Genomic DNA, 57,671 nt, shown 5'->3' with positions numbered 1-57,671 from the left:
TGGCACTGGGTGCCGGTGGTCGTGCTGGTGGCGGCGATCGTGATGGAGAGCTTCTCCTTCTGGACCGCGATCAAGGAATCCAACCACGTCCGGGGCAACCAGTCCTGGGTGCGCTTCATCCGCCGGGCCAAGGCCCCCGAGCTGCCCGTGGTGCTGCTGGAGGACTTCGGCGCGCTGGTCGGCCTGGTCTTCGCGCTCTTCGGCGTCGGGATGACGCTGATCACCGGCGACGGCATATGGGACGCGGCCGGCACCGCGATGATCGGCGTGCTGCTGGTGGTGATCGCGATCGTCCTGGCGATCGAGACGAAGAGCCTGCTGCTCGGCGAGGGCGCCGAGCCGACGGACGTGGCGAGCATCGAGCGGGCCGTGACCGGGGGCCCGGAGGTCGAGCGGATCATCCACATGAAGACGCTCTACCTGGGCCCGGAGGAGCTGATGGTGGCCGCGAAGGTCGCGGTCCGCAGCTGCGAGACCGCCGAGGAGCTGGCCCGGGGGATCAACGCCGTCGAGGCGCGGATCCGCGCCGCCGTGCCCATCGCCCGGGTGATCTACCTCGAGCCGGACATCTGGTCCGCGGCGGCGCAGCGGGCCGGCACCGGCGCGGCGGCCCCCACCGCCGTTCCGGAAGCGCAGGCGGGCACCACCCCGGCGGCTGCGGACGAGACCCGCGCCGGGGGCTGAACGTGGAACCGCTGCACGGGCCGATCCGGGACTACCCCTGGGGGTCCCGCTCGGCGATCGCCGGGCTGCAGGGGCGGCCGGTGCCCAGCGCGGGGCCGGAGGCCGAGCTGTGGCTGGGCGCCCACCCGGGTGCCCCGGCGACCGTGCACCGGGACGGCGCGGCGGTCAGCCTGCTCGACCTGCTGGCCGCCGAGCCGGGGCGCTGGCTCGGCGAGCGGGCGGTCGAGCGGTTCGGCCCCCGGCTGCCGTTCCTGCTCAAGGTGCTCGCCGCCGACGCGCCGCTGAGCCTTCAGGCGCACCCCGACGCGGAGCAGGCCCGATCCGGGTACGCCGCCGACGCGGCGCGCCCGGCGGGGGAGCGCAACTACGTCGACCCGCACCACAAGCCGGAGCTGCTGGTCGCGCTCTCGCCGTTCGAGGCGCTGTGCGGGTTCCGCGACCCGGCGGCGTCGGCCGCCGCACTGGCCGGCTTCGGGGTGCCGGCGCTGGACCCGGTGGTGACGGCGCTGCGCGGCGGGGCGGCGGGGCTGCGCGACGCCGTACGGCTGCTGCTGAGCTGGCCGCCGGCCGATCGCGCCACCCTCGTGGCGGACGTGCTGGCGGCGGAGGCCGCCGGGCCGGACGCGGAGCTGGTCCGGGGGCTGGCCGCCCACTACCCGGCCGACCCGGGGGTGCTGGTGGCGCTGCTGCTGCACCACGTCCGGCTCGCGCCGGACGAGGCGATCTGGATGCCGGCGGGCAACCTGCACTCCTACCTGGGCGGCACGGGCGTGGAGATCATGGCGGCCAGCGACAACGTGCTGCGCGGCGGCCTCACGCCGAAGCGGGTGGACGTCGACGAGCTGCTGCGCGTGCTCCGCTTCGAGGTGCTCGGCGATCCGGTGGTGACGCCCGAGCAGGTGTCGGACGAGGTGGTGCGCTGGCCGGTGCCGGTCGACGACTTCGCGCTGCACCGCGTACGGACGGGGGCGGCGACCCCGCCGGTGCGGCTCGCGGTGTCCGGTCCCCGGGTGGTGCTCTGCCGCTCGGGCAGGCTCTCGGTCGACGACGGGGCGGGCGCGGTGCCGCTGCGCCCGGGGCAGGCGGCGATCGGCCCGGCCGACGCCGGCCCGCTGGTCCTCGACGGCGAGGGCGAGGCGTACGTGGCCACGGCCGGCCTGGGCTGAGGGTGGGCTTCGTCGCCCGGTCGCGCCCGGGTGACGTCCGACTCGCGGGTGATCCGGGTTCCGGCTCGCGGCCCGGCGGGGGCCGGAGTCGGGTGCCGGTGGGCCGGGGGTCGGGTCCGGGCGGAGTGTCGGCGCGACGGGTCGCGAACATCGGGGTTGGTCCGCCGACACAAATCGGAAATTTCCGGAATAGCTTGACGGCGACTTGTCGCAGTGTGACCCTATGAGTGCGCAGCGTTATCGCGACGAAGGTCCGAGAAGCGCGCGGGGGAACCAAACCGGGGGGATGCACGGGGCGGCCGGGCCGTGGGCGGAAAGTCCGTTCACGACCGACCGCCCCGTGCGCTGTCCGTCGCCGCGCGTAAGGTGGAGGGTCGCGCAGCACTTCGTCCGACAGGAGCTTCCATGACCAGCACCCTCCCGGCTGCCACCGGCGGCACGCCGTCCGAGGCCCGGCCGAGCACCCTCGCCGAGGGCGACTACAAGGTGGCGGATCTGTCGCTCGCCGAGTTCGGTCGCAAGGAGATCCAGCTCGCCGAGCACGAGATGCCCGGCCTGATGGCGATCCGCCGCGAGTTCGCGGACGCGCAGCCCCTCGCGGGCGCCCGGATCACCGGCTCGCTGCACATGACCATCCAGACCGCCGTGCTGATCGAGACCCTCGTCGCGCTCGGCGCGCAGGTCCGCTGGGCCTCGTGCAACATCTTCTCCACCCAGGACCACGCCGCCGCCGCGATCGTCGTCGGCCCGACCGGCACCCCCGAGGCCCCGGCCGGCGTCCCCGTGTACGCGTGGAAGGGCGAGAGCCTCCAGGAGTACTGGTGGTGCACCGAGCAGGTGCTCGACTGGCCCGACGGGCAGGGCCCGAACATGATCCTCGACGACGGCGGCGACGCGACCCTGCTCGTGCACAAGGGCGCCGAGTTCGAGAAGGCCGGGGCCGTCCCGCCGGTCGGGTCCGCCGACTCCGAGGAGTACGCGGTCATCCTCGACGTGCTGCACCGCTCCCTCGCCGAGAGCAACGAGCGCTGGACCCGGATCGCCGCCGGCATCAAGGGCGTGACCGAGGAGACCACCACCGGCGTGCACCGCCTCTACGAGATGCACCGCAACGGCACCCTGCTCTTCCCGGCCATCAACGTCAACGACTCGGTGACCAAGAGCAAGTTCGACAACAAGTACGGCTGCCGCCACTCGCTCATCGACGGCATCAACCGGGCCACCGACGTGCTGATCGGCGGAAAGATGGCCGTCGTGCTCGGCTACGGCGACGTCGGCAAGGGCTGCGCCGAGTCGCTGCGCGGGCAGGGCGCCCGCGTCGTGGTGACCGAGGTCGACCCGATCTGCGCCCTCCAGGCGGCGATGGACGGCTACCAGGTCGCCACCCTGGACGACGTGGTCGGGCAGGCCGACATCTTCATCACGGCCACCGGCTGCTTCGACGTCATCACCAACGAGCACATGGCCCGGATGAAGCACCAGGCCATCGTGGGCAACATCGGCCACTTCGACAACGAGATCGACATGGCCGGCCTGGCCAAGCGCTCCGACGTCGAGCGGGTCAACATCAAGCCGCAGGTCGACCTGTGGAAGTTCGCCGACGGCCACGCGATCATCGTGCTCTCCGAGGGTCGCCTGCTGAACCTGGGCAACGCCACGGGCCACCCGAGCTTCGTCATGTCGAACTCGTTCGCCAACCAGACGATCGCCCAGATCGAGCTGTTCACCAAGCCCGAGGAGTACCCGATCGGCGTCTACGTGCTGCCGAAGCACCTGGACGAGAAGGTCGCCCGGCTGCACCTGGACGCGCTCGGCGCGAAGCTGAGCACGCTGACCAAGGAGCAGGCCGCCTACCTGGGCATCTCGCAGGAGGGCCCGTTCAAGCCGGAGCACTACCGCTACTGAGCCAGCACGACGGGACCGGGTCGGCCGCGCGGCGGCGGGCCCGGTCTCCTCGCGTGCGCGCCGTTCGGTCAGTCGCCGGCGCGGGCGGCCGGGACCGCCGGGCGCGGGCCGCCGGGCGTCCCGGTCGGCCCCGGCGCGGCCGGCTCCGGCGGTGCGGTCGGCCCCGGCGCGGTGCTCGGCCCCGGTGCCGCGGTCGGCCCCGGGACCAGCTCCGGCCAGAGCGTCGCGGTCAGCGTCCGGGCGCGGTGTAGCCGGTGGGTCGCGCGGCGGTGCCGCTCGGCCAGCACCGTGGCCAGGCACACCCCCTCCGGTACGCCCGGCGGGGGCGGCGGGGTGGTCGCCGCCGCCACCTCGACCCAGAGCGCGCGGGCCAGCCGGGACCGGGCCGGCTCGGCGAGCAGGTGCGCCCGGGTGACGTACTGCCGCACGGCCAGCGCGAGCGCGTCGTCCAGCCGGGTGAGGTCCAGCGTGTACGCCCAGGGGGCCAGGGCCGGCGCCAGCAGCGGGGCCGGCCGCCACGCGGTGGCCGGGCGGGTGTGCACCACCATCGTGCCGGCCACCAGGTCGCCGAGCCGCCGGCCGTGCCGGTCGGTCAGCATCACGGTCACGCCCGCCACCCAGCTCAGCAGCGGCAGCACCAGGCCGGGCCACTCCACGGCCACCCCGACCAGGGCCCGGGTCAGCGACTGCCGCAGCCCCACCGGCCCGCCGTCGGCCCGGACCACGCGCAGCCCCACGGCCCGCTTGCCGGGCGTGCGCCCGCCCCCGAACCGCTCCCAGGCCACCGGATAGCCCACCAGGATCAGCACCACCCCCACGGTCTGGAACGCGCTGCCCAGCGCCGCGTCCGCGAGCCCGGCGGGCAGCACGGCCGCCGCCGCCGACAGGCAGAGCACCAGGGCGACCGCGAGGACGGCCTGCACCCCGAGGTCGAGCAGCAGCGCCAGCACCCGGGAGCCGATCCGGGCGGCCCGCACGTCCAGCTCCACCGCCTCGCCGCTGACCAGGCCGGCGTCCGCGCCCGACGGGCCGGGCCGGGTCCGGGGCACGCGCCGGGCCGCCGGTGCCGGTGGTTGCGCGCTCACCAGCACAGTGAACACTATGGTCGCCGGACGGGGGAGGACCTGTGGATCTCGACGCGTACGTCGCCGAGCACCGCGGCGAGTGGCGGCGGCTGGAGGAGCTGACCGCCCGACGCCGGCTCTCCGCCGCCGAGGTGGACGAGCTGGTCGCGCTCTACCAGCGGGCGGCCACCCACCTGTCGGTGCTGCGCAGCCGCGCGCCCGAGCCGGGGCTGCTCAACCAGCTCTCCCACCTCGTGCTGCGGGCCCGGGGCCGGATCACCGGCCGCCCCCGCCCGTCCTGGGCGACCGTGGGGCGGTTCCTGCTGGTCGGCTTCCCCGGTGCGGTCTACCGCGCCTGGCCGTGGTGGTGCGCGGTGGCGACCGGGTTCACGCTGCTCAGCGGCTTCCTCATCTGGTACGTCGCCGGGCACCCCGAGACCGCCGCCGCGCTCGTCGGCGAGCGGGCCGCCGAGGAACTGGTCCGCTCCGGCTTCGCCGGCTACTACACCGAGTTCTCCGCCCCCACCTTCGCTTTTCGCCTCTGGACCCACAACGCCTGGCTGGCGGCCCAGTGCCTCGCGTCGGGGGTGCTGGTCGTGCCGGTGCTCTGGCTGCTCTGGCAGAACGCCCTCAACATCGGCGTGGTCGGCGGGGTGATGGTCTCCTACGGCCGGGCCGACGTGTTCTTCGGGCTGATCACCCCGCACGGCCTGCTGGAGCTGACCGGGGTCTTCGTGGCCGCCGGGGTCGGGCTGCGGACCGCGTGGGCGTGGATCGCGCCGCCGCCCCGGCTCACCCGGGGCCGGGCGCTGGCCGAGGCGGGACGCTCCGCCGTCCTGGCCGCCCTCGGCCTGGTCGGCGTCTTCGCGGTCGCCGCCGGGGTGGAGGCGTTCGTCACCCCGGCGCCGCTGCCCGTCGCGCTGCGGATCGCCGTCGGGGCCACACTCTGGCTCGCCTTCCTGGCGTACGTGGTGCTCCTCGGCCGGCGGGCGACCGCGCCCGGCTCCGCGACGGCGCCCGGCTCCGCGACCACGACCGCGCCCGGCTCCGTGAACGCGCCCGGCTCCGCGACCGCCCCGGGCTTCGGGACCGAGCCCTAGAGGCCCGGGTCAGAGCCGGCCGAGGGCCTTGAGTCGCAGGTAGGTGTCGGCGACGGCGGGCGCCAGGTGGGCAGCCGGGGCGTCGACGACGGTGACGCCGTGCCGGGCGAGCGCGGCGCGGACCCGGTCCCGTTCGGCGAGGGCCCGGAAGGCCGCCGCCGCGGCGTACGCGTCGGCGGGCCGGGTCGGCGGGTCGCGGGTGAGCGCGGCGAGCACCGGGTCGTGGGCCGCGGCGACGACCACCCGGTGCCGGGCGGCCAGCCGGGGCAGCACCGGCAGCAGCCCCTCGCCGAGCGCCCCGGCCTCCAGCGCGGTGAAGATCACCACCAGGCCGCGCTGCCGCTCCCGGCGCAGCACCTCACCGGCGATCAGCCCGAAGTCGGTCTCCACCAGGGCGGGCTGGAGCGGGGCGACCGCGTCCACGAGCCGGGCCAGCAGCGCCGGGCGGCCCGCCCCGGTCACCGCCGCCCGGAGCACCGTGTCGGCGGCGATCAGGTCGACCCGGTCGCCGGCGCGGGCGGCCAGCGCGGTGAGCAGCAGCGCCGCGTCGAGGTAGGTGTCCAGTCGGGGCTCGTCGCCGATCCGGGCCGCCGAGGTGCGCCCGGTGTCCAGCACGCAGACCAGCCGCCGGTCCCGCTCCGGGCGCCAGGTGCGCACCAGCACGTCGGCCCGGCGGGCGCTGGCCCGCCAGTCGATCGAGCGGACGTCGTCGCCGGCCACGTACTCGCGCAGCGCGTCGAACTCGGTGCCCTCGCCCCGGCCCCGGGCCACCTGGGTGCCGGCGAGCACCCGCAGCCGGGACAGCTTCTCGGGCAGGTGCCGGCGGGAGTCGAAGCGGGGCAGCACCCGCAGCGTCCACGGCGGGGTGCCGGGCCGCCCGGCGCGCTGCCGGAACGCCAGCCCCAGCGGCCCGTACGAGCGGACGGTCAGCGCCGCCGCCGGCCGGTCGCCGCGCCGCAGCGGGGTGAGCCGGGTCGGCAGCGCGACCGTGTCGCCCGGCTCGACGCGGACCAGCCGCCCCGGCGGCAGGTCGGGCCGTGCCCCGGCCGAGGGCACCCAGTCGTCGTGGACCTGGGCGCGCAGCGTGCGGGCGGAGGCGTTGGCCAGTCGCAGGGTGACGGTGGCGGTGCCGCCGAGCCGGACCCGCCGGTCCCCGTCCCGCGCGGCGGAGATCGCGGCCAGCGGGGCGGCCAGCGCCCAGTCGAGGGCGGTCAGCCCCAGCACGGCGACGGTCATCAGCGCCACCCCGGCGAAGGGCGCCGGCCACAGCGGCAGGGTGACCGCGCCCGCCGCCAGCAGGGCCGCCGCCCGCCACGTCATCGCGGGGTCGGCACGGTGGCGAGCACCGTGTCCAGCACCGCGTCCACCCCGACCCCCTCCAGCTCCACCTCGGGGCGCAGCCGCAGCCGGTGCCGCAGGGTGGGGCGGGCGACGGCCTTCACGTCGTCCGGGGTGACGTGGTCCCGCCCGGCCAGCCACGCCCACGCCTTGGCGGTGCCGAGCAGGGCGGTCGCGCCCCGGGGGGAGGCGCCCAGCTCCAGCGCCGGCACGGCCCGGGTGCCCCGGCACAGGTCCACGACGTAGCCGAGGAGCGGCTCGGCGGCGTGGACCCGGCCGACCGCCGCCCGGGCCGCGGCGAGGTCGGCGGGGGTCGCCACCGGGCGTACGCCGGCGGCGGTCAGGTCGCGCGGGTCGAAGCCGGCGTGGTGGGCCCGGAGCACGCCCAGCTCCTCGTCGCGGGTGGGCAGCGGCACGGTCAGCTTGAGCAGGAACCGGTCGAGCTGCGCCTCCGGCAGCGGGTACGTGCCCTCGTACTCGACGGGGTTCTGGGTGGCGGCGACGATGAACGGGTCGGGCAGCGCCCGGCGCTCGCCCTCCACGGAGACCTGCCGCTCCTCCATCACCTCCAACAGCGCCGACTGGGTCTTCGGCGGGGTCCGGTTGATCTCGTCGGCGAGCAGCAGGTTGGTGAAGACCGGCCCCTCGCGGAAGGCGAACGCGGCGGTGCGCGGGTCGAAGATCAACGACCCGGTGACGTCGCCGGGCATCAGGTCGGGCGTGAACTGCACCCGCTTGCTGGTCAGGTCCAGGGCGGCGGCGAGGGTGCGCACCAGCAGCGTCTTGGCCACCCCCGGCACGCCCTCCAGCAGCACGTGCCCCCGGCAGAGCAGGGCGAGCACCAGGCCGGTGACCACCCCGTCCTGGCCGACGACGGCCTTGGCCACCTCGGCGCGCAGCCGGTGCAGGGCGGCGCGGGCGTCGTCCGGGCCGATGGTCGGCGGCTCGGCGGTTCCGGCGGGTCGGGTCACCGGGGGTCCTCCTTGGACGGTGCGGGGCGGGGTCGGGGCGCGACCGCCGGGGCGGGGCCGGTGTCCGCCGGTGCCGGGGCGGGCGGGCCGGCGTCGGCCGGTCGCGGGTCGGGCGTCGCCGCGACGGTACGGGTCAGCCGGTCCAGCGCGCGGGCCAGGTCGAGCAGTTCACGGTCGGTGGCGGGCGCGTCGCCGTACAGCAGGGTGTGGGCCTGCGCCGTCGTGCCGCCGGCGCGGGCAGCGACCGCCGCGGCCACGGTCGTGGGCGGCGGGTCGGCGGGCAGGTGGAGCCGGGGCAGCAGCCGGGTCAGGGCGGCGGCCCGCAGGGTGCCGGCGGCCGGCCCCCGGGCGCGGGCGCGCTGGTAGAGCCGGGCCCGGCCGAGCACCGTCTCGGCGGAGCGGACCACCACCGGCAGCGGCTCGGCCACCGGCGGGCCGAGCCGACGGGCCCGCCAGAGCGCCAGCAGCAGCGCCGCGAGGGTGAGCTGCGCCAGCAGTGCCCAGAACCAGGCGGGGAACGCGGCCCAGAGCGGGTTGGGCGGAGAGGGCCGGTCGGCCCGGCCGGTGCCGCCCCGGCTGCCGGAGCCGGCGGAGTCCCCCGCCCCGGCGTCGCCGGACCGGCCGTCGCCGGCCGCGTCCCCGTCCCCCGGCTCGGGGTGCGGCGACCAGGCCGGCTCGTCGGAGCTGCCGTCGCCGGGGCGGGGCGGCGGCGCGGGCCCGTCCAGGTCGAGCCAGACGACCTGGCCGGTCCGGCCGAGCAGCCCGGCGGCCAGCTCCCGGTTGCCCCGCTCGTCGATCCGGTCGTTGCGGAACGGGTCGCTGGCCCCGACCACCACGGTCTCCGTCTGGGGCACCCGGGCCAGCCCGCCCGCGTAGCAGCGCTCCACCCTGCCCGTGGAGCGGTCCGGCGCGACGGCGTACCGCTGCCGCTCGACGGCGGCGACGCCCGCGCGGGCCGCCTCGGGCAGCGGGCAGGGCCGCCCGTCGGCGTCCGGGCCGACCGCCCGCGCGGCCCAGCGTCGGCCGGCGGGCACGAGGGGCAGGTCGGCGCCCTCCAGCACCCGCCGGGGCGGGTCGACCAGCACGAGCCGGGTCCGGCCGGGCAGGTCGCGCAGCGCGCCGACGGTCTCCGGGTGCAGCAGGCCCGGGGCGGGCACGAAGAGGGTCGCCGCTCCTCCGGACGTGGCCAGCAGGGCCCGCGCGGTGTCGGTCTCCCGCCGCACGGCCACGCCCCGGGCGCGCAGGTCGGCGGCGAGGCGGCTGCCGCCGTCGGCGTCGGTGGCGACCGGGGAGAGGAAGCCGGGCTCGGTCGGGTCGGGCTGGTCCACCGCGTGGGCGACCAGGGTGGCGGTGATCAGCAGCGCGGCCAGCCCCAGCGGGACCGCCAGCCGGTGCCAGCGGCGGCGACGCCGGTTCGCGCGGCCGGGGGCACCGGGCCCGCCGGAGGCTGCGGTGGGCGTCGGCCCGGTGGTGGCTGCGGTGGGCGTCGACCCGGCGGTGGCTGTGGCGGACGCGGGCCCGGCGGTGGCTGCGGCGGGTGCGGGTGCGGGTGCGGGGCCGGGCCGGGGCGGGTCGGCGGTCACGGCCGCTCACCGCCGGGGCGAGCGGGGGCCGCGCCGGCCGGGTCGAGCGGCGGGGCGACGGGGCCCGGGGCGGCGAGGCCCGGGGCGATGGGGCCCGGGGCCGGCGGAACGGGGCCGGCGTGCCGCGGACCGGCCGAGTCGGGCGCGGATTCCAGGACCCGGTGCAGCTCCTCGGCCAGCTCCCGCATCCGCCGGTCGTGCTCCGGCGAGGCGGGGCGCTGCGCGTACCAGAGGTCGGAGAAGATTCCGGCGGCGGCGGCCAGCGGCGGGCCGACCGGGGGTCGGTTGGCCGTGGCGGCGGCGGTCAGCTCCGCGACGGTCATCCCCGGGCGGTGCTCCACCGCCCGCCGCGCCACCAGCTCGCCGATCATGGCGCGCAGCCGCTCCCGGACCGCCTCCGCGTAGCGGCCCTGCGCCGCCAGCCGGTCCGCCGGCGACCCCGCGCCGGTCGCCGGGGCGGCGTCGGCCGGGGGCGCGGTGGCCCCGGCCGGGACCCGCTCCCGGCGGGGCCGGCGACGCCACCGGGGCAGCCGGGGCCGGCCGATCCGGGGCAGCCGGCGGGGCACCCAGGCCGGGAAGTGGTACCAGCCGAGCGCGACCAGCCCGGCGGCCACCAGCAGGAGCAGCGCGGCCAGCGGCAGCGGCAGGTGGTCGCCCAGCGCGGCCGTGCCCTCGGTCCACCATCGGCTGACGCTCACCGGTCGGCCGCCAGCAGCGCCGGCTCGGGGAGGCCCGCCGGGGCCCGGGAGAGCCGGATGTCCAGCCCCTCGGTGCGCATCCGGCCCTCCAGGTGCAGCACCGCGTCGAGGCAGGCCAGCGCCGGGTACGCGACGGTGTTCACGGCGGCCCAGATCGCCCCGGCGACCGGCACGGCCCACGCCGGGTCGGTGAGGTCGACCAGGCCCAGCGCGCGCAGCCCGTAGAAGACGCCCAGCCCCAGCCCGACCCGCAGGATCCACCACACCAGGTAGCCGAGGAGCCGAATGGCGGCGGCCCGGCAGCCGGCGCGCAGCGCGAGCGCGGCGGAGCGCAGCGGGACGCGGTGCGCGGCGACCCGGTCCACGACCAGCGCCGACGCGACCGAGCCCAGCAGCGCCCAGCCGGCGACCCAGGCCGGCCCGAGCAGGCCCAGCACGAACAGGCCCATTCCGGCGCCGAGGGCGAACAGCGCGGTCGCCCCGGGCCGGGCCCCGGCGGGCCGCAGCAGCTCGCCGGGTCGGGCGGTACGGCCGAGCAGGGCGGCCCCCGCCGCCCGGGCGGCCGGGTTGCCGAGCAGCAGCACGGCGACCGCCTCGGTGGCCGCCCCCACCGCGAGCAGCACCCAGTACGGGCCGAGCCGCTCGAACTGGAACGCGAAGCCGGGCGGCTCGGCCCCGGCGGCGACGCGCAGGGGGTGCAGCAGCAGTTGCTCGGCGGCAGCGAGGACGAGGGCGGCCGGCAGCAGCACCCGGGCGTGCCGGCGCAGCAGCAGGACGGCGGAGTCGAGCAGCTCCCCGACGGTGAGCGGGCGGCGCGGTAGCACGGCGGTCGGGCCGACGTCTGGCACGCGTACTCCCGGGGGACGGCTTGGCGGTGGCCGGGGCTCGCGGCACACGCACCGGTCATGGTGACACGACCCCGCCCGGCGGCGACGCGTCGGCGCGGCCGGTCGGTGGAGGTGCGGCGGATGGCCGCCCGGCAGTACGGTGCGGGTGAGGCCCGATCTTGGCGGCCGGCGGTCCCCGCAGGTATAGGGGTGACGCCGGTCCCACCGACACGAACGGGAATGGAACTATAAACCCCATGAGAGCCCGGGTACTGGTGGTCGACGACGACCCCGCGCTCGCCGAGATGCTCGGCATCGTCCTGCGTAGCGAGGGCTTCCTGCCCTCCTTCGTGGCCGACGGGGAACGGGCCCTTGCCGCGTTCCGGGAGAACCGGCCCGACATCGTCCTGCTCGACCTGATGCTGCCCGGAATGAGCGGCATCGACGTGGCCCGGGCGATCCGGGGCGAGTCCGGCGTGCCCATCGTGATGCTGACGGCGAAGAGCGACACCGTCGACGTCGTGCTGGGGCTGGAGTCCGGCGCGGACGACTACGTGGTCAAGCCGTTCAAGCCCAAGGAGCTGGTGGCCCGGATGCGGGCCCGGCTGCGCCGGGGCGAGGACGTGGCGCCGGAGATGCTGACCATCGGGCCGCCCGGCAACCAGATCAGCATCGACGTGCCGGCGCACACCGTCAGCCGCAACGGCGAGGAGGTGAAGCTGACGCCGCTGGAGTTCGACCTGCTGGTCGCGCTCGCCCGCAAGCCGCGTCAGGTGTTCACCCGCGAGGTGCTGCTGGAGCAGGTGTGGGGATACCGGCACGCGGCCGACACGCGGCTGGTCAACGTGCACGTCCAGCGGCTCCGGGCCAAGATCGAGCCGGATCCGGAGCGCCCGGAAATCATCCTCACGGTGCGGGGCGTGGGCTACAAGGCGGGCACGGGCTAGCCTGGGTCACACCGTGACCACCTCCCCGACGTCCAGCCTCCCGCCCGCCGCGTCCCGCCGGCCGCACGCCGCGTGGGAGCTGTGGCGTGCCCTGGCCGCCCGGGTGGCCCGGCTCGCGGCCGGCCTGCGCCAGACCTGGCGTCGCTCGTTGCAGGTGCGGGTGGTGACCATCACGCTGGTCACCTCCAGCCTGCTCGTGGGCGGGTTCGCGTACCTCATCGCGGACAAGATCACCAGCATCCTGCTGGAGAACGCCGAGACCGACGTCCGGCTGCGGCTCGACAGCGGCAGCGACTACGCGGCGAAGCAGCTCGGCCTGTTCAGCCAGCCGCAGGAGGCCCAGCTCCAGGACACCATCGACGGCACGGTCAACTACCTGGCCGGCGGCGACCCGCAGCAGACCAGCGGGGTGGTGGTGGGCATCGTCTCCGACAACCACACCGGCATCGAGCCGCGCTTCTCCCCGGACGTCGAGGTCGGCACGCTGATCAGCCGGGAGCTGCGGGCCGCGGTCGCCGGGGGCAACATCGCCAGCCAGATCCGCACCGGGCGGTTCGCCGACCACCCCACGAAATACCTGGTGTACGGCTCGCCCGTGCCGACCCGCTTCGGCCAGGTGGAGCTGTACTACCTGATGCCGCTGGCCCGCCAGGACGCCACCGCCGCCGACGCCCGGGCCACCGTGGTGGCCACGGGGGCCGCCCTGGTGCTCCTGCTCGGCCTGCTCGCCGCCCTGGTCACCCGCCTGGTGGTGACGCCCGTGCGGGTGGCCGCCCGCACCGCCCAGCGGCTCTCCGCCGGCCTGCTCGACCAGCGGATGGCGGTCAACGGCGAGGACGACCTCGCGCTGCTGGCCGCCTCCTTCAACCAGATGGCGACCAACCTCCAGCGGCAGATCCTGCGGCTGGAGGAGATGTCCCGGTTGCAGCGCCGGTTCACCTCCGACGTCTCGCACGAGTTGCGCACCCCGCTGACCACGGTCCGGATGGCCGCCGACCTGATCTTCGCCGAGCGGGACGGCTTCGACCCGGCGGTGGCCCGCAGCGCCGAGCTGCTCCAGGCCGAGCTGGACCGGTTCGAGGAGCTGCTCACCGACCTGCTGGAGATCAGCCGCTTCGACGCCGGGTTCGCCATGCTGGACGCCGAGCCGACGGACCTGGTCCCGGTGGTGCACCGGGTGGCCGACCGGCTGGCCGGGCTCGCCGAGCGGGTCGGCGTCACCATCGACCTGGACGTGCCGGACGCGCCGGTGATCGCCGAGATCGACCCGCGCCGCGTCGAGCGGGTGCTGCGCAACCTGGTCGGCAACGCCGTCGAGCACGGCGAGGGCAGGCCCGTCCTGATCACCCTCGGCCAGGACGACCGGGCCGTCGCGGTCACCGTCCGGGACCGCGGGGTGGGGCTCAAGCCGGGCGAGGAGAAGCTGGTCTTCAACCGCTTCTGGCGGGCCGACCCCTCCCGGGCCCGGCAGACCGGCGGCACCGGCCTCGGCCTCTCCATCAGCCTGGAGGACGCCCGGCTGCACGGCGGCTGGCTGGAGGCGTGGGGCGCGACCGGCCAGGGCGCCCAGTTCCGGCTCACCCTGCCGAACCGGGCCGGAGACCGGCTGACGACCTCCCCGCTGCGGCTCGTCCCCGCCGACGCCGCCCTGCCCTTCGGGGGCCCCCGCGACGGCGGGCTGCTCGCCATCGGCCCCGGGCCGGGCGGTGCCCTCGCCATCGGGCCCGCGCCGGCCGACGACCGGGCCGAGGTGGTGTCGTGACGCGCAGGCTCGCCGCGCTGCTCGCCGGCGCGCTGCTGCTCGCCGGCGCGGCCGGCTGCGGCATCCCGAAGGAGACCGAGGTCCGGGTGGACGGGCAGGTGACCGCCGCCAAGTCCGGCTCGGCCAGCTACCGCCGCGACGAGCCGCCGAACCGGTCGGCCAGCGGCACCGACCGGGCGGCCTTCGTGACGAACTTCCTCTCCGCCGCCGCCGGCGAGGCCGACCGCTCCTACTACCGGGTCAAGCAGTTCGTCGCCCCGGAGGGGCGCGCCCGGATACAGGAGAAGCAGCCCAGCGAGGTGGCCCTCACCGTGGTGCGGCTGCGCGAGTCGCCGGTGATCACCGACAGCACGGACGGCACCAAGGTCACCCTGCGCGTGCAGCAGATCGGCCTGCTGCGCGCCGACGGCACCCTGATGCCGCCGCTGGCCACCGAGACCGAGTACCGGTTCGGGCTGCGCGCCGCCCAGGAGGACCGGGCGGACGCCGGCTGGTACGTCACCGACCCGCCGCCGAACGTGCTGCTGCTCAGCGACGACGCGTTGCAGTTGTACTACCAGACCCACACCGTCTACTTCTGGAACACCGATCGCACCCAGCCGGTGCCCGACCAGCGCTACCTGCCGCTGGCCGTGCCCGACGAGCGGCGGGTCACCGAGGTGGTGAAGTGGCTGACCGCCGGGCCGTCGGAGTGGCTGGGGTCGGGGACGAGCCGGTTGCCGGACGGCACCCGGCTGATCAACAACGCGACCGGGTCGGACGGGCAGTGGGAGGTCAACCTCGACATGCCCGTGGACGCCGACGACCGGAAGCTGGAGCAGTTCGTCGACCAGCTCGCCTGGTCGCTGCCGGAGTTGGAGGGCCGGCTCGAACTGAAGATCCACAACCAGTCCCGGGTCACGGTGCTGGACCTGGAGGCGCACCGGCGGGCCCGCCCGGCGTACACGCTCACCCACGAGCCGCAGCGGTTCTGCGTCTACGACGGGAGGATCCACCCGCTCTCCCTGGGCGGCGAGGCCAGCGGCGTCGTGCCGCTCACGGAGGCGGTCAACCGGAACATCGTCTCGGCGGGGTTCAGCCGCTCCGGGCGGGCCACGCAGGCCGCGCTCGTGACGACCGGGGCGGACGGCCGGCGGCGGCTCGTCGTCGGCACCGGCGCGGAGCCCCTCTCGATCGTCCAGCGCAGCCCCGGGTCGTACGCCTCGATGGGCCGCCCGGTGTGGCTGCGCTCGCCGGACGCGGAGCGCCCGCAGGGGCTGGTGGCGGCCGACGGCGGGCTGTACCGGTTCGACGGAAACGCCCAGCTCCGGGCGGTGCCGCTGACCGTCGAGGGCGAGGTGGGGGCGGTCGCCGCGTCGCTGGACGGTCGACGGATCGCGGTGATCGTCGGTGGCGCGCCGTACGTCGCGGCGGTCAACCTCAACGGCGGCGTGGTCTCCGTGGGCCCGGCCCGCCGGCTCGCCACCTCGCTGACCGACCTGTCCGCCGTCGACTGGGCGGGGGAGAACACCCTGGTCCTGGCCGGCTCGGCGGCGCGACCGGCGGTCTACGAGCTGAGCGTGGACGGCGCGCTGGAGACGCCGCTGCGCCAGGACGTCGGCGCGCGGGTGACCCACCTGTCGACGTACCCGCTGAACGCGGTGGTGCCGTTCTCCGGCGGCAATCTGATGTACGAGGCGAACGGGGTGGCGTACCGGAACAACCCGTTCGACACGATCAAGCGCGACCAGGTCGTCGGGGTGACCCCGCCGCCGGCCGGGCTGCGGGCCGGCAACCCGACCGCGCCGTTCTTCCTCTACTGAGGCACCGTGCGCGGCGTCGGCGGGCTCTGGGCGGACCTCGCCGACCTCGTGCTGCCGGCCGACTGCGCCGGCTGCCGCGAGCGCCGTCCGGCCACCCGGCGCGGCTTCTGCCCCGACTGCGTGGCGGCCCTGGAGTCGCTGCGGCCCCGACCGGCGCGCCCGACGCCGGCCCCGGCCGGGCTGCCGCCCTGCGTGGCCCTCGGCCCGTACGGCGGGGTGCTGCGGGAGGCGCTGCTGGCGTACAAGGACCGGGGCCGGCACGGGTTGGCCCGGCCGCTGGGCGGGCTGCTCGCGGAGGTGGTGGCGGAGGCGGTCGGTTCGCCCGCGCCGCTGCTGCTGGCCCCGGTGCCGGACACGGCGGCGGCGGCCCGCGCCCGGTACGGCGACCACCTGGTCCGGCTGGCCGGGCACGCGGCGGCCCGGCTGCGCCGCGCCGGCTGGCCCGCGCGGGTGGTCCGGCCGCTGCGGGCGCTGCCCCGGCCGGACTCGACCACCCTGGACTCGGCGGCCCGCGCCCGGGCGGCGGAGTCGGCCTTCCGGGCCCGGCCCGGGCGGGCCCTGCCCCGGCCCCGCGCCGGCGGGCCGGTGCCCGTGGTCGTGCTGCTCGACGACATCGTCACCACCGGGGTCACCCTGGCCGCCGCCGCCCGCGCGCTCACGGCGGCCGGCCTCCCGCCGGCGGTCGCCGCGGTGCTCGCCGCCACGGAAAAGCGCCACCGCCGATGACGTTTCGTGTCCGCCTTTCACCCGAACGTGTCGGCCCTGTGAAAATTCTGAGCCTTTCCGTGGTGGGGGGTGACTGGCGGACGAACACGGGTTAGCGTTTTCGTGTCGGGGGTAGGAAGTCGGTTCCACCATCCGCTCCCGGCGGTGAGAGGAGGCGTAGCCGTAGTGACCCGGTCGACGCCGTACGGGAGAATTCCCACGGGCGGGCCGGCCGGGATTTTTGGATCGAAGGCCGTCCGAACAAGGGAGGTCACGTGGACATCGTGGTCAAGGGCCGCAACGTCGAGGTCCCGGATCATTACCGGGTGCACGTAGCCGAGAAGCTCGCAAAGATCGAACGTTACGACCACAAAATCATTCGTGTCGATGTCGAGCTGTTTCACGAGCGGAATCCGCGCCAGTCCGATCATTGTCAGCGGGTCGAGATAACCTGCGTTTCCCGTGGGCCGGTGATTCGCGCCGAGGCCTGCACCAGCGATTTCTACAGCGCACTCGACGCCGCGATCGCGAAGCTGGACACCCGGCTGCGCCGGGCGGCGGACCGCCGCCGGGTCCACCGGGGCCGACACGCGCCGATCTCGGTCGCGGCGGCCACGGCGGACCTCCCGGTCGCCGGCCTCGACGCGCTCGTCCCGGCCCTCGACGGCGCCCGCACGGCCACCGCCGTCGCCGAGCGGGCCGAGGAGGAGGAGCGCGACGACCAGCCCTGGCACATCGCCCGGGCGAAGGTGCACCCCGCCGAGCCGATGACGGTCGACGACGCGCTGTTCCAGATGGAACTGGTCGGGCACGACTTCTACCTGTTCCAGGACAAGGAGTCCGGCCGCCCCAGCGTCGTCTACCGCCGCCACGCCTACGACTACGGCATCATCTCCCTCGACACCTGACCCGGCCGCCGCCCCGCTGGCCCGGACGGGTCAGCGGGGTCGGTCCGTGGCGAGCAGGCCGTACAGGACCGAGTCGACGCGGGTGCCGGCGGGGCCGGGCAGCCAGCCGCGCATCAGCCCCTCCCGGGCGAAGCCGACCCGCTCCAGGACCCGCTGCGAGGCGGTGTTCTCCGGCCTGGTGCCCGCCCAGACCCGGGCCAGCCCGACCTCGGCGAACGCCCACCCGACGACCAGGCGCACCGCCCGGGTCGCGAGGCCCCGCCCCCGCCCGGCCGGCAGCAGGCTGTAGCCGATCATCGCCTGCCCGGGACCCGGCTGGCCGTGGCACAGCATGCCCCCGCCGACCAGTTCGCCGGTGCCCGCGTCCGCGATGACCAGGTCGGCGCGGTCCCCGGCCAGCCAGTGGCTGCCGGCCAGCCGGCAGTGCCGCTCGACGTCGGCGAGCGACGGAGGCTCCGGCGGCACCCGGTTGGCGACGACCTCGGGCCGGCGGTGCAGCCGGTACATCCCCTTCGCGTCGTCCGGCCCGACCGGGCGCACGGTCACCACGCCGTCGGTCAGCCGGCCGCCGGGCAGGTCGGGCAGGATCCGCGGCGCGGGGCCGGGCGGATCGTCGGCCAGGCGTACCCAGCAGATCAGGTCGTGGCGGCCACCGTCGCGCGTCGGGTTCGCCGCCCGTCGTACCCCCTCGTGGCGGAAGCCGGCGGCCATCGCGACCCGCTGGCTCGCCGTGTTCTCGTCGTGGGTGAGCAGCTCCAGCCGGGCCATGCCGTGTGCGAAGGCGGTGGCGGCCAGCGCCCGGGTCGCGGCGGCGGCGACGCCGCGACCGCGCGCCCCGGGCACGACCCAGTAGGCGATGTCCGCCTGCCCCCGCGCCGGCACCGGGTTGTTCAGCCCGACCCCGCCGAGCAGCCGGTCGGTTTCCGGGTCGGCGACCGCGTACACGGCCCCGCCGGCGGCCCGGACCGCCGGGGCGCCCTTGTCGATCAACCACCGGGCGTGGGCCTCGGTGAACGGGTTCGGCAGGCCGGAGATGAACTGCTGGGTGAGCGGGTCGGCGCACGCCGCCGTGACGCCCCGGACGTCCTCGGCGCGGAGCGGCCGCAGCCGGAGACCCTCGGCCTCCACGGTGTCGGGCAGCGCGTTCACGCCAGGTCCTCCGCGAGCAGCGAGGCGACCCAGGCGTCGGCCCGCCCGCCCGCGCGGGTGGGCAGGAAGCCCCGCGCCGCCCCCTCCATCGTGAACCCGACCTTCTCGGCCACCCGGCGGGAGGCGGTGTTGCCCACCAGCGCCCGCCACTCGATCCGGGCGAGGCCCAGCGTCGTGAAGCCCCAGGCGGCCAGGGCGGCGGTGGCGGCCGGCATGTAGCCCCGGCCCCGGGCGTGCGGCGCGGTCATGAAGCCCACCGCGGCCTGCGCCGGGTCGGCGGCGAGGATCCGCAGGTCGACCGACGCGACGTACCGGTCGTCGCAGTCGGCGACGGTGAAGTACGCGCCGGTGCCGCGCGCCCAGGTCGCGTCGGCGACGTCGCGCCGGAACCCCTCGGCGTCCGCCCGCCCGTACGGGGCCGGCACGGTCGTCCACTGCACCGTGTCCGGGTGGCGGCAGGTCTCGACGATCCCGTCGAGGTCGCGCTCCTCGATCGGCCGCAGCCGCAGCTCGCCGTCGCCCACGGTGGCGAAGAGGGTGGGCTGGGGACGGCCGAAGACCGCCGCCCGCCGGGCGTCGAGGCTCTCCCGCCCGGCCGGCCCGGGCGCGCCCGGCGCGGGCAGCTCGTCGGGGAGCAGGGAGCCGATCCAGCCCTCCCGCCGGCCGCCGGGCGTCGGGTGGGCGAGCCGTAGCTCGCCCTCCACCCGGAATCCGGCGCGCAGCGCGACCAGCCGGGAGGCGTGGTTGCCGATCTCGGCCTGCCAGATCAGCCGGCGCAGCCCCGCCGCGTCGAACGCCCAGCGGGCGACGGCCCGGGTGGCCCGGACGGCGACGCCCCGGCCCCGCGCCCACGGGGCGACCCAGTAGCCGATCTCGCCGGTGTCCAGCGCCCGGTCCACCGAGACCAGGCCGCAGGAGCCGAGCAGTTCCCCGGTGGCGGCGTCGCAGACGGCGAACGGGGCCCCCGTGCCGTCGCGCCAGGCCGCCGAGGCCAGGTCGGTGACGAAACCGAGGGCGTGTTCGGGCAGGTACGGGCGCGGTACGGTGGTCCAGCGCTGGATGTCCGGGTCCTGGCAGGCCCGGTGCACGGCGTCCGCGTCGGTCGCCTGCCAGGGGCGCAGCAGCAGGCCGTCCTCGGTGAGTTCCACGGGTTCCACCCGAGCCATCGTGCCGGACCGTTCGCGCTGGGCGTAACCGATATCCGCCCGGCGGGCCCGCGGTCCGAGTGTTATGTCGGTTTCCGCCGATGAGACCGCCGCCACCAGTGACCATTCGGGCGACTGAGCGCCTACGATGGTTCGAGACTGTCTAGGGGAGCGTTGATCCGTGTCGATTCTGGAAAAGGTCCTCCGCGCGGGCGAGGGCCGCATGGTGCGCAGGCTGAAGGCCATCGCCGCCGCCGTCAACTCGATCGAGGACGACTACGTCAACCTCACCGACGCCGAGCTGCGGGGGCTGACCGATCAGTACCGGGAGCGCCTCGCCGACGGTGAGACCCTCGACGACCTGCTGCCGGAGGCGTTCGCCACGGTGCGCGAGGCGGCGGCCCGGGTGCTCGGCCAGCGGCCGTACGACGTCCAGGTGATGGGTGGCGCGGCGCTGCACTTCGGCAACATCGCCGAGATGAAGACCGGCGAGGGCAAGACCCTGACCTCGGTCATGGCGGTCTACCTCAACGCGCTGTCCGGCAAGGGCGTGCACGTGGTCACGGTCAACGACTACCTGGCCCAGCGCGACGCCGCCTGGATGGGCCGGGTGCACGAGTTCCTCGGCCTGACCGTCGGCGTGGTGCTGCCCAACCGGCCGGCCAGCGAGCACCGCGCCGCGTACGAGTGCGACATCACCTACGGCACCAACAACGAGTTCGGCTTCGACTACCTGCGCGACAACATGGCCTGGTCGAAGGACGAGTTGGTGCAGCGGGGCCACAACTTCGCGGTGGTCGACGAGGTCGACTCCATCCTGATCGACGAGGCCCGCACGCCGCTGATCATCTCCGGCCCGGCCGAGCACTCGGCCCGCTGGTACGGCGAGTTCGCCGGCGTCGTCGCCCGCCTCCAGTCGGGCAAGGACGGCGAGGGCGACTACGAGGTCGACTACGCCAAGCGCACGATCGCGGTGACCGAGCGCGGCGTGGCCAAGGTGGAGGACCGGCTCGGCATCGACAACCTCTACGAGTCGGTGAACACCCCCCTCGTGGGTTACCTCAACAACGCGATCAAGGCCAAGGAGCTCTACAAGCGCGACAAGGACTACATCGTCACCGACGGCGAGGTCCTGATCGTCGACGAGTTCACCGGGCGCGTGCTGCACGGCCGCCGCTACAACGAGGGCATGCACCAGGCGATCGAGGCCAAGGAGGGGGTGGAGATCAAGCAGGAGAACCAGACCCTCGCCACGATCACCCTCCAGAACTACTTCCGCCTCTACGAGAAGCTCTCCGGCATGACCGGCACGGCCCAGACCGAGGCGGGCGAGTTCAACAAGGTCTACAAGGTCGGCGTGGTCACCATCCCGACCCACCGGCCGATGGTCCGCCTCGACCGGGCCGACGTCATCTACAAGACCGAGAAGGCCAAGTTCAACGCCGTCGTGGAGGACATCGCCGAGCGGCACCAGGCCGGCCAGCCGGTGCTGGTCGGCACCGTCTCGGTGGAGAACTCCGAGATCATCTCGCAGCTCCTGCGCCGCCGGGGCATCCCGCACTCGGTGCTGAACGCCAAGTTCCACGCCCGGGAGGCCGAGATCGTCGCCCAGGCCGGGCGCAAGGGCGCGGTCACCGTGGCCACCAACATGGCCGGCCGTGGCACGGACATCCTGCTCGGCGGCAACGCCGAGTTCCTCGCCGCCAACGAGCTGCGCCAGCGCGGTCTCGACCCGGTGGAGCAGGAGGAGGAGTACGCCAAGGCGATGGAGGAGGTCCTGCCGAAGTGGAAGCAGGCCTGCGACGCCGAGGCGGAGGAGGTGGCCGCCGCCGGCGGCCTCTACGTGCTGGGCACCGAGCGGCACGAGTCCCGGCGGATCGACAACCAGCTCCGCGGCCGGGCCGGCCGGCAGGGTGACCCGGGCGAGTCCCGCTTCTACCTGTCGTTGCAGGACGAGCTGATGAAGCGGTTCCGGGCCGGCGCGGTCGAGGCGGTGATGGACCGCTTCAACATCCCCGAGGACGTGCCCATCGAGTCGAAGATGGTCACCCGCCAGATCAAGGGCGCCCAGGCCCAGATCGAGGGCCAGAACGCCGAGATCCGCAAGAACGTCCTGAAGTACGACGAGGTGCTCAACAAGCAGCGCCAGGTCATCTACGCCGAGCGCCTCCGGGTGCTCAACGGCGAGGACCTCTCGGACCAGGTCACCAACATGATCGACGACGTGGTCACCGCGTACGTCGTGGGCGCCACCAGCGACGGCTACGCCGAGGACTGGGACCTTGAGCAGCTCTTCGCCAGCCTCAAGCAGCTCTACCCGGTGGGCATCACCCTGGACGAGCTGGAGGAGGAGGTCGGCTCCCGGGCCGGCATCGACCAGGACTACCTGCTCTCCCGCCTGAAGGAGGACGCGCACGCCGCGTACGCCCGGCGGGAGGAGCAGCTCGGCGAGGAGGGGACGCGCCAGCTCGAGCGGATGGTGCTGCTCCAGGTCATCGACCGCAAGTGGCGCGAGCACCTCTACGAGATGGACTACCTCCAGGAGGGCATCAGCCTGCGGGCGTACGCCCAGCGCGACCCGGTGGTGGAGTACCAGCGCGAGGGCTTCGACATGTTCGCCACCATGATGGACGGCATCAAGGAGGAGACGGTCGGCTTCCTCTACAACCTGGAGGTCCAGGTCGAGCAGCCCGAGCCGGAGGCCGAGGAGGTCCAACTCCTGGAGAAGCCGGTCGAGATCCGGGCCAAGGGCCTGGGCCGCGCCCCCCAGCAGCAGGGCCTGCAGTACTCCGCGCCGACCGTCGACGGCGAGGCCGGCCGCAGCGGGGTCGACGTCGAGCGTGTCGACGAGCAGGCGCCCCCGGCGCCGGCCGGCCGCCCGGAGCGGGCCGCCCGGCCGGCGGCCCCGAAGGAGCCGGAGGCGCCCCGCGTCCCCGCCGCGTTCGGCGGCAGCGGCCAGGCCGTCGCCGCCGCCTCCGCCCGCCGGGCGACCCCGGGCCAGACGGAGACCGGCGGCCCGTCCCGCAACGCCCCCTGCCCGTGCGGCTCCGGCCGCAAGTACAAGCGCTGCCACGGCGCCGCCAACCCCCCGGCCTGACCCCCTGTTCCCGCGTCGATCAAGAGCTTCGCGTCAGATCCGGGCCGTCCCCTGACGCAAAGCTCTTGATCACCGGAGCCCGTCGCGACGGAGCCCGCCCCACTGGGGCGGGCTCCGTCTCTTGTCAGAGGACCTGCATGGCCACGCAGAGCCAGCGGCCCCGCCGGTGCTCCAGGCGCAGCGCCATCGCCCAGGTGCGGCCGGCGCCGCCGGCCAGGACGGCGGCGGCCTCCACGGCCGCCGGGCGGGGCTCGCAGACCCGCAGCCGGCGCAGCCGCACGGTGGGGCGGGTCGAGCGGCGGCGCACCGGGCCGGTGCGGGCGGCGGCCCGGGTCAACTCCTGCACCACCTCCGCCGACCGGGCGAGCTCGCTCATCGGGCGGATCTGCCCGAGCGGCCGGTAGCCGTTGAGGATCTCCAGGCAGGTGGCGACGAACCGTTGGGCGGCGCGGGTGGCCTCGGGAGTGGCGGTGACCAGCGCCAACGGCGGCGGGGCGGTCGGCGCGGACCGGCCGGGGCCGCCGGGGGCGGGGCCCGGGTCGTGCGGTCGCCGCCCAGGGTGGGACGGGGCGCGCCGGTGCGCCTCGAACAGGTCGAGGGCGAGTTGGGCGGCGACCGGGCGGGGCCAACCCTCGGCCGGCTCCTCGACGAACGGCGGGTCGATCGGCGGCGCGGGCCGCAGGCGGACCGGGGGACGCGCGGGCCCGGGACGACGGGAATCGGTCATCGCTACCCCCGATGCTCGCGTTGGCCTCAGTGCCGTCTCGGCCTTGAAGCTTGCGTTTGCCTTCGTTTGCCTCCGACAGCTTCGATTCTCAGCCATGAGGCGGCCCCGGTCAATGGCGAGCCGTGCGCTGGCCGCTACTCCGGGTCGCGGTCGGTCAGCGGGTTCCCCCGGATCCACTCGGCTGTCTCGTCGTACTTGCGCTGGATGTACTCCTCCAGGCGGGCGCGCTCCACCCGCCACTGCCCCCGCCCGCCGACCTTGATCGCCGGCAGCTCGCCGCTGCGCACCATGTGGTAGACCTGCGAGTCCGAGACGTTCAGCTCGGCGGCCACGTCGGAGAGCAGCAGGAACCTCGGCTCCACGGAAACTCCCGGGGTTGGGGTCGTTTGCTTCAGTTTGCCACCCGCTGCCGACAACGCCGCCCCTCCGGCGCGCCCGCCCGTCCGCGCGGCAACTTCCCGTCGGGCGGGTGCGCGGTGTATGACGGTCACGGCGTACGGCATGATCGGCGCCCGGGCCGGCGCGCGCCGCCCGAGGGCGGAGCAGGGGAGACACCGGTGACCGACGAGCTTGTCCGGGTGTACGTGCCGGCGATCGTGCCCATGCTGGCCCGCCTGCCGGAGCAGGGGCTGCCCGAGACCGACGCGCACGCCGTGACCCCCGCCCTGCGGGAGTGGTACGCCGAGGGCGACGAGGAGGAGCTGGAGTACGTCGCGTTCACCCGGGCCGCCCAGGACGCCCTGTTCCTGCTGCGGGACGACCCGGCCGCGCCCCGCCGCCGGGCGGTCGTCTCGGTCGACGTGCCCGCCTCGGCGCTGCGCCGCACGGACGACGTGCTCGGCTCCAGCGCGGTCCGGCTGGCGCGCCCGGTGCCGGTGACGGCCGTCGCCGCGCTGCACGTCGACGGCGACGACGCGCGCGACGACGTGGCCGCCGCCGCCCTGGTGGCCGCCGAGGCGCTGGCCGGGGACGAGGACGCCCAGTTCACCGTCGACGGCGCCGAGGACCACGAGCTGGAGTGGTACGACGTGACCGAGCTGGACGAGCTGCTCCGCGCGGCCTCCTGAGCGGCCCGCGCGCCGCCGTCCCCGCCAGCCCTCAGCCGCCGGCCCGGCCGGCCCCGCTCACCCGGCGTGGCCCCCCGGCCGGTCCCGCTCCGCTCACCCGGCGTGCCCCCGGCCGGTCCCGCTCAGCGGCGTGGTCCCGGCCGGTTCCGCTCACCCGGCGTGGCCTCGGCCGGTTCCGCTCAGCCGACCGTCAGCGGTCGGCCTCCGCCACCGCCTCGTCCTCGGCGTCGTGCCCGGCCGCCGGGCCGAGCGTGCGGCCGAAGGCGATCAGCGCGGTGAGCGCGCCCACGAAGAGCACCCAGATGGCGTTGTCGATGCGGGAGGTCCCGAGCGAGGTCTGGGCGACCGCGTCCGCCTCGCTCAGCGCGGCGGCCAGGTCGAGCAGGGAGCGCCCGCCGACCCGGATGATCACCTCGGCGACCAGCAGGAGCAGGCCCGGCCCGGCGCCGGCCAGCAGGTAGCCGGGCCAGCGGGGGGCGGGCGCGGCCGGGTCGTGCCGCTCCGCCTGGCGCCGGCCCCAGCTCAGGTAGGCGAAGGCGAGCAGCCCGGCCAGCAGGCCGGCGAGCAGGGACTCGGTGCGCGACACCCACTTGGCCGCGCCGAACAGCGACTCCTGGGTGTCGCCCGCGCCGAACAGGTCGAACAGCGGGTCCCGGGCCCCGCTGAACGCCACCACGAAGACCAGCGCGCCGAGGGTGGCGGTGACCGTCGCGCCGGCCACCCGCGCGTTCCCGGCCCCGGCCACCGCGCCGCCGATGATGGCCGCGGCGGCGGCCGTGCCGGCGATGACGTTGGTGGTCGCGTTGTCGAAGTACGTCAGGTTGATCGCCACGGCGGTGGCGAGGCCGACCAGCAGGCCGGTGCCGACCGCGACCGCGAAGCGCGGGGTGGCCCGGTCGACGCCGCGCCGGGCCAGCAGGTTCGTCACCGCCAGGGCGACCGCCGCGCCGGCCACCAGTGCGGCCGAGATCACCCCTGGCAGCGCGAACGCCGACAGGCTGATCGCGGTGAGCCCGGCCTGGGCGGAGGTGATCGCCTCCCGGGTGGACCAGAGCATCGCGGCCAGCCAGGCCACCGCCAGCGGCGCGAGCACGACCGCCCCGGGGGCGCGCACCGGCGACGGGCCCGCGCCGGCGGGGACGGGCTCGGCGGCCTCCGGCTCGGCGGCGGCCTCCGGCTCTGCTCCGGTCTCCGGCTCGGCGGCCGGGGCGGCCTTCGCCGGCTGGTCCGGCTCCGCGGCCGTGGAGCTGCCGGGCTGGTTGCTCATCGTCTTCCCTTCGACGGGCGCCCGGCCCGCGTCGGCGCTGCCGGGACGCGGTGGGCTGGTCACCGGCCATCCAGGGTACGCGCCGCCCGGCCCCCGGCCGCCCGAGCGGCCCACGAGAGGCCGCCGCCCACCGCCGGCCAGGCCGGGGAGCAGGACCGGGGCGACGGATCGACGGGCCGGAAGGCGGCCCGACCGACGCTTTCCGGCCTGGGTTGCTATCGGCGGTGAAGATTCGAAAGAAGGGGCCGAGGGATGCGGTCCGGGGCGGGGGGAGCCGTGAAAGAATCGGGGCAGGTCCCGCCGTCGCGCCCAATCACGCGCGCGACGCCCGGTGCCCGGCCGCCCGGCCGGCGCCCGCGGGTCCGGTTTCGCCACCGCTGTCGAGATCGCCAGGAGCGCTGATGGACGCCGTGTTCTCCGTACCCGAGCCGCGCAACGAGCAGGTCCGCGACTACGAGCCCGGCAGCGCCGATCGGGAGCGGCTCCAACGACGCCTGACCGAGCTGGCCGCCGAGCGCATCGACCTGCCGATGACCATCGCCGGCGAGCAGCGGATGGCCGGCGGCGACCCGATCGACGTGGTGCAGCCGCACCGGCACGCCCACGTGCTCGGCGTCACCGGCCACGCCACCCACGACGACGCCCGCGCCGCCGTCGCCGCCGCGAAGGAGGCCGCCCCGGCGTGGCGGGCGCTGCCCTTCGCGGAGCGCGCGGCGATCTTCCTGCGCGCCGCCGAGCTGCTCTCCGGCCCGTGGCGGGACACCCTCAACGCGGCCACCATGCTCGGCCAGTCGAAGACCGCCGTCCAGGCCGAGATCGACGCGGCCTGCGAGCTGATCGACTTCCTGCGCTTCAACGTGCACTTCGCCCGGGGCCTGCTGGAGGAGCAGCCGATCTCCTCGCCGGGGGTGTGGAACCGGCTCGACCACCGCCCCCTGGAGGGCTTCGTCTACGCGGTCACCCCGTTCAACTTCACCGCCATCGCCGCCAACCTGCCGGCGGCCCCGGCGCTGCTGGGCAACACCGTGGTCTGGAAGCCGGCCCCCACGCAGCAGTTCGCCGCGCACTTCACCATGCGGCTGTTCGAGGCGGCCGGCCTGCCCCCCGGCGTGATCAACATGGTCACCGGGCGCGGCGAGGAGGTCTCCGACGTGGTGCTCGCCGACCCCGACCTGGCCGGCATCCACTTCACCGGCTCCACCAAGGTCTTCCAGCACCTGTGGCGGAGCGTCGGGGAGAACATCGCCGGCTACCGGGGCTACCCCCGCCTTGTGGGCGAGACCGGCGGCAAGGACTTCGTGGTGGCGCACGCCAGCGCCGACGTCGACGCGCTGCACACCGCGCTGATCCGGGGCGCGTACGAGTACCAGGGGCAGAAGTGCTCGGCCGCGTCCCGGGCGTACGTGCCCCGGTCGCTGTGGGAGGGCGGGCTGCGCGACCGGCTGGCCGCCACCGCGGACTCGCTGACCTACGGCGACGTCACCGACTTCGCCAACTTCGGCGGCGCGGTGATCGACTCGAAGGCGTTCGACCGGCACACCGCCGCCCTGGAGCTGATCAACGGCGACGACGCCTGCACCGTGCTGGCCGGCGGCACCGCCGACGACTCGGTCGGCTACTTCGTCCGGCCGACCCTGTTCGAGTGCTCCGACGCCGCGCACGAGACGTTCACCACCGAGTACTTCGGGCCGATCCTCGGCGTGCACGTCTTCGACGACGCCCGCTTCGACGAGGTGGTCCACCAGGCCGAGTCGATCGCCCCGTACGCGCTGACCGGGTCGATCTTCGCCACCGACCGCCGGGTGGTCGACGCGGTGGCCGAGCGGATGCGGTACGCGGCCGGCAACTTCTACATCAACGACAAGCCGACCGGCGCGGTGGTCGGGCAGCAGCCCTTCGGCGGCGCGCGGGCCAGCGGCACCAACGACAAGGCCGGCTCCTGGCACAACCTGGTCCGCTGGATCTCCCCCCGGACGATCAAGGAGACCTTCGTCCCCCCGACGGACCACACCTACCCCCACATGCACTGAGCTGTGCGGAAGGGCCCCCTGCCACCGTTTTCGACCCGGCAGGGGGCCCTTCCTGACGTTTGTGTACGCCGCGTGACGAAACCCTCTGCGGACTGTCGTCCGCCGACAGTGCACTTAGGAAGCCCTCAGGGTGGCGAAAATGGCAAATCCTGGACGGCGGGTCGGCAAAGTGGCAGCGTAATGGGCATGGCGGAATCCGGAGTCAACCCCACAGCGGCAGCCCTTCTCGGGCTGCTTCACGAGGGCCCGATGACAGGCGGTCAACTCATGGCCGCCGCCGAGCGCAAGCTCGCCCCGTACTGGTCGATGACCCGCAGTCAGGTCTACCGCGAGTTGCCGGTGCTGGCCGAGCGCGGCCTGGTGCGGCTGGGCAAGCCCGGCCCCCGGTCGAGCCAGCCGTACGCGATCACCGCGGCCGGGAAGCGGACGTTCTCCCGGTGGCTGGCCGAGGACCCGGGGCGGGACACCATCCGCAACCCGATCGCCCTGCGGATAGCCTTCGGCAACCTGCACTCGGCCAACCAGCTACGCAACCTTCAGGCCACCGCCAACGAATACCACACCGAGGCCCTCGCCCGGGTGCGTGAGCAGGTGAAGAACGCCAAGAAGGAGGGCGAGACCTTCGACGCCAGCGCGTTGGAGTTCGCCGTCGCGTACCACAAGGCCGCCCTCTCCTGGCTGAAGACCGCGCCGGTCGGCTGATCCCCCGCGCGGCCCGCCACCCCCGCCATCGGGCCGCGCGTGGGGGAGCCCCGCCCCCGGGCACCCCTCGCCGGGAGGGTTCCGGCACGTGACCGCGGGGCTCCCACGCCCGCTCGTCGTTCTCGCAGTACGCTTGTCTGTCGTGACCGCTGCCGATTACGCCGAACAGCTCAAGGAACTCGACGCCACCCTGCGCAACATCGAGGCCGTGCTCGACCTCGACCGGTTGCGCGAGGACAAGGCCCGGCTCGAGGAGCAGGCCTCCGCGCCCGACCTGTGGGACGACCAGGCCAAGGCGCAGCAGGTGACCTCCCAGCTCTCGTACGTCAACGGCGAGATCTCCAGGCTGGGCAGCCTGCGCTCCCGGCTCGACGACGCCCGGGTGCTGCTGGAGCTGGCCGAGGCCGAGGACGACCCCGGGGTGCTCGCCGAGGTGGAGACCGAGATCGGCGGGCTCACCAAGGCCATCCAGGAGATGGAGGTCCGCACCCTGCTCTCCGGCGAGTACGACTCGCGGGAGGCGCTGGTGGCGATCCGGGCCGGCGCGGGCGGGGTGGACGCGGCCGACTTCGCAGAGATGCTGCTGCGGATGTACCTGCGCTGGGCCGAGCGGCACGGCTACCCGACCGAGGTCTACGAGACCTCGTACGCCGAGGAGGCGGGCCTGAAGTCCGCGACCTTCGCGGTCAAGGTCCCGTACGCCTACGGCACGCTCAGCGTGGAGTCCGGCACCCACCGGCTCGTGCGGATCAGCCCGTTCGACAACCAGGGCCGCCGGCAGACCAGCTTCGCGGGCGTGGAGGTGCTGCCGGTCACCGAGCAGACCGACCACATCGACATCCCCGAGAACGAGATGCGGGTGGACGTATACCGCTCCTCCGGGCCGGGCGGGCAGAGCGTCAACACCACCGACTCGGCCGTGCGGCTCACCCACATTCCCACCGGCATCGTGGTCACCTGCCAGAACGAGAAGTCCCAGCTCCAGAACAAGGCGTCCGCGATGCGCGTGCTCCAGTCCCGACTGCTGGAGCGCAAGCGGCAGGAGGAACAGGCCAAGCTGGAGGGCCTGAAGACCGACGCCGCCGGCTCGTGGGGCGACCAGATGCGCTCGTACGTGCTGCACCCGTATCAGATGGTGAAGGATCTGCGCACCGAGCAGGAGACGGGGAACCCGAGCGCCGTCTTCGACGGCGAGCTGGACGGCTTCATCGAGGCCGGAATCCGTTGGCGCAAGCAGCGTCAGCTCGCCGGCGACGCTGCGTGATCACGCATGGGCGGAGCGCGTCATCGATCTCCCGGCCACCGGCTGTTTCGATGACGCGCCCCGCTTCACCGGGCCTGGGGGCTTGGCTCGCTAGTTACACCGCGTAGACTCACCACCCGTGATTCAGCTTGAGCAAGTGACGAAGACGTACCCGAAGGCGTCCCGGCCTTCGCTCGACAACGTGTCCGTCTCGATCGAGAAGGGCGAGTTCGTCTTCTTCATCGGCCCATCCGGCTCCGGCAAGTCCACGATCATCAAGCTGCTGCTGCACGAGGTGACCCCCAACAAGGGACGGGTCATCGTCAACAGCAAGGACGTCACCTCGATGCGCTCGTGGAAGCGACCGCACTTCCGCCGCTCCATCGGCTGCGTCTTCCAGGACTTCCGGCTGCTGCCCAACCGCACCGCGTACGAGAACGTGGCGTTCGCCCTCGAGGTGATCGGCAAGACCAAGGCGGTGGCCCGCCGGGTCGTGCCCGAGGTGCTGGAGTTGGTGGGGCTCGGTGGCAAGGAGCACCGCTACCCGCACGAGCTCTCCGGTGGTGAGCAGCAGCGGGTGGCCGTCGCGCGGGCGTTCGTGAACCGTCCGCTGATCCTGCTCGCGGACGAGCCGACCGGAAACCTGGACCCGGACACCTCGATCGAGATCATGCGCCTGCTGGACCGGATCAACCGCACCGGAACCACCGTCGTGATGGTCACGCACGACTCCAACATCGTGAACCAGATGCGCCGCCGGGTCGTCGAGATCGAGAGCGGCCGCATCGTGCGCGACCAGGCCCGGGGCGTCTACGGGTGAGCACCCGCTCCACCCCTGTGCAGCCTGACGACGACCACCTCACGCCGGAGACCCGGAGGAATTCCCGATGCGCGTGAAATACGTCCTGTCCGAGGTACTGGTCGGACTGTGGCGCAACGTCACCATGACCATCGCGATGATCATCACGCTGGCCGTGTCGTTGACCATGCTCGGTGTCAGCGGCCTGGTGTACAGCAAGGTCGACGACATGAAGGACCTGTACTACAAGAACATCCAGGTCTCGATCTTCCTCAAGGGGGAGGTCACCGAGCAGGAGCGCACCGACCTGGAAGCCAAGCTCAAGGGTGACTCCCTGGTGAAGGAGGTCATCTACGTCGACAAGGCCGAGGCGTACAAGCGCTTCCAGGAGATGTACCAGGACGCGCCGGACCTGGTCAGCGCCGTGAAGCCGGACCAGCTTCCCGAGTCGTTCCGGCTCACGCTGGTCAACCCCGAGCAGTACAAGGGCATCTACGACCAGTACAAGGGCGAGGCGGGCGTCGACGAGATCGTCGACCAGAGCCGCCTGCTGGACAAGATCTTCGACCTCTTCGGCGCCGTGCAGAACATCGCCCTGGCCGGCGCGATCGCGATGGCCATCGCCGCCCTGCTGCTGGTCGCCAACACCATCCAGGTGGCCGCGTACAGCAAGCGCCGCGAGGTGGCGGTCATGAAGCTGGTCGGCGCGTCGAACTGGTTCATCCAGGCGCCGTTCGTGCTGGAGGCCGTGGTCGCCGGCCTGATCGGCTCGGTGGTCGCCCTGGCGGCCCTGATCGGCCTGAAGTTCTTCCTCTTCGACGGCTCGCTGAGCGCGTTGCAAGGGCTGTTCTCCCCGGTGAGCTGGGGCGACATCTTCCTGATCTTCCCGGTCATGGCCGGCGTGGGCGCTGTGGTCAGCGCCGTCACCGGCTGGATCACGCTCCGGTTCTACCTGCGCGTCTAGTCGCCCTCCGGGTCCTGCGGCGGCAGTGAGGGCCCTCCGGCGCGGAATAATCCGCGCCGGAGGGCCCTTGTCGTTCGGGTAGCATGATCTCCGCTTCCGGCCCCCGCGCCGGGGCGGCACGAGTTCCGGCCCGGCGGGCCGGGGCAGCACGAGGGGAGGTGCCGGGAGATGCCACGGGAGAAGGGGCGCAAGGTCGTCGCCTCCAACAAGAAGGCGCGTCACGACTACGCCATTCTCGACACGTACGAGGCAGGCATGGCGCTGACCGGCACCGAGGTCAAGTCGCTGCGCGCGGGGCGGGCGTCACTGGTCGACGCGTTCGCCCAGGAGCGCAACGGCGAGCTGTACCTGCACGGTATGCACATCCCCGAGTACACCCAGGGCACCTGGACCAACCACGAGCCCCGGCGCACCCGCAAGCTGCTGCTCAAGCGGCTGGAGATCGACCGGCTGATCGGCAAGACCCGCGAGGGCGGCCTCACGATGGTCCCGTTGCAGGTCTACTTCTCCGACGGCTGGGCGAAGGTGGAGATCGCCCTCGCCAAGGGCAAGAAGTCGTACGACAAGCGGCAGGACCTCGCCAAGCGGGACGCGGACCGGGAGATCGCCCGTGCCGCCGGCCGGCGCGGCAAGGGCATGGACGACTGATTCGTCCCGTTCGTCCGCCTCGGCGCGCCGGGGCGGGGCTCGGGATGAAACCCGTTGCGGTAGGCGTTAGGCTTGGTGGTGCCGCCGACAGGGGCGGCCCGTCGAGGGGGTGACTGGTTTCGACTTCGTACGTTGCGGCAGGGGAAGCGAGCCGAGGAAGCCGACGTCGTCTCGAGAATCGGTCGTCGGAAACTTATAAGCGCCAAGAACAATCGCGCTGACTTCGCTCTCGCCGCCTGAGGCGAGTAGCTAAGTCTGTCGGCCTGGGAGCGCCTTCGACCCAGTAGCCGGCATCAGCTAGAAGGCTGGCCAACCGGACCCGGTCGCGGGGTCCGTGCGGCGAGATCAATCAGCGACTGGGCCCGTCACACCGACTCGCTCGCGTGATCGGAGGGGCCGAGTAGAGGCACAGCGAGCTGCGCTCGGAGAAGCCCTGACAAACCGGCGAAGGACCCGGGTTCGATTCCCGGCACCTCCACCACCCGATGCGCCCCGGCCAACGGCCGGGGCGCATCGTCATGTCCGGCCCCTGATGGTGGGGAACCGGGGCGGAGCCGGACGCGTCGAAGAGACATGCGTCGAACACTCGCCCTGCTGGGCCTTCCCCTCTTGGCTGTCGCGGTCGGCTGTGCGCCGGCCGAAACCGGGCCGACCGGCACCCCCACCCCCAGTAAGCGCTGGGAGGGCTTCGACCAGCGGGCCGCCGAGGTGGCCGGGGCGTGGCGGCCGGGTAAGACGTGGACGGACGGCTACGTGCCGATGCAGGAGCCCACCGTGCTCCTCGGCGACCCCGGCTTCAACCCCGAGACGCAGCAGGCGTTCGACAACGGCTGGTACCGCGAGCAGATCGACATTCCGGCCGCCCGGCCCGCCAACGGCACGGTCCAGTTCTCCGACGGGACGCTCTCCGTGCCGCTGATCGGCGCGGCCGAGGCGTACCGGCAGCTCGACCGGGGCGACCCGCCGCCGTGCGGCGGCCGGCCGTCCGCCCCGGACGCCAAGCCGAAGCCCGGCTCCACGGCGGGCACCGGCCCGATCGTCGAGCCGGGGCCGGACGGCCCGACCCCCGGCCAGGGCCCGTACGGGCGCGGCGGCCGGCCCGGCCCCGGCGCCACGGTGAGCAACGGGCCGGGGGCGACCGCCTGCATCCCGCTCACCGTCACCGCCGTGAAGCTCGGCACCGCGCCGGTGCGCACGAGCCGGGGCGAGGCGCAGGTGCCCGCGTGGTTGTTCACCGTCGCGGAGCTGACCTCGCCCGTGGCGCGGGTCGCCGTCGGCAAGCCCACGGCCCCGCCGAAGGGCACCCCGCCCGGCAGCCCGGTGCCCGAGGGCGTCGTCGGCGCGCAGGACCTCGAAGCCGTCTACGGCGCGATGCTCACCTGGCGGCTCGGCGTGGGCGCCTGCGACACCGGCATCACCCCGCTGGTGTGGGAGGGCGACGACGTGGTGGTGGTCGGCGGCGGGGTCACCCGCTCCACCGGCGTCTGCACCGAACAGCTCGTCGTCGCGCCGGTCACCGCCACCCTGAAGGAACCGCTGGGCGACCGGACGGTGCTCGACGTGACCACGGGCACCCCGCTGACCCTGCGCCCCTGAACCGGCGCGCCGGCCCTCACAACAGCGGCGGCACCTCCGTGCTGATCGGCACCGGCAGCACGGAGGGCCGGTCCGCCGCCAGCGCCGCGCGCAGCGCGTCGCCCAGCCGGTCGGGCTCCTCGACGACCGTGGCGGCGCACCCGTACCCCCGGGCGACGGCGGTGACGTCCAGGCCGGGCAGGTCCAGGCCGGGCACCCCGGGGGTGTGCTTCAGCTCGGCGAACGACTTCAGGATCGCGTACTGCTGGTTGACCGGGACCACGACGGCCAGCGGCAGGCGCAGCCGCGCGGCCGTCCACAGCGCCTGCACCGAGTAGTGCAGCGAGCCGTCGCCGATCACGGCGACCACGGGCCGGTTCCGCCCGGTGTCCCGCTCGGCGAGCGCGATCCCCACCGCCGCCGGCAGCCCGAAGCCGAGGCCGCCGCTGGCCATCGTGAAGTACGAGGCGGGGCGGGTGATCCGCAGCCGGCGGCGCAGCGCGGCCAGGTTGGACGGTGTCTCCTGCACCAGCACCCCGTCGGGCGGCCAGTGCCGGGCCAGGGCGGCGAAGAGGGCGTCCGCGCTCGGCGGCGGGCCGGCCTCGGGCGGCCCCGGCGCGGGGCGGGGCGGCGGGGGCGGGCGGTCGGCCGCCGGGAGCAGGTCGACCAGGGCGGCCAGGGCCAGGCCGGGGTCGGCCAGCAGGCTGTCGCCGACCGGGGCGCGGGCCGACTCCTGCGGGTCGTCGGTGACGTGCAGCAGCCGGGTGCCGGCCGGCAGGTACTCCCCGGGCACGTGCGGGTAGTAGCGGAACACCGGCGCGCCGACCACCAGCACCGTGTCGTGCCCGCGCAGCGCCTCGCCGAGCGGCCCGATCGCGTACGGCAGGACGCCCCGGAAGTGCGGGTGGTCCTCGGGGAACGGGGCCCGTTCCGGGGCCGGGGCGGCCCAGACGGGGGCGGCCAGCCGCTCGGCCAGGGCGACCGCCGCCGGCCAGGCCCCGGCTGAGTCCACCGCCCCGCCGAGGACGAGCACGGGGGAGCGGCTGGCGGCCACCTCGGCGGCGAAGTCCCGCAGCCGGGCCGGGTCCGGGGCGTACCGGGTGGCCACGCTGCGCACCTCGGGCGTCCCGTCCGCCGGCTGCTCCCAGTCGTCCAGCGGCAGGGAGAGGAAGACCGGCCCGGCGGGCGGCTGGACCGCCGTGGCGTACGCCCGCATGAACGCCGCCGGGATGTCCTGGGCGCGGGCCGGCTCGTGGGCCCACTTGACGTACGGCTGGCTCAGCTCCACGGCCCGGGGGCTGGCCAGCCGGGGTTCGAGCAGCAGCATCCGGCGGGTCTGCTGGCCGGCGGTGACGATCAGCGGGGTGCGGTTGTGCCAGGCGGTGACCAGGTTGCCCATGCCGTTGCCGAGGCCCGGCGCGGTGTGCAGGTTGACGTGCGCGGGGCGGCCGGTGGCCTGGGCGTACCCGTCGGCCATGGCGACCGCGGACGCCTCCTGGAGGGCGTGCACGTAGCGGAAGTCGGCGGGGAAGTCGGCCAGGAACGGCTCCTCGGTGGAGCCGGGGTTGCCGAAGACGGTGGTCATGCCCAGCGCCCGGAGCAGGTCGTAGGTCGTCTCGCGGACCGTTGCCACCCGCCGAATCTATCGGGAAAAGCCCCGCCTACCGGGCGATTCGCCCCGCCCGGCTCAGGGGAGGGCGAAGGGCAGCTCGATCCCGTCCAGCGCGTGCCCGCACGGGCAGTGCCGCTCGGCGGGCAGGGCGGCGACCGCGTCCAGCAGCACCCCGCGCAGCCGCTCGGTGTTCTCCCCGAAGACCCGGAAGACCTCCTCCTGCGTCACCGACTCGCCGCCGGCCACCCCCGCGTCGAGGTCGGTGACCAGCGCGATCGGCGTGTAGCAGAGGGCCAGCTCCCGGGCCAGCACCGCCTCCGGGTGCCCGGTCATGTTGACCACCGCCCCGCCGATCGCGGTGAACCAGCGGGACTCGGCCCGCGTGGAGAAGCGCGGCCCCTCCACGACCACCATCGTCCCGCCGTCGACCGCCGACACCCCCCGGCCCGCCGCCGCGTCCAGCAACGTCCGGCGGCCCACCGGGCAGTACGGGTCGGCGAAGGTGACGTGCACCGCGCCCCGGTCGTAGTAGGTCTGCGGCCGGCCGCTGGTGCGGTCGACGAGCTGGTCCGGCACCACGAAGGAGCCCGGCCCCAGCTCGGGGCGGAGCCCGCCCACCGCGCACGGGGCGAGGACCTGGCGCACCCCGAGCGACCGCAGCGCCCAGAGGTTCGCCCGGTACGGGATCAGGTGCGGCGGGTGCCGGTGGTCGCGCCCGTGCCGGGGCAGGAAGGCGACCCGACGGCCACCCACCTCGGCGATCGTGACCGCGTCCGACGGCTCCCCGTACGGCGTCTCGACCTGGTGTTCCGTCGCGCCGTCGAGCAGGGCGTAGAGCCCGGACCCGCCGATCACCGCGATGTCCGCCGTCGGACTCATCGTCGCCTCCCTCGATTCCACCCGATCACCACCGGTCAGACCTTAACCACCGCACCGGCCGCAGGCTATGGTGCCAGTCATGGCGTTGACAGCACGGATGAGCCCGAAGTCCGACCTCGCGGCGCGCGACTGACGATGTCCGACACGCAGGGAGAGGAACAGGCGATCAGCGGGCGTGCGATGGAGTCGATGACCGGACGGCTGCTGGTCGCGACCCCGACGCTGAAGGACCCGAACTTCGACCGCACGGTGGTGCTGCTCGTGGCGCACGAGCCGGGTGGGGCGCTGGGCGTGGTGCTGAACCGGGCCACGGAAATGCCGGTCGTCGACGTGCTGGGCGACTGGAGCTACCTCGCGCGGCACCCGGCGGTGCTGTTCGAGGGCGGCCCGGTCCAGCCGGACTCGGCGATCTGCCTGGCCCGGATGCGCACCCCGGGCCAGCGGCTGCGCGGCTTCCACCAGGTCTCCGGCGCCGTGGGCACGATCGACCTCTCCGCCGACCCGGAGCGGATGCGGGAGAGCATCGGCGGCATCCGGGTCTTCGCCGGCTACTCCGGCTGGGGCACCGGCCAACTGGAGCAGGAGATCGAGGACGGCTCGTGGTTCGTCCTGGACGCGCTGCCCGGCGACGCGTTCGTCGACCGGCCCGACGACCTCTGGCCGATGGTGCTGCGGCGGCAGGGCGGGATGCTGGCAGCCGTCGCCCACTTCCCGCCGGACGTGGCGCTGAACTGACCCCCGGGAGGGGGACCCCCGCGAGATGACCATGCGGGCGGGCGTGTGTATAGTTCTCTCCGTGCCCGGGCGACCGGGGACGACAGGCAAGGGGCCGTGGCGCAGCTGGTAGCGCACCACACTGGCAGTGTGGGGGTCAGGGGTTCGAGTCCCCTCGGCTCCACCATGTCCCACCACGGGTGGGGCGGTGGAAAGCAGTTTACGCGGGCATGGTTACGTCCATGCCCGCTTCTCTTTGTGGTCTCCGCACGCCACGGTGGGCGTCTTGACGCACCCGTGCGCGGGCGTCGACGCTGTGCCCGTCGAGTGGAGGTGACCATGAACCCCGTGGGCGGCGAGAGCTACGTCGTCGGCGTCGACTTCGGCACCCTCTCCGGGCGCGCCCTGGTGGTCCGGGTCGGTGACGGCGCGGAGCTGGGCACGGCGGTGCACGGGTACCGCGACGGGGTGATCAGCGCGGCGCTTCCCGGCGGCCCGGCGCTGCCGCCGGACTGGGCCCTGCAGAACCCGCAGGACTACCGCGACGTGCTGCGGTACGCCGTCCCCGCCGCGGTCTCCGCCTCGGGGGTCGACGCCGCCGCGATCGTCGGCATCGGCATCGACTTCACCGCCTGCACCGTGCTGCCGACGCTCGCCGACGGCACCCCGCTCTGCGAGCTGCCCGGGCTGCGCGACCGGCCGCACGCCTGGGTCAAGCTGTGGAAGCACCACGCCGCGCAGCCGCACGCCGACCGGATCACCGCGCTGGCCCAGGAGCGGGCGGAGCCGTGGCTGCGCCGGTACGGCGGCCGGGTCTCCGCCGAGTGGCAGTTCGCCAAGGGCCTGCAGATCCTGGAGGAGGACCCCGAGGTCTACCACCGGGCCGAGCGCGTCATCGAGGCCGCCGACTGGATCGTCTGGCAGCTCTGCGGCACCGAGACCCGCAACGTCAGCGCGGCCGGCTACAAGGGCCTGCGGCAGGACGGCCGCTACCCGTCGGAGGGCTTCCTGGCCGCGCTCCACCCGGGCTTCGGCGACTTCGTGACCAAGCTGGACGGACCGGTGCGGCCGCTCGGCGCGCGGGCCGGCGCGCTCACCGACCGCGCCGCAGCCGCCACGGGCCTGCCGGAGGGGATCGCGGTGGCCGTCGGCAACGTCGACGCGCACGTCACCGCCGCCGCCGCGCGGGCCGTGGAGCCCGGTCGGCTGGTGGTGATCATGGGCACCTCCACCTGCCACATCGTCAACGGCACGCACCGCGCGGAGGTGGCCGGCATGTGCGGCGTCGTCGACGGCGGCGTCAGCCCCGGCGCGTGGGGCTACGAGGCCGGGCAGAGCGGGGTCGGCGACATCTTCGGCTGGTTCGTCGAGCACGCCGCCCCCGCCGGGGTCGCCTCGCACGAGCGCCTCACCGAACTGGCCGCCCGCCAGCCGGTCGGCGCGCACGGCCTGGTCGCGCTGGACTGGTGGAACGGCAACCGCTCGCTGCTGGTCAACCACGACCTCAGCGGAATGCTCGTCGGCATGACCCTGGCCACCCGGCCGCCGGACGTCTACCGCGCGCTGCTGGAGTCCACGGCGTACGGCACCCGCATGATCATCGAGGCGTTCGTGGAGGCCGGGGTGGCGGTGGACGACCTGGTGGTCGCCGGTGGCCTCACCGCCAACGAGCTGCTGATGCGCATCTACGCCGACGTGACCAACCGGCCGCTGGGCGTCATCGCCTCCGCGCAGGGCCCGGCGCTCGGGTCGGCGATCCACGCCGCCGTGGCCGCCGGCGCGTACCCGTCGGTGCGCGAGGCGTCGGAGGCGATGGGGCGGGTGCGCGAGGCCGTCCACCGGCCGGACCCCGACCGGGCGCGCGCCTACGACGCCCTCTACGCCGAGTACCGGGCGCTGCACGACCACTTCGGCCGCGGCGGGGACGACGTCATGCTCCGGCTGCGGGCGATCCGCAACGCGGCGCTCGGGGCCACGCGCGCCGCCACCCCGGAGGTGGCCGCGCCGCCGCCGAGGTGACCCGGCAGGCCGCCGGACAGCGCGGGCGCACGGCACGGCGCGCGGGGGCGGGGCCGGCCGTCGCGGCGGGCCGCCGGGGTGGCTGGGCTACACTGGGCGCGCGAGGCGTGGATGGGGACGAGTACCGCCGTACGCAGCCATGAGAGACCCGGGGACGGTGGAAGCCCGGGGGCGTGCGCGGCGGGAAGATCACCCCGGAGCCGCCGGAGGAAAGGCCGCGAGGCCGAGTAGAACCGGCCGCACCCTGAAACGAGCGGGCCGTACGCGGCCAAGGAGGGTGGTACCGCGGGGCCCCACGGCCTCGTCCCTCCGCCGGAGCATTCCGCACGCGCCGACGGAGGAACCATGTACCGCAGCGTCCCGAGCCAGGTCGACCTGCCCGCGCTCGACCACGAGATCCTGCGCTTCTGGCGGGAGAACGACGTCTTCGCGCGCAGCCTGGAGCAGTCGCGGGGCCGCCCCGAGTGGGTGTTCTACGAGGGGCCGCCGACCGCCAACGGGATGCCCGGCGCGCACCACATCGAGGCGCGCGTCTTCAAGGACGTCTTCCCGCGCTACCGCACGATGAAGGGCTTCCACGTCGCCCGCAAGGCGGGCTGGGACTGCCACGGCCTCCCCGTCGAGCTGGCCGTCGAGCGGGAGCTGGGCTTCTCCGGCAAGCAGGACATCGAGGCGTACGGCATCGCGGAGTTCAACGACCGCTGCCGCGACTCCGTCACCCGGCACACCGACGCGTTCGCCGCGCTCACCGAGCGCATGGGCTACTGGGTCGACATGGACGACGCGTACCGGACGATGGACCCGCAGTACATCGAGTCGGTCTGGTGGTCGCTCAAGGTCATCTTCGACAAGGGCCTGCTGGTGGAGGACTTCCGGGTCGCGCCGTGGTGCCCCCGGGACGAGACCGGCCTGTCGGACCACGAGGTGAGTCAGGGGTACGAGACGGTCGTCGACCCGTCCGTCTTCGTCCGCTTCCCGCTGACCTCCGGGCCGCTCGCCGGCCGCGCCTCGCTGCTGGTCTGGACGACGACGCCGTGGACGCTGCCGTCGAACGTGGCGGTCGCGGTGCACCCCGACGTCCGGTACGTCGTCGCCACCGACGGCGAGGAGCAGATCGTCGTCGCCGAGCCGCTGCTCGCCTCGGCGCTCGGCGACGGGTGGGACCTCACCGGGGAGTCCTTCCAGGGCAAGGAGCTGGAGCGGTGGACGTACCGTCCCCCGTTCGAGCTGGTCGAGGTGCCGGAGGCGCACATCGTCGTGCTGGCGTCGTACGTGACGACGGACAGCGGCACCGGCCTGGTCCACCAGGCCCCGGCGTTCGGCGCGGACGACCTCGCCGTCAGCCGCGCGTACGGCCTGCCGATGGTCAACCCGATCCGGCCGGACGGGCGCTTCGAGGCCGACCTGCCGCTGGTCGGCGGGCTGTTCTTCAAGGACGCCGACCGGCCGCTGGTCGAGGACCTCACGGCCCGGGGGCTGCTGTTCCGCGAGAACGCGTACGAGCACAGCTACCCGCACTGCTGGCGCTGCCACACCGCGCTCATCTACTACGCCCAGCCGTCCTGGTACATCCGCACCACCGCCGTGCGCGACGCGCTGCTGCGGGAGAACGAGAACACCGCCTGGCACCCGGCGACCGTCAAGCACGGCCGGTACGGCGACTGGCTCGCCAACAACGTCGACTGGGCGCTGTCCCGGCGGCGGTACTGGGGCACCCCGCTGCCGATCTGGCGCTGCCCGGAGGGGCACCTGACCTGCGTCGGCTCCCTCGCGGAGCTGGGCGAGCTGACCGGCAGCGACCTCGGCGGGCTCGACCCGCACCGGCCGTACATCGACGACGTGACGTTCGCCTGCCGGTGCGGGGAGACCGCCCGCCGGGTGCCGGACGTCATCGACGCCTGGTACGACTCGGGGGCCATGCCGTTCGCGCAGTTCGGCTACCCGTACCGGGGGGTCGAGACGTTCGACCAGCGCTACCCGGCGCAGTTCATCTCCGAGGCCATCGACCAGACGCGCGGCTGGTTCTACACCCTGATGGCGATCGGCACGCTGGTCTTCGACCGCTCGCCGTACGAGAACGTCGTCTGCCTCGGGCACATCCTGGCCGAGGACGGCCGGAAGATGTCCAAGCACCTCGGCAACATCCTGGAACCGATCCCGCTGCTGGACCGGCACGGGGCCGACGCCGTCCGCTGGTTCATGGCGTCGGTCGGCTCGCCGTGGGCCGCCCGGCGGGTCGGGCACACCACCCTCCAGGAGGTGGTCCGCAAGATCCTGCTGACCTACTGGAACACGGTCGCCTTCCAGGCCCTCTACGGCCGTACCGCCGGCTGGTCGCCGTCGGCCGCCGACCCCGCGCCGGCGGACCGGCCGGTCCTGGACCGCTGGCTGCTGTCGGAGCTGAACACGCTGGTCCGGCAGGTCGACGCCGCCATGACCGAGTACGACACGCACCTGGCGGGCCGGCTGCTGTCGGCGTTCATCGACGACCTCTCCAACTGGTACGTGCGGCGCAGCCGGCGGCGCTTCTGGCGGGGCGACGCGGCGGCGCTGGCCACCCTGCACGAGGCGCTCTCCACGCTCACCCTGCTGCTGGCCCCGCTCACCCCGTTCGTCGCCGAGCGGGTCTGGCAGGACCTCGTCGTGCCGGTCGACCCGCAGGCCCCGCCGTCGGTGCACCTGGCCGAGTACCCGGTCGCCGACGACGCGCTGGTCGACCCGGCGCTGTCGGCCCGGATGGCGCTGGTGCGGCGGCTGGTCGAGCTGGGCCGGGCGGCCCGCGCCGACTCCGGCATGAAGGTGCGCCAGCCGCTGTCCCGGGCCCTGGCCTCGGCGCGCGGCTTCGCGGAGCTGACCCCGGAGCTGCTGGCGGAGATCGCCGCCGAGCTGAACGTCGGGTCGGTCGCCGCCCTCGACGAGGCGGGCGGCTCGCTGGTCGACGTCACCGCGAAGGCGAACTTCCGCGCCCTCGGCAAGCGCTTCGGCAAGGCGGTGCAGCAGGTCGCCGCCGCCATCGCCGCCGCCGACGCGGCGGCGCTGCGCGACGCCCTGCGCGAGACCGGCACGGCCACCGTGCCGGTCGGCGACGAGCCGGTGACCCTCGGCCCCGACGAGGTCGTGATCACCGAGACGCCCCGGGCGGGCTGGGCGGTGGCGAGCGAGTCGGGCGCGACGCTGGCGCTGGACCTGCACGTCACCCCCGAGCTGCGCCGCGCCGGCGTGGCCCGGGACGCGATCCGGCAGATCCAGGAGGCGCGCAAGGGCAGCGGCCTGGAGGTGACCGACCGGATCGCGCTGCGCTACCGGGCCGACCGGGAGGAGACGGCGCTGGCCGTCGCCGAGCACCGCGACCTGGTGGCCGAGGAGGTGCTCGCGACCGACTGCGCCGAGGGCGAGCCGGACTGGGCCGACGCGCAGCCGTTCACCGACGAGTCGCTGGGGCTGACCTTCTGGCTCCGCCGCGCCTGACGCGTCCCTCCTCTGGGGCCGGCCCCTTGGTCGGGCCGGCCCCTTGGTCGACTCCATGCCGGCGACATGGGGCGGTCCGAGGGCCGGCGAAGGCGCGATGTCGCCGACATTGAGTCCGACAGGGCCGGCATCCCTGACATGAACGGCATCCCGGGTCGTGGAGGCGGCCCGGGACACCGGTGCGCGGAAGATCGGTGCCCGCGCTGGGCCGGTCAACCCCTCACGTCGCCGGCCGGGGCCGGTGGGGCCGACTGGCCGGCGGGGACCAGGACCCCGGTGCCGGACCAGTTGATGTCCTCGCTGGCGAAGGACTTGTCCGGCTCGTCCTCCTCGTCCAGGGTCGAGTAGCCGGCGTGGTAGCGGCCGAAGCCGTAGCCGCCGGCCGCCAGAGTCACCAGCGCCCAGGGCCGTAGCCCGTCGCGCAGCTTGTCCGGCCCCCGCCGATCGACGGGCACCCGGACGACCCCGAGCAGGTCGTACCACTCGTCGGGGGTGCCCGCGTCGACCACCCGGAAGAGCGAGAACGCGTGCCGCACCGGCGGCTCTCTGGGGATCCAGGTGACTTCATTGAACATGTCGCCTCCTCGGTTCATCGGTGATGCGTCTGCCCTTGACGAGGATGCAGTATTGGGTCTTTGATATCAAGGATATCGAGAAAAGCGCCTACAGTGGTCATGATGAACTGGGAGGAGAGGTCGATGCCCGTTACTCCGTCAGGGCCGTCCGGGTCGCGTAGGTCTCCGGCACGTCCGGAGTTCTCGCCCGTCGTGCAAGCGTGGGAGCTGGGCTTGCGGTTGCGCCAGCGCCGCGAGGAGATCGGCTTGACCGCAGCGGCGGCTGGTCGCGCCATCGGCATCATCCAGGCGTACGTCTCCGGAGTGGAGGCGGGCAAGGTGAAGCTTCCGGCCTCCCGGCTGGCCCAGATCGTGAAGGTCTACGAGCTGGAGCCCGAGGAAGCGGCCGAGCTGGAGGAGTTGCGCGTCGGCGCGAGCCAACGCGGTTGGTGGCACGAGTACTCGCAGCTCTTTCCGGCTGAGTTCCTCCGGTTCCTCGGCTACGAGGCCGGTGCCGACCACATCCGCTTCTACGGCAACGAGCTGGTGCCCGGTCTGATGCAGATCGAGGACTATGCCCGAGCGGTCATCGCGGGAGGCACCACGACGATCCGGCTCACCGAGGTCGGACGGCGGGTCGCCGTTCGGTTGGGCAGGCAGGCGCGACTCTTTGCCGACAACCCGATCCGGCTGACCGCGCTGCTCGGCGAGGGAGCGCTCCGCCAGCAGGTCGGCGGGCCGGCCGTGATGAGCGCTCAACTGGATCATCTCGTCCGGCTGGCGACCGAGCGACCGGAGCAGATCGAGATCCGGGTGCTGCCGTTCTCCGCCGGCGCGCACCCCGCGCTCGGCGGCTCCTTCCAGGTCCTGTCGTTCCCGTCGCCCCGGTTGCCCGACCTGGTCTGGCAGGAGGTGCTGACCTCGATCGACATCATCGACCAGTCCACCCGGGTGACCGACTATCAGGTGACCTTCGCCGAGGCGCGGGAGCGGGCGCTAAGCTCGGGCGACTCGCTCGACCTGATCCGCCGGATCGCGAAGGAGATGACGTGACCTCATCGAAGAGCGCCTCCGGGGAGGGTTGGTTCAAGTCCTCCCGCAGCTCGGACAACGCCAACTGCGTCGAAGTGCGGTTCGTCGGCGGCGCGGTCGACGTCCGCGACACCAAGGACCGCACCGGGCCGGTGCTCGCCTTCGACGGCGGCTCCTGGGCCGGCTTCGTCGCCGCCCTCAAGTCCGGGCCGGCCCGCTAGCGGCACGCCCCTTCCGCCCCGGAGGTCGCCGCCGCGCCCCGCACCACCGACCGGTCACCGACCGGTGGATCGGTGGCGGGCAGGTCGAGGGCGCGGAGGACACTGTGCACCGCCAGCACCTCCGCGCCGCCGCGCCGCCGCAGGTCGGCCACCGCCCGGTTGAGCAGCGTCCGGCTCGGCGACGCCAGCCGCACCACCGCGTCGATGTCCGCCGCGATCCACCATGCCCCCACCGCGCACGGTTCCGCCCGCAGGAACTCCAGCAGCCGGCTGCCGGGCGTCGCGGCGGTCAGCCGTACGCAGACGAGCGCCTCGTGCCGCTGCTCCGGGGGATCGGCCGCCTCAGGCATGGGCCGTCCCGCCCGGACCGGTCTCGGGTGCGGCGTCCGGCTCGTCGACGTCCCGTGCGAGCAGGTCGTCGAGCGACTCCCGACGGACCAGCGTGGCGACGCGCCCGTCCCGGACGGCGAGCAGAGCGGGCCGTCCGACCAGGTGGTAGTTGGACGCGCGGGAGTGGTGGTAGGCGCCCGTGCCGGCGACGGCGAGCAGGTCGCCCGGGTGGACGTCGGCGGGCAGCTCGACGGCCGGCGCCACCACGTCGTCGGCGTCGTTGTGCCGCCCGACGACCGTGGTCGGCAGCGGCTGGGCGCGGCTGGTCCGACCGACCAGCGCCACGCTGTGCCGTCCGCCGCAGAGCGCGGCGGCGGGGCAGTCGGTCATGCCGCCGTCGACGGCGACCAGGCGGCGGCCGTCCGGGCCGTGCGCCGTGGAGAGCACCCGGTACAGGGTGACGCCGGCCCGGGACACGATCGCCCGGCCGGGGGAGACCGTCAGCCGGGGCACCGGGACGCGGTGCTGCTCCGCCCGCAGGCGCAGCACCCCGCGCATCCGGGCGGCGAAGGCGGTCAGCGCGAAGCCGAGGTCGCCGCCGCTGTACGCCACGGCGTGCCCGCCGCCGAGGTTCAGCCGGACCAGCTCCACGCCGTGCCGCTCGCGCATCGCGGCGAGGAAGTCGACGATCCGCCGGGCCTGCTGCTCGTACACCCCGAAGCGGTTCTCCTGGTGGCCCACCGAGCAGTCGAGCCCGACGAGCGCGAGCCCCTGCTGGGCGGCGATCCGGGCGACGGCGGCCTCTGCCTCGCCGGTGTCGATCCGCAGCCCGAAGCGGCTGTCGGGCCTGGCGTCGGGTTCCGGTCCGGCGATCACCCGCAGCAGCACCCGCTGGCCACGCGGGGCGGTCGCGGCCAGCCGGGTGATCTCCCCGAGCGACTCGGCGACGATCGTGGTGACGCCGGCCTCGTACGCGGCGTCGAGGTCGGCGGGGGCCTTCGCGCTGCCGTACAGGACGATCCGGTCGCCCCGGAGACCCGCCGCCCGCGCGAGGCGCAGCTCGCCCGCCGAGCCGACGTAGAGGTCCAGGCCCTCCTCGGCGACCCAGCGCGCGACGGCGCGGCTCAGCAGGGCCTTCGCCGTGTACGCCACGTTGCCCGGCCCGAACGCCGCCGCGTAGTCGCGGCAGCGCAGCCGCACGTCAGCTTCGTCGACCAGGTAGCTGGGCGTCCCGTGCGCGGCGGCCACGGCGGTCAGCCCGACCCCGCCCACCAGCAGGTCGCCGCCCGCGCCCCGGCGGGCGGTCGTCGGCCACACGTCGGCGTCGAGCTGCGTCGACAGGGACAGGCGCAGCGACGGCAGGAGCTCCGCGAGCGTCATCGTGCCCGCCTCGCGTCCGATCGGGGGCTGGGATCTGTCAGGGAACTCTCCATGGCCGGCTCGCCTCCTGTGCCGCCGCGCTGCCTCATGCGGGCACGGGGCGGGTCCCGGTCGCACCGACCGGGACCCGCCCCGTGGAAACGGCGGAGGGGACGGGGCCCACGGCGTCCGACGCCCGGGTGCGGGGGCCGCCCTGCTCTGCGCCCACCGCACGCCCACCTGGCCGCGACACGAGCGTGCGCGCCGGGAAACGCCGCGTAGACCTGGCCACCGTCTGTCCTTCTCGCCGGTCGGGGTCCACCGCCCCGACGCGATCCAGCAGACTCCACCCCTCGGCACCGGGCAAGGATCTTGACGCCGTAGCTACGCCGCCCCGCCCCGTTTTGACACCGCCGATACGCCGGGAGCGTCAGCAGCCGGTCCAGCGGACCGCGCTCACGCGGCCGGCCTCGTTGCTGAAGCCCACGATGGTGCCGTCGTCGGCGATCGCCCGTGCGCCGGCGGTCCTGCTGCCCTGGGGCATCGGCAACTGTCGGGCGGTGCTGCCACGGACCACGTGGTCGGCGCCGATGGCCACCCCGCGCGAGTTGACGCCGAAGAGTATCTGGGCGGCCGGGGCCGTCCTGGTGAAGGTGCCGGTGCGGATGTTCCACCGCACCGGGAACTGCTCGCCGTCGGTCGTCAGCACCTCGCCGACCGCCCACCGGCCCTCGGCCGCCCGGACCGTCGAGCGGTCGGCGCCCGGCGCGGTGAGCTCGGCGTACCGGCCGCCGGGGCGGCGGACCCAGACGTTCGAGTCGGGCTCCTGACCCGCGTTGCCCACGATGCTGCCGTTGCGGGTGATCCCGATGGCCATGGCGCCGGTCGGCGCCCCGGAGAGGGTTTCGACCGTCCCCGGGCGGGCCGCCGGCCAGCGCAGCGCCGTGGTCACGTTCGTGACGTCGTCGTAGCGGTACCCGACGATGTCCCCCGCCCTGTTGATCGCCGAGACGAAGGTGAACTTCGCCGTCGCCGGCCGTAGGGGCAGGAAGGCGAAGGTGCCGTTGCGGTAGACCCACGGCCGGCTCCGGCCGTCGGTCTGGCCGTTGCCGATCACCACGCCACGGGAGTTGACGTCGGTGCCGCCCTCACCGAACGGGTTGGCAATGGTGCGGAGTCGCCCCCGGTCCCAGATCAGCAGGAAGGACTCGCCTCCCTCGTCGGTGTTCCGCAGGGCGCCGCCGACGACGAAGCGCCCGGTCGGATCGACGGCGTACGCGTCCGTGCGGTACATGTCCGCAGGCTGCGGCAGGGGCGCGACGGCGCACGGGGACGCGGGCGGGCGGGCGGACGCGGCGGCCGGGGACGCGCCGATGCCGGCCGTGGCGGCCAACAGGCCGGCGACGGCGCCGGCGGAGAGGGCGCGTCGGGCGATGTCACGCATGGGGTCCTCCGGGTGTCCGAGCTGAGGGGCGCCGTCGATGCTTCCACCGCGAAGGCAGGGCGGCGCGGGGCTCACCTGTCGGATGGGCGACGCCAACGCCGGCGGCGGACACCGTGCGGCGTCCGTGCCGTCGACACCCGCAACCCGAAGGCGTGGGCGTTGTCAGCCGAGGTGGCCCTCGATTTCGGCCAGCTCCTCGGCGGTGAAGTCCAGGTTGTCCACGGCGGCGACGTTCGTCTCCAACTGGGCCACGCTGCTCGCCCCGATGATCAGGCTCGTCATCCGGGGGTCGCGCAGCGCCCACGCCAGCGCGAGCTGGGCCAGGGTCTGCCCGCGCCGCTCGGCCACCCCGCCGAGCGCCCGTACGGTGGCCATCGTCTTCTCGTCCAGGTCGCTCTCGTTGAGGAAGACGCTGGTGCGCACCCGGGAGTCCGCCGGGACGCCGCCGAGGTACCGGTCGGTGAGCAGCCCCTGGGCGAGCGGGCTGTACGCGATGCAGCCCGCGCCGACCCGCTCCAGCGTGTCGAGCAGCCCGTCGCGCTCCGTCCAGCGGTTCATCATCGAGTACGCCGGCTGGTTGATCAGCAGGGGCGTGCCGAGGTCGCGCAGGATCGCGGCGGCCCGCTCGGTCTGCTCGGAGTCGTAGTTGGAGATGCCGACGTAGAGCGCCTTGCCGGAGCGGACGGCCGCGTCGAGCGCGCCCATCGTCTCCTCCAGCGGGGTGTCCGGGTCGAACCGGTGCGAGTAGAAGATGTCGACGTAGTCCAGCCCGAGGCGGCGCAGCGACTGGTCCAGCGACGAGATCAGGTTCTTGCGGGAGCCCCACTCGCCGTACGGGCCGGGCCACATCAGGTACCCGGCCTTGCTGGAGATCACCAGCTCGTCCCGGTACGGCTTGAGGTCGGTGGCGAGCAGCCGGCCGAACGCCTCCTCCGCTGCCCCGGGCGGCGGGCCGTAGTTGTTCGCCAGATCGAAGTGGGTGACGCCCAGGTCGAAGGCGCGCCGGACGATGTCCCGCTGCCGCTCGAACGGCCGGTCCGGCCCGAAGTTGTGCCACAGCCCGAGCGAGACGGCGGGCAGCCGCAGGCCGCTCCGCCCGCTGCGCCGGTAGGTCATGTTCTGGTAGCGCTCGTCGGCGGCAAGGTACGTCATGATCACGACCCTATCGCCGCCCCGGCGGCCCTGCTCGGCCGTGACCTGGACGGGGAGCGCCGGCGGCGGCTGCCGGCCGGGACGCCGCGCCCGCAGGCGGGCGTCCCGACCGGCCGGTGGCGGCGTCAGGAGGCCGCGCAGGTCGGCGTCGGGGTGGGCGCCGTGCCGGTCCCGATCAGCCCGAGGGCGGTGCTTCCCCCGGGGGCGAGCCGGCCGTTCCAGCTCGCGTTGCGCGCGGTGACCGTACCGTCGGCGGTCGTCACGGTCGCGCCCCAGGCGTCGCGGATGCCCTGCCCGGCGGACGTCGGCCAGCGGACCGTCCACCCGGCGGTCGCCCGGGTGCCGACGTTGCGCACCGTCACCTCGGCCTGGTAGCCGCCGGGCCACCGGTTGACCACCTTCCAGGTCGCCGCGCACGCGGGTGCGTTCTTCCAGTCGCCCAGCTCGTCGAGGGTGAGCACGTGCGGGTCGTCCCGGTAGACGCGGCGCAGGAAGTCCGGCGAGTTCCACCGCCCGTCGGTGAGGAAGTCGCCGGACCAGGTGACGAACCAGCTCCAGCCGGCCCGGTAGGCCCGGGTCAGCTCCGGGTCCGGGATCGGCCCCACCTCACCCAGCGCGACCAGCTTGCGGTCCCCGCCGAGGGAGACCAGCTTGTCGTACGACCCGCTGAGCGGCCCGTGGTCGCCGACCGCCGGGTACGAGTCGACGCTGACCACGTCCACCACGTCGTCGCCCGGGTACCAGTCGGGGGAGATCGAGTTCCACACCCAGATCAGGTTGGTGAGCCGGTGGTGGGCGGTGAGGCGGTCGTACATGAGCCGGTAGAGCTGCTTGGCCGGGCCGGGCCCCTTGGCCCCCCACCAGAACCAGCCGCCCTCGGCCTCGTGCAGCGGACGCCAGAGCACGGGCACGCCCGCGTCGCGCAGCCGGGTGAGCTGCACGGCGATCGCGTCGATGTCGCGTATCAGCAGCCTGTGGTCGGCGGAGTCGGGGTCGGCCAGGGCCGCCGCTACGTCGAAGGTGGTGGCGTCGGTGTAGAAACCGCGCCACCACTCCTTGCCAGGGGTGTCGATCAGGCCGCTCGGCGCGTTCCAGTGCCAGGCGAAGGTGACGATGCCGCCCCGGGCGTCCCAGGCGAGCGCGTTCTCGACCTCGGTGGAGGTGGTGCCGCGCTCGACCCGGCTGGGGGAATAGTCCATCATGTCCAGCCCGGCGATGGCCGGGGCCTTGCCGACGTTCTCCTCCAGCCAGCGCACCCCGCCCATGTCCTGCTGGCCGGAGAGCACGTCCTTGCCGTAGTGCGCGGCCAGGTAGCGCATCAGCGCCCGCGCCGGGGCGTCCGCGTCGGGGTTCACCAGCGCGCCGGTGACCTGGTGCGGTGGCCTCGGGGCGACGGGGGTGAGGTGGAGGGCGTCGATCTCGTACCAGCCCCAGTTGTTGCGTACCGCGATGGTGTTGTCGCCGGCGCGCAGCAGCACCCGGCCGGCGGCGGCGGTGGCCCACTGGTCGGTCGCGGGCAGCACCACGTCGCCGTGGCCCGCGCCGTTGAGCAGCAGCGAGGCGGTCTTCTGCCCGTACGGGGCGCGGTAGGCCACGGTCAGCTCGAACAGGCCGCCGGGGGAGTCGGGGACGGTGACGGTGACCTGGTCGTCGGGGGCGTCGAAGCCGGCGACGTAGCCGGTGCCGGAGTACCCGGCGGCGGCGGTCTCAACGGTCACGCCGGTGAGGGCGCCGCTCTCGGCTTCGTAGACGCCGGCACCGGCCGCCGCGCGGGGGCCGCCGGCCCCAACCGCCTCGGCGGCCGGCGCGAGGCCGGGATTCAGGGATGCGAGGAGCGCCAGCGCGACGGCCGACGCCAGCCAACGGGGACGGGAGAGACTCACGAGGACTCCGTAGCGACGATGGTGGATGGAAGCGCTCCCACCATCGATCGGCCGCGGCCGGTTGTCAACCGTGCCGGCGGTTTGGAGGGGGCCCTTCCTATACCGAATGCGTTAATAAGGTGCCCTTCCTTTCGCGTAGCTTCGGGGGATGCGCTTCGTTCAGCTCGACACCCCCAAGCCCATCTCCAAGATCGGCCTCGGCACCTGGCAGTTCGGCTCGAAGGAGTGGGGCTACGGACACGACTACGAGCGCCGGGCCGTCGACATCGTCCGGCGGGCGCTCGACCTCGGCGTCACCCTCTTCGACACCGCCGAGCTCTACGGCTTCGGCCGCAGCGAGCGGATCCTCGGCGCGGCCCTCGCGGAGGACCGCGAGAAGGTCGTGGTGGCCAGCAAGATCTTCCCGGTACTGCCGGTCGCCCCGGTGGTGCAGCAGCGGGCGGTCGCGTCGGCCGTCCGGCTCGGCGTCCGCACCATCGACCTGTACCAGGTGCACCAGGCCAACCCGGTGGTCGCCGACACCACCACCATGAGCGGCATGCGCGCGCTGCAGGACGTCGGCCTGGTCGGCGAGGTCGGGGTCAGCAACTACAACCTGCGACGCTGGCGGTTCGCCGAGATCGCGCTGGGCCGGCGGGTGCTCAGCAACCAGGTCCGCTACAGCATGGCGGACCGTGGGCCCGAGGACGACCTGCTGCCGTACGCCGAGCGCGCCGGCCGCATCGTCATCGCCCACAGCCCGCTCGCGCAGGGCTTCCTCTCCGGCCGGTACGACGCGGCGAACCCGCCCAGCGGGGCGGTGCGCCAGGCCAACCCGTACTTCCTGCCGGTGAACCTGGAGCGCGGCGCCGCGCTGATCGGCACGCTGCGCGAGGTCGCCGACGCGCACGACGCCAAGCCCAGCCAGATCGCCCTCGCCTACCTGCTGCGTCACCCCAACGTGGTGGCCATCCCCGGCGCGTTCAGCGTGGAGCAGATGGAACGCAACGCCGCCGCCGCCGAGATCGACCTGACCGACGACGAGCACGCCGCGCTGGCCTCCGCCGCCCGCGCCTTCCACCCGGTCACCGGGCTGGCGGCGGTGCCGAAGCTGCTCCGCGCCCGGTCCGGCCGGTGAGGACCGCCCGGTAAGGCCCAGCGCGCGGGCTTGTTAACGGGGGGCCCTTCCTCTACCGAAAGCGTTAACAAGGGGCCCCTCCTTACACCTCGGGCGCGCTAGCGTTGGTCGGGTGACTGAGCCCAACCAGGTTCTCCCGGTCCCGCCCGCCGACCTGCCCGCCACCCTGGGCGCGCTGCGGGCGGCCGGGCACCGACACCGCACGGTCAAGCAGGAGCTGCGCGACAACCTCCTCGCCCGGATGCGCGCGGGCGAGGACCGCTTCCCCGGCATCGTCGGGTACGACGACACCGTCCTGCCCGAGGTCGAGCGGGCGTTGCTCGCCGGCCACGACATGGTGCTGCTCGGCGAGCGCGGTCAGGGCAAGACCCGGCTGATCCGCTCCCTGGTGGCGCTGCTCGACGAGTGGACCCCTGTCATCGCCGGTTCGGTGCTCAACGAGCACCCGATGCACCCGCTCACCCCGGCCTCCCGCGCCCTGGCGGCGGAGGCCGGCGACGACCTGCCGGTGGTTTGGCTGCACCGCTCCCTGCGGTACGGGGAGAAGCTGGCCACCCCGGACACCAGCGTCGGCGACCTGATCGGCGACGTCGACCCGATCCGCCTCGCCCAGGGCCGCACCCTCGGCGACCCGGAGACCATCCACTTCGGCCTGGTGCCGCGCACCAACCGGGGGATCTTCGCCGTCAACGAGCTGCCCGACCTGGCCGAGCGCATCCAGGTGGCGCTGCTCAACGTGTTGGAGGAGCGCGACATCCAGGTGCGCGGCTACCAGCTCCGGCTGCCGCTGGACCTGCTCCTCGTGGCCAGCGCGAACCCGGAGGACTACACCAACCGGGGCCGGATCATCACCCCGCTCAAGGACCGCTTCGACGCGGAGATCCGCACCCACTACCCGACGGAGCTGGAGCTGGAGCTGGCGCTGATCCGGCAGGAGGCCGAGCCGGTCGGCGAGGTGCCCGAGCACGTGCTGGAGGTGCTCGCCCGGTTCGCGCGCGCCGTCCGTGACTCCCCGTCGGTCGACCAGCGCTCCGGCGTCTCGGCCCGGTTCGCCATCGCCGCCGCCGAGACGGTCGGCGCCGCGGCGCTGCGCCGCTGCGGCCTGCTTGCCGCCCGGCCGGCGGCCGAGGGGGCGCGACCGGAAGCGGCGGTGGCCCGCATCGGCGACGCCGCCTCGGTCACCTCGACCCTGCGCGGCAAGGTCGAGTTCGAGAGCGGCGAGGACGGGCGCGAGGTGGAGATCCTCGGCCACCTGCTGCGCACCGCCACGGACGAGACATTCCGGGCCCGCCTCGCCGGCCTGGACCTGTCCGGCTTCGTCGCGCTGGTGGACGACGACCGGGTGGTCGAGACCGGCGAGCTGGTCTCCTCGGCCGAGCTGCTGCGCCAGGTCGGCACCGTTCCCGGGCTGGCCAAGGCGCTCGACCGGCTCGGGCTCGGCGACGCGCCCACGCCCGAGGAGGCGGCGGCCGGGATCGAGTTCGTCCTGGAGGGGCTGCACCTGACCCGCCGGCTGGGCAAGGACGTCACCGACGCCGGGCGCACCGTCTACGGCGGCCGGGGCTGAGCGTGGCCGGCAACCGGTTCCGGTACGGGCAGTGGCGCGGCGGCCCCGACCCGCTCGCCCCGCCGTACGACGTGCGGGAGGCGGTCGACTCCGTCGGCGCGGAGGTGCTGGCCGGCGGCAGCCTCCGGGAGGCGCTGCGCGACCTGCTGCGGCGCGGCCCCCGGGGCCGGGGCGGCCTGGACGACCTCGCCGCCCGGGCCCGGCGGCTGCGCCAGGAGGCGCTGCGCCGGGGCGACCTGGACGGCGCGGTGACCCGGGCCCGGGCGCTGCTCGACCAGGCCCTCGCCGCCGAGCGGGACGAGCTGCGCGGGCGCGACGACGAGGCGGCCCGCTTCGCCGAGGCGGTGCTGGACAACCTGCCCCGCTCCACCGCCCGCGCCGTGCAGGAGCTGGAGGGATACGACTGGGCGAGCGACGAGGCGCGGCGGGCGTACCGGCAGATCCTCGACGGGCTGCGCGGCGACGTCCTCCAGCAGCGCTTCGCCGGGCTGCGGCAGGTGGCGCGGGCCGCCGCCGACCCGGGCGCCCAGCGGCAGCTCGCCGCGATGATGCGCGACCTCAACGACCTGCTGGCCCGGCATGCCCGGTCGGAGGAGACCACCGACGCGTTCGCCGAGTTCATGCGCCGACACGGCGAGTTCTTCCCGGAGCAGCCGGGGGACGTCGACGAGCTGGTGGACGTGCTGGCCCGCCGCTCGGCGGCGGGGGAGCGGCTGCTGCGGTCGCTGACGGACCGGCAGCGCGAGGAGCTGGCCGGGCTGATGCGCCAGTCCCTCGGCGACGGGCTGGCCGGCGAGCTGTCCGCCCTGGACGCCAACCTGCGCGCGCTGCGCCCCGACCTGTACCGGGGCCGGGGCGAGCGGGTGCGCGGCGAGCAGCCGCTCGGCTACCGCGAGGCGACCGGCGCGCTCGACGAGATCGCCGAGCTGGACGAGTTGCTGGACGCCCTCGACCAGGACCAGCCCGGGGCCACCCTGGACGACGTGGACGTCGACGCGGTGGCCCGGACGCTGGGCCGGGACGCGGCCGACGACGCGCGCCGGCTCCAGACGCTGGAGCGGGAGCTGCGCCGGCAGGGCTGGGTGGGCCGGGACGCCGAGGGGCTGACGCTGAGCCCGAAGGCGCTGCGCCGGCTGGCCGGCACCGCGCTGCGCCGGGTCTTCGCCGACCTGACCGCCGGGCCGCGCGGCCGGCACGAGCTGCGCGCGGCGGGCGCGTCCGGCGAGGTGAGCGGGGCGTCGCGGCCCTGGGAGTACGGCGACGAGCAGCCGCTCGACGTGGTGGGCACCCTGACCAGGGCGGTACGGCGGGCCGGGCCCGGCGTGCCCGTCCAGCTCGCGGCTGACGACTTCGAGGTGGTGGAGACCGAACGCCGGGCGTCGGCGGCGGTGGTGCTCTGCGTGGACCTGTCGTACTCGATGTTCTCGCAGGGGCGCTGGGGGCCGATGAAGCAGACGGCGCTGGCCCTGTCGCACCTGATGGCGACCCGCTTCCCGCAGGACGCGCTGCAGATTGTCGGGTTCGGCCGCCGGGCCAGGCCGCTGACCCAGGCGGAGCTGGCGGCGGTGGAGCCGGACCACGAGAAGGGCACCAATCTCCAGCACGCGCTGCGGCTGGCAGGGCGGCATCTGCGCCGGCACCCGGGCGCGGAGCCGGTGGTCCTCGTCGTCACCGACGGCGAGCCGACCGCCCACCTCGACCCCGACGACGGCGAGGCGCTCTTCTACTGGCCGCCGCTGCCCGAGACGATCGAGGCCACCGTCCGCGAGGTGGACCGGCTGACCCGGGCCGGGGCCACGCTGAACCTGTTCATGCTCGGCGAGGATCCGGGCCTGCGTAGCTTCGTGGACGCGGTGGCCCGCCGCTGCCGGGGCCGGATGTTCACCCCGGACCTCGACGACCTCGGCGAGTACGTGGTCAGCGACTACCTGCGCGCCCGTCGGGGCCGCTGACCGACCGCGGCGGGGCCCGGCCGTCGCTGACCGGCGCTGCGGGCCCCGGCCGTTGCGGGGCCCGACCGCCGTCCGGGTGTCGCCGTCCAAGCGTCGCCGGTCTGGGCCGCTCCCGGGCCGTGCCGCAGGGGTCGACACCCCCTGTCCCGGCCCCTTTGGAGCTGAGTCGTTGGTGCTGTCGCAGGCCCGATGGCGCCAACGACTCAGCTCCAAAGGCGTTGGCGAGCATCCTCCCGGTTGACGTCGGTCCCCGCCGACGGCGTGCGCCGCCGCCGTGGCCGGCATTCGCGCCCGCCGGCATTCGCGCCCGCCGGTCGTCGGGGGAGGGGTCCTCTTCCGGGTGAAATTGGATTGCCTGCCCGGCCTGCGGTGGCGCGCGGGCCGGTTGACTGGGGGCGTGGAGAGCGCGGGGTTGCGGCGGGCGTACGACGAGGTGCTCGCCGAGGTGGACGCGGGCCGGTTCGAGTCGCCGGGCGGGGGCGGGCTGAGCGCCGCGCAGATCGTGGCGCACCTTGCCGTCAACGACGAGCTGATGAGCGAGGCTACCGAGGCCGTACTGGCCGGCTCGCCGTTCGCGTACTACGACCTGGAGACCGTGCACCGACCGCAGCTCGACGCGCTGGTCGTCGAGCGCGGCGGGCTCTACGGGCTGGCCACGCTGCTGCGGGCCACCAGCCTGCGGCTCTGCGCGCTGGTGGACCGGCTGGACCCGGTCGCGGCGCAGACGCCGGTCGACACCCGGCTGCACGAGGACGTGGACCTGCGGGTCGACGAGGCGCTGCCCTGGGCCCGCGTCCTCGACCTGCACGCCCGCGTCCACCTGCCCAAGCACCTGGCGCAGCTCCGCGCGCTGCGGCCGGAATTCGATTCCCATCGCCGTTAGAGTGATCTCATGCGCACTGACCGTGTGGATGACGGGGTGGACCACGACGGAGCGGTGGACCTGCTGCGGCGGTCGTACGCTGCGGTGCCCGCCGGCGAGACCGTGCGGCTGGCCAAGAGCACCTCGAACCTCTTCCGCCCGAGGGCCGCGCCCAGCGCCCCGGGGCTGGACGTCAGCGGCCTCGGCGGGGTGATCCGGGTCGACCCGGTCTCCCGCACCGCCGACGTGCAGGGCATGTGCACGTACGAGCGGCTGGTCGACGCGACCCTGGCGCACGGGTTGATGCCGCTGGTGGTGCCGCAGTTGCGCACCATCACGCTGGGCGGGGCGGTGACGGGGCTCGGCATCGAGTCGACCTCCTTCCGGCACGGCCTGCCGCACGAGTCTGTCGTCGAGCTGGACGTGCTCACCGGCGCGGGCGAGATCGTCACGGCCCGCCCCGACGGGGAGCACGCCGACCTCTTCGCCGCCTTCCCCAACTCGCTGGGCAGCCTCGGGTACGCGACCCGGCTGCGCATCGAGCTTGCGCCCGTGCGGCGGTACGTGGCCCTGCGCAACGTCCGCTTCCACGACCTGGCCGCACTCACCGACGTGATCGGCGAGGTCGCCGCCACCGGGTCGTGGGCCGGCGAGCCCGTCGACGCGATGGACGGGGTGATGTTCAGCCCCGGCGAGGCGTACCTGGTGCTGGCGGCCTTCACCGACGACGCGCCGCGGCTGAGCGACTACACCGGCCAGGGCATCTACTACCGGTCGCTGCGCCGGCACACCCGCGACTGGCTCACCACCCACGACTACCTGTGGCGGTGGGACACCGACTGGTTCTGGTGCTCGGCGGCGTTCGGGGCGCAGCACCCGGTGGTCCGGCGGCTCTGGCCGACGCGGCTGCGGCGCAGCGACGTCTACCACCGGATCGTCCGGCTGGAGCACCGGCACCGGGTGGCCGCCCGGGTCGACCGGCTGCGTGGCCGGCCCGCCCGGGAGCGGGTGGTGCAGGACGTGGAGATCCCGCTGGACGGCACCCCCGACTTCCTGCGCTGGTTCGCCCGCGAGGTGCGGATGTCCCCGGTCTGGCTCTGCCCGCTGCGACTGCGCGAGCCCGGCGGGCCGGGGACCGCGCGGGCGTGGCCGCTGTATCCCCTCCGCCCGGGGCGGAACTACGTGAACATCGGGTTCTGGGGGACCGTGCCGATCGCGCGGGGCGCCGCCGACGGCGACGTCAACCGCCTGATCGAGCGGGCGGTGTCCGAGGCGGGCGGCCACAAGTCGCTCTACTCGGACGCGTACTACGACCGCGAGGCGTTCGACCGGCTCTACGGCGGCGACGCCTGGCGCGCGGTGAAGGACCGTTACGACCCGGACCACCGGCTCACCGGACTTTACGAGAAGGCGGTAGCGCGAAGATGAGCCTGACCGACCGAGAACAGGGGGCGGCGAGCGTCCCGTCCACCCCGCCGGCGGGGGGCCGGCACCCGACCCCGACCGTGGCCGACGTGGTCCGCGCCGTCACGGCCGGGCCCCTGCCGATCCGGATCACCGGGTACGACGGCAGCGCCGTCGGCCCGGCCGACGCGGGGATCACCCTCTCCATCCGCTCGGAGCGGGGGCTGTC

The 57,671-nt window shown here is 74.5% G+C and carries 47 protein-coding genes, 1 tRNA gene, 1 other RNA gene and 1 pseudogene (1 of these 50 cut by a window edge); 31 read left to right on the top strand and 19 right to left on the bottom strand.

Annotation, left to right across the window (positions count from 1 at the left end; genetic code table 11):
- The 3 genes from LPU43_RS08130 to ahcY all read left to right on the top strand — a co-directional run.
- Positions 1-684: the 3' portion of a cation diffusion facilitator family transporter gene (locus LPU43_RS08130; protein WP_229399637.1), read on the top strand. The gene continues 333 nt to the left of window position 1, outside the view; only the last 684 of its 1,017 coding nucleotides appear in the window; its start codon lies off the left edge, out of view; it ends in the stop codon at positions 682-684.
- A 2-nt stretch (positions 685-686) separates the two neighbouring features.
- A complete protein-coding gene (manA, locus tag LPU43_RS08125; protein WP_229399636.1) occupies positions 687-1,850 on the top strand; it encodes a mannose-6-phosphate isomerase, class I in 1,164 nt (387 codons plus the stop codon).
- 405 nt (positions 1,851-2,255) lie between these two features.
- The gene (ahcY, locus tag LPU43_RS08120) at positions 2,256-3,755 is read left to right on the top strand and encodes an adenosylhomocysteinase (RefSeq protein WP_229399635.1); all 1,500 of its coding nucleotides are present in this window, start codon (positions 2,256-2,258) and stop codon (positions 3,753-3,755) included.
- Between the two features lie 68 nt (positions 3,756-3,823).
- Here ahcY and LPU43_RS08115 read toward each other — a convergent pair whose 3' ends face one another.
- On the bottom strand, positions 3,824-4,840 hold the full coding sequence (locus tag LPU43_RS08115; protein WP_229399634.1) for an RDD family protein: 1,017 nt from the start codon (positions 4,838-4,840) through the stop codon (positions 3,824-3,826).
- Between the two features lie 41 nt (positions 4,841-4,881).
- Between LPU43_RS08115 and LPU43_RS08110 the strand changes: the two genes are divergently transcribed.
- A complete protein-coding gene (locus tag LPU43_RS08110) occupies positions 4,882-5,919 on the top strand; it encodes a stage II sporulation protein M (protein ID WP_229399633.1) in 1,038 nt (345 codons plus the stop codon).
- 9 nt (positions 5,920-5,928) lie between these two features.
- Here the strand turns inward: LPU43_RS08110 and LPU43_RS08105 are convergent, their stop codons facing one another.
- The 5 genes from LPU43_RS08105 to LPU43_RS08085 are packed head-to-tail and all read right to left on the bottom strand — an operon-like array spanning position 5,929 to position 11,357.
- The gene (locus LPU43_RS08105; RefSeq protein WP_229399632.1) at positions 5,929-7,239 is read right to left on the bottom strand and encodes a DUF58 domain-containing protein; all 1,311 of its coding nucleotides are present in this window, start codon (positions 7,237-7,239) and stop codon (positions 5,929-5,931) included.
- Complete coding sequence (locus LPU43_RS08100; RefSeq protein WP_373321676.1) at positions 7,236-8,192, bottom strand: AAA family ATPase; 957 nt, start codon at positions 8,190-8,192, stop codon at positions 7,236-7,238. The genes LPU43_RS08105 and LPU43_RS08100 overlap by 4 nt, the downstream gene beginning before the upstream one ends.
- A 32-nt stretch (positions 8,193-8,224) precedes the next feature.
- Positions 8,225-9,811, bottom strand: coding sequence for a DUF4350 domain-containing protein (locus tag LPU43_RS08095; RefSeq protein WP_229399630.1), 1,587 nt, complete (start codon positions 9,809-9,811; stop codon positions 8,225-8,227).
- Positions 9,808-10,509 carry a DUF4129 domain-containing protein gene (locus LPU43_RS08090; RefSeq protein ID WP_229399629.1) on the bottom strand — a complete coding sequence of 234 codons (702 nt, stop codon included), beginning with the start codon at positions 10,507-10,509 and terminating at the stop codon, positions 9,808-9,810. The genes LPU43_RS08095 and LPU43_RS08090 overlap by 4 nt, the downstream gene beginning before the upstream one ends.
- Positions 10,506-11,357 (bottom strand): hypothetical protein, encoded by an 852-nt coding sequence (locus LPU43_RS08085; RefSeq protein WP_229399628.1) that lies wholly within the window; start codon positions 11,355-11,357, stop codon positions 10,506-10,508. Before LPU43_RS08085 ends, LPU43_RS08090 begins: the two co-directional genes overlap by 4 nt.
- A gap of 236 nt (positions 11,358-11,593) precedes the next feature.
- On the opposite strand from LPU43_RS08085, the gene mtrA reads away from it, so the two are divergent.
- The 5 genes from mtrA to hpf all read left to right on the top strand — a co-directional run bounded on the left by mtrA (position 11,594) and on the right by hpf (position 17,460).
- Positions 11,594-12,283 (top strand): MtrAB system response regulator MtrA, encoded by a 690-nt coding sequence (mtrA, locus tag LPU43_RS08080; protein ID WP_117665835.1) that lies wholly within the window; start codon positions 11,594-11,596, stop codon positions 12,281-12,283.
- A 13-nt stretch (positions 12,284-12,296) separates the two neighbouring features.
- Entirely contained in the window at positions 12,297-14,045 is a 1,749-nt protein-coding gene (mtrB, locus tag LPU43_RS08075; RefSeq protein ID WP_229399627.1) for an MtrAB system histidine kinase MtrB, read from the top strand.
- Positions 14,042-15,847, top strand: a complete 1,806-nt coding sequence (locus LPU43_RS08070) for an LpqB family beta-propeller domain-containing protein (RefSeq protein ID WP_229399626.1) — start codon at positions 14,042-14,044, stop codon at positions 15,845-15,847. Before mtrB ends, LPU43_RS08070 begins: the two co-directional genes overlap by 4 nt.
- A 6-nt stretch (positions 15,848-15,853) precedes the next feature.
- Entirely contained in the window at positions 15,854-16,573 is a 720-nt protein-coding gene (locus LPU43_RS08065; protein ID WP_229399625.1) for a ComF family protein, read from the top strand.
- A 254-nt stretch (positions 16,574-16,827) separates the two neighbouring features.
- Positions 16,828-17,460 carry a ribosome hibernation-promoting factor, HPF/YfiA family gene (gene hpf / locus LPU43_RS08060; protein ID WP_229399624.1) on the top strand — a complete coding sequence of 211 codons (633 nt, stop codon included), beginning with the start codon at positions 16,828-16,830 and terminating at the stop codon, positions 17,458-17,460.
- A gap of 30 nt (positions 17,461-17,490) precedes the next feature.
- Here the strand turns inward: hpf and LPU43_RS08055 are convergent, their stop codons facing one another.
- Together LPU43_RS08055 and LPU43_RS08050 are read right to left on the bottom strand one after the other, a co-directional pair.
- On the bottom strand, positions 17,491-18,609 hold the full coding sequence (locus LPU43_RS08055) for a GNAT family N-acetyltransferase (RefSeq protein WP_229399623.1): 1,119 nt from the start codon (positions 18,607-18,609) through the stop codon (positions 17,491-17,493).
- Complete coding sequence (locus LPU43_RS08050) at positions 18,606-19,775, bottom strand: GNAT family N-acetyltransferase (protein WP_229399622.1); 1,170 nt, start codon at positions 19,773-19,775, stop codon at positions 18,606-18,608. The genes LPU43_RS08055 and LPU43_RS08050 overlap by 4 nt, the downstream gene beginning before the upstream one ends.
- A 160-nt stretch (positions 19,776-19,935) precedes the next feature.
- Between LPU43_RS08050 and secA the strand changes: the two genes are divergently transcribed.
- On the top strand, positions 19,936-22,851 hold the full coding sequence (gene secA, locus LPU43_RS08045; RefSeq protein ID WP_229399621.1) for a preprotein translocase subunit SecA: 2,916 nt from the start codon (positions 19,936-19,938) through the stop codon (positions 22,849-22,851).
- A 124-nt stretch (positions 22,852-22,975) separates the two neighbouring features.
- Here the strand turns inward: secA and LPU43_RS08040 are convergent, their stop codons facing one another.
- Entirely contained in the window at positions 22,976-23,578 is a 603-nt protein-coding gene (locus LPU43_RS08040; RefSeq protein ID WP_229399620.1) for an Rv3235 family protein, read from the bottom strand.
- A 134-nt stretch (positions 23,579-23,712) separates the two neighbouring features.
- Entirely contained in the window at positions 23,713-23,940 is a 228-nt protein-coding gene (locus LPU43_RS08035) for a helix-turn-helix domain-containing protein (RefSeq protein WP_229399619.1), read from the bottom strand.
- A gap of 195 nt (positions 23,941-24,135) precedes the next feature.
- On the opposite strand from LPU43_RS08035, the gene LPU43_RS08030 reads away from it, so the two are divergent.
- On the top strand, positions 24,136-24,645 hold the full coding sequence (locus tag LPU43_RS08030; protein WP_229399618.1) for a DUF6912 family protein: 510 nt from the start codon (positions 24,136-24,138) through the stop codon (positions 24,643-24,645).
- Between the two features lie 190 nt (positions 24,646-24,835).
- Here the strand turns inward: LPU43_RS08030 and LPU43_RS08025 are convergent, their stop codons facing one another.
- Entirely contained in the window at positions 24,836-25,912 is a 1,077-nt protein-coding gene (locus tag LPU43_RS08025) for a hypothetical protein (protein WP_229399883.1), read from the bottom strand.
- A gap of 401 nt (positions 25,913-26,313) precedes the next feature.
- On the opposite strand from LPU43_RS08025, the gene pruA reads away from it, so the two are divergent.
- From pruA to LPU43_RS07985, 8 genes are all read left to right on the top strand, one after another.
- Entirely contained in the window at positions 26,314-27,942 is a 1,629-nt protein-coding gene (pruA, locus tag LPU43_RS08020; RefSeq protein ID WP_229399617.1) for an L-glutamate gamma-semialdehyde dehydrogenase, read from the top strand.
- Between the two features lie 186 nt (positions 27,943-28,128).
- Positions 28,129-28,644, top strand: a complete 516-nt coding sequence (locus LPU43_RS08015) for a PadR family transcriptional regulator (protein ID WP_229399616.1) — start codon at positions 28,129-28,131, stop codon at positions 28,642-28,644.
- Between the two features lie 142 nt (positions 28,645-28,786).
- Positions 28,787-29,908: a peptide chain release factor 2 gene (gene prfB / locus LPU43_RS08010; RefSeq protein WP_229399615.1), complete on the top strand. Its 1,122-nt coding sequence runs from the start codon at positions 28,787-28,789 to the stop codon at positions 29,906-29,908.
- A gap of 118 nt (positions 29,909-30,026) precedes the next feature.
- On the top strand, positions 30,027-30,707 hold the full coding sequence (gene ftsE / locus LPU43_RS08005; RefSeq protein WP_043962078.1) for a cell division ATP-binding protein FtsE: 681 nt from the start codon (positions 30,027-30,029) through the stop codon (positions 30,705-30,707).
- A 67-nt stretch (positions 30,708-30,774) separates the two neighbouring features.
- Complete coding sequence (ftsX, locus tag LPU43_RS08000; protein WP_229399614.1) at positions 30,775-31,650, top strand: permease-like cell division protein FtsX; 876 nt, start codon at positions 30,775-30,777, stop codon at positions 31,648-31,650.
- 168 nt (positions 31,651-31,818) lie between these two features.
- Positions 31,819-32,298 (top strand): SsrA-binding protein SmpB, encoded by a 480-nt coding sequence (gene smpB / locus LPU43_RS07995; protein ID WP_091293028.1) that lies wholly within the window; start codon positions 31,819-31,821, stop codon positions 32,296-32,298.
- A gap of 105 nt (positions 32,299-32,403) precedes the next feature.
- Positions 32,404-32,779, top strand: a transfer-messenger RNA (tmRNA) gene (ssrA, locus tag LPU43_RS07990).
- Between the two features lie 92 nt (positions 32,780-32,871).
- Positions 32,872-33,894, top strand: a complete 1,023-nt coding sequence (locus LPU43_RS07985) for a hypothetical protein (protein ID WP_229399613.1) — start codon at positions 32,872-32,874, stop codon at positions 33,892-33,894.
- 16 nt (positions 33,895-33,910) lie between these two features.
- Here LPU43_RS07985 and mdlC read toward each other — a convergent pair whose 3' ends face one another.
- The gene (mdlC, locus tag LPU43_RS07980) at positions 33,911-35,506 is read right to left on the bottom strand and encodes a benzoylformate decarboxylase (RefSeq protein ID WP_229399612.1); all 1,596 of its coding nucleotides are present in this window, start codon (positions 35,504-35,506) and stop codon (positions 33,911-33,913) included.
- A gap of 54 nt (positions 35,507-35,560) precedes the next feature.
- Positions 35,561-36,364, bottom strand: coding sequence for an S-methyl-5'-thioadenosine phosphorylase (locus LPU43_RS07975; RefSeq protein WP_229399611.1), 804 nt, complete (start codon positions 36,362-36,364; stop codon positions 35,561-35,563).
- A 135-nt stretch (positions 36,365-36,499) separates the two neighbouring features.
- Between LPU43_RS07975 and LPU43_RS07970 the strand changes: the two genes are divergently transcribed.
- From LPU43_RS07970 to ileS, 4 genes are all read left to right on the top strand, one after another.
- Complete coding sequence (locus LPU43_RS07970; RefSeq protein WP_229399610.1) at positions 36,500-37,099, top strand: YqgE/AlgH family protein; 600 nt, start codon at positions 36,500-36,502, stop codon at positions 37,097-37,099.
- A gap of 90 nt (positions 37,100-37,189) precedes the next feature.
- Positions 37,190-37,265 (top strand) — tRNA-Ala (locus tag LPU43_RS07965).
- Positions 37,266-37,417: 152 nt separating this feature from the next.
- A complete protein-coding gene (araB, locus tag LPU43_RS07960) occupies positions 37,418-39,097 on the top strand; it encodes a ribulokinase (RefSeq protein ID WP_229399609.1) in 1,680 nt (559 codons plus the stop codon).
- 345 nt (positions 39,098-39,442) lie between these two features.
- The gene (gene ileS, locus LPU43_RS07955; RefSeq protein ID WP_229399608.1) at positions 39,443-42,565 is read left to right on the top strand and encodes an isoleucine--tRNA ligase; all 3,123 of its coding nucleotides are present in this window, start codon (positions 39,443-39,445) and stop codon (positions 42,563-42,565) included.
- Positions 42,566-42,777: 212 nt separating this feature from the next.
- On the opposite strand, the gene LPU43_RS07950 is transcribed toward ileS, so the two are convergent.
- A complete protein-coding gene (locus LPU43_RS07950; protein ID WP_229399607.1) occupies positions 42,778-43,140 on the bottom strand; it encodes a hypothetical protein in 363 nt (120 codons plus the stop codon).
- 99 nt (positions 43,141-43,239) lie between these two features.
- Between LPU43_RS07950 and LPU43_RS07945 the strand changes: the two genes are divergently transcribed.
- On the top strand, positions 43,240-44,172 hold the full coding sequence (locus LPU43_RS07945; protein WP_306416118.1) for a DUF5753 domain-containing protein: 933 nt from the start codon (positions 43,240-43,242) through the stop codon (positions 44,170-44,172).
- Entirely contained in the window at positions 44,169-44,372 is a 204-nt protein-coding gene (locus LPU43_RS07940; protein WP_229399605.1) for a DUF397 domain-containing protein, read from the top strand. Before LPU43_RS07945 ends, LPU43_RS07940 begins: the two co-directional genes overlap by 4 nt.
- Here the strand turns inward: LPU43_RS07940 and LPU43_RS07935 are convergent.
- The 5 genes from LPU43_RS07935 to LPU43_RS07915 form a co-directional block, all read right to left on the bottom strand.
- Positions 44,369-44,722 (bottom strand): hypothetical protein, encoded by a 354-nt coding sequence (locus LPU43_RS07935; RefSeq protein ID WP_229399604.1) that lies wholly within the window; start codon positions 44,720-44,722, stop codon positions 44,369-44,371. The genes LPU43_RS07940 and LPU43_RS07935 overlap by 4 nt on opposite strands.
- Positions 44,715-46,082, bottom strand: a complete 1,368-nt coding sequence (locus tag LPU43_RS07930) for a diaminopimelate decarboxylase family protein (RefSeq protein WP_229399603.1) — start codon at positions 46,080-46,082, stop codon at positions 44,715-44,717. The genes LPU43_RS07935 and LPU43_RS07930 overlap by 8 nt, the downstream gene beginning before the upstream one ends.
- Positions 46,083-46,491: 409 nt before the next feature.
- Positions 46,492-47,505, bottom strand: coding sequence for a hypothetical protein (locus LPU43_RS07925; protein ID WP_229399602.1), 1,014 nt, complete (start codon positions 47,503-47,505; stop codon positions 46,492-46,494).
- Positions 47,506-47,667: 162 nt separating this feature from the next.
- Positions 47,668-48,657, bottom strand: a complete 990-nt coding sequence (mgrA, locus tag LPU43_RS07920; RefSeq protein ID WP_229399601.1) for an L-glyceraldehyde 3-phosphate reductase — start codon at positions 48,655-48,657, stop codon at positions 47,668-47,670.
- Between the two features lie 125 nt (positions 48,658-48,782).
- Positions 48,783-50,540, bottom strand: coding sequence for a glycosyl hydrolase (locus LPU43_RS07915; RefSeq protein ID WP_229399600.1), 1,758 nt, complete (start codon positions 50,538-50,540; stop codon positions 48,783-48,785).
- Positions 50,541-50,688: 148 nt separating this feature from the next.
- Between LPU43_RS07915 and LPU43_RS07910 the strand changes: the two genes are divergently transcribed.
- From LPU43_RS07910 to LPU43_RS07885, 6 genes and pseudogenes are all read left to right on the top strand, one after another.
- Positions 50,689-51,657, top strand: coding sequence for an aldo/keto reductase (locus tag LPU43_RS07910; RefSeq protein ID WP_229399599.1), 969 nt, complete (start codon positions 50,689-50,691; stop codon positions 51,655-51,657).
- 112 nt (positions 51,658-51,769) lie between these two features.
- A complete protein-coding gene (locus tag LPU43_RS07905; RefSeq protein ID WP_229399598.1) occupies positions 51,770-53,224 on the top strand; it encodes a sigma 54-interacting transcriptional regulator in 1,455 nt (484 codons plus the stop codon).
- Between the two features lie 2 nt (positions 53,225-53,226).
- On the top strand, positions 53,227-55,176 hold the full coding sequence (locus LPU43_RS07900; protein ID WP_229399597.1) for a VWA domain-containing protein: 1,950 nt from the start codon (positions 53,227-53,229) through the stop codon (positions 55,174-55,176).
- A 397-nt stretch (positions 55,177-55,573) separates the two neighbouring features.
- Positions 55,574-56,059, top strand: coding sequence for a hypothetical protein (locus LPU43_RS07895; RefSeq protein WP_229399596.1), 486 nt, complete (start codon positions 55,574-55,576; stop codon positions 56,057-56,059).
- 9 nt (positions 56,060-56,068) lie between these two features.
- Positions 56,069-57,466 (top strand): FAD-binding oxidoreductase, encoded by a 1,398-nt coding sequence (locus LPU43_RS07890; protein WP_229399595.1) that lies wholly within the window; start codon positions 56,069-56,071, stop codon positions 57,464-57,466.
- Positions 57,463-57,671: pseudogene (locus LPU43_RS07885) on the top strand (SAM-dependent methyltransferase); the annotation flags it as partial. The gene LPU43_RS07890 and the pseudogene LPU43_RS07885, both read left to right, overlap by 4 nt.

The sequence above is a fragment of the Micromonospora okii genome (assembly GCF_020884795.1).
Classification (GTDB): domain Bacteria; phylum Actinomycetota; class Actinomycetes; order Mycobacteriales; family Micromonosporaceae; genus Micromonospora; species Micromonospora okii.
Note: the sequence above shows the minus strand (reverse complement) of the source record. Positions and strands in the feature narration are given on the sequence as shown.

Excerpts from the sequence above, each read along its gene's own strand:
- LPU43_RS07930 (WP_229399603.1), bottom strand. The coding sequence starts at position 46,082 with ATGACGCTCGCGGAGCTCCTGCCGTCGCTGCGCCTGTCCCTGTCGACG.
- mgrA (WP_229399601.1), bottom strand. The coding sequence starts at position 48,657 with ATGACGTACCTTGCCGCCGACGAGCGCTACCAGAACATGACCTACCGG.
- LPU43_RS07925 (WP_229399602.1), bottom strand. The coding sequence starts at position 47,505 with ATGCGTGACATCGCCCGACGCGCCCTCTCCGCCGGCGCCGTCGCCGGC.
- LPU43_RS08050 (WP_229399622.1), bottom strand. The coding sequence starts at position 19,775 with ATGGCTCGGGTGGAACCCGTGGAACTCACCGAGGACGGCCTGCTGCTG.
- LPU43_RS08025 (WP_229399883.1), bottom strand. The coding sequence starts at position 25,912 with ATGAGCAACCAGCCCGGCAGCTCCACGGCCGCGGAGCCGGACCAGCCG.
- araB (WP_229399609.1), top strand. The coding sequence starts at position 37,418 with ATGAACCCCGTGGGCGGCGAGAGCTACGTCGTCGGCGTCGACTTCGGC.
- LPU43_RS07935 (WP_229399604.1), bottom strand. The coding sequence starts at position 44,722 with ATGCCTGAGGCGGCCGATCCCCCGGAGCAGCGGCACGAGGCGCTCGTC.
- smpB (WP_091293028.1), top strand. The coding sequence starts at position 31,819 with ATGCCACGGGAGAAGGGGCGCAAGGTCGTCGCCTCCAACAAGAAGGCG.
- LPU43_RS08040 (WP_229399620.1), bottom strand. The coding sequence starts at position 23,578 with ATGACCGATTCCCGTCGTCCCGGGCCCGCGCGTCCCCCGGTCCGCCTG.
- LPU43_RS07950 (WP_229399607.1), bottom strand. The coding sequence starts at position 43,140 with ATGTTCAATGAAGTCACCTGGATCCCCAGAGAGCCGCCGGTGCGGCAC.
- LPU43_RS07985 (WP_229399613.1), top strand. The coding sequence starts at position 32,872 with ATGCGTCGAACACTCGCCCTGCTGGGCCTTCCCCTCTTGGCTGTCGCG.
- LPU43_RS07945 (WP_306416118.1), top strand. The coding sequence starts at position 43,240 with ATGATGAACTGGGAGGAGAGGTCGATGCCCGTTACTCCGTCAGGGCCG.
- pruA (WP_229399617.1), top strand. The coding sequence starts at position 26,314 with ATGGACGCCGTGTTCTCCGTACCCGAGCCGCGCAACGAGCAGGTCCGC.
- LPU43_RS08105 (WP_229399632.1), bottom strand. The coding sequence starts at position 7,239 with ATGACGTGGCGGGCGGCGGCCCTGCTGGCGGCGGGCGCGGTCACCCTG.
- LPU43_RS07890 (WP_229399595.1), top strand. The coding sequence starts at position 56,069 with ATGCGCACTGACCGTGTGGATGACGGGGTGGACCACGACGGAGCGGTG.
- ileS (WP_229399608.1), top strand. The coding sequence starts at position 39,443 with ATGTACCGCAGCGTCCCGAGCCAGGTCGACCTGCCCGCGCTCGACCAC.
- LPU43_RS07910 (WP_229399599.1), top strand. The coding sequence starts at position 50,689 with ATGCGCTTCGTTCAGCTCGACACCCCCAAGCCCATCTCCAAGATCGGC.
- ftsX (WP_229399614.1), top strand. The coding sequence starts at position 30,775 with ATGCGCGTGAAATACGTCCTGTCCGAGGTACTGGTCGGACTGTGGCGC.
- LPU43_RS07975 (WP_229399611.1), bottom strand. The coding sequence starts at position 36,364 with ATGAGTCCGACGGCGGACATCGCGGTGATCGGCGGGTCCGGGCTCTAC.
- ahcY (WP_229399635.1), top strand. The coding sequence starts at position 2,256 with ATGACCAGCACCCTCCCGGCTGCCACCGGCGGCACGCCGTCCGAGGCC.
- LPU43_RS08015 (WP_229399616.1), top strand. The coding sequence starts at position 28,129 with ATGGCGGAATCCGGAGTCAACCCCACAGCGGCAGCCCTTCTCGGGCTG.
- mtrA (WP_117665835.1), top strand. The coding sequence starts at position 11,594 with ATGAGAGCCCGGGTACTGGTGGTCGACGACGACCCCGCGCTCGCCGAG.
- LPU43_RS07970 (WP_229399610.1), top strand. The coding sequence starts at position 36,500 with ATGTCCGACACGCAGGGAGAGGAACAGGCGATCAGCGGGCGTGCGATG.